Source organism: Novipirellula artificiosorum, from assembly GCF_007860135.1.
GTDB lineage: Bacteria > Planctomycetota > Planctomycetia > Pirellulales > Pirellulaceae > Novipirellula_A > Novipirellula_A artificiosorum.
On sequence record NZ_SJPV01000019.1, the window covers coordinates 57,672 to 115,342 of the forward strand.

The window sequence follows — 57,671 nt, forward strand, 5'->3', positions numbered from 1 at the left end:
GGCAAAGAAGCTTACATCTTGACCGGGTATTTCAATCTCGTCAAAGTCCTTGAACTGACGCTTCACAACGGCATCGACCCTCGCACGGGAAAACAGTTGGGCCCGCAAACGGGTGATCCTCGGAGCTTTGCGTCGTTCGATGAATTGTTCGAGGCGTGGCGTCAACAAGTGCAACACTTCGTGGATCTGAAGTTGACCGGAAATCATGTCTTTGAACAAATGTATGCGCAAAATGCTCCGGCCCCTTTCTTATCGATCATCACCGATGACTGCATTCGCAACGGCAAAGACTACAACGCGGGCGGAGCGCGTTACAACACCAACTACATTCAAGGGGTTGGCATTGGAAGCCTGAGTGATAGCTTCTCGGCGATCCAACATCACGTGTACAGAGAAAACACGGTGAAGCTCGATGAATTGCTTACGGCGATCGACAGCGACTTCCAATCAAACGAACGATTGCGACAGAGCTTGTTGAACAAAACCCCCAAGTATGGCAATGACGATGCGGCTGCGGACGAGTTGATGGTCCGTTGCTTCAATGCGTTCTTTGACGCGGTCGAGGGCCGGCCCAATACCAAAGGGGGCGAATACCACATCGACATGCTGCCCACGACTTGCCACGTCTATTTTGGTACGGTCACCGGTGCAACCGCGGACGGTCGGCAAGCAGGCATGCCGCTATCGGAGGGGATTTCTCCGGTGCAGGGTGCCGATCGCAATGGCCCAACGGCCGTGCTGAAATCCGCTGCGAAAATGGATCATGTGAAAACGGGTGGAACGCTCTTGAACATCAAGTTCACGCCGCAGCTGCTCAAAGGCGACGAGGGGATCAATCACATGTCCCATTTGATCCGCAGTTACTTCAAGCTGGACAGCCACCATGTCCAGTTCAATGTCGTCAGCGCCGCGAAGCTTCGCGAAGCCCAAGCCGACCCCGATCGGTATCGGGATCTGATTGTGCGAGTTGCTGGTTACAGCGACTACTTTTGTGATCTTTCGAAAGCGCTTCAAGACGAGATCATTACTCGAACGGAACACGAGTCGTTTTAAGCATCGCGTGAACAACAAGTGACGACTTTGGTAGTGGACGAGGCCACCAGTCCCGTGTTGCAGGACTCGTGGCCTCGTCCACTTCTATGAAATGTTTGCTGCTGTCAAGTGACTGTTGTGTTGGGGTGGTTGTTGATTGAGTTTGCGTTTAAACGATCCGGTTCCCCATTCTTCTATCCGAGCTCTGATGGCCCAAGTAGAAACCGTGCTGGAATTTCATGTTGTCATCGCAGCCCGTTTTCCCTCTCCCTCGCTTAGGCTCGACCTCTCCCAGAGGGAGAGGTAAATCTTGTAAGTCTCTTTCAATCAACAACTTAAAAACTGCCACGACCTGTCCAACGCATGGAACACATTCGGACCAGGAGCCAAAACAATTTCACCGGATTAGGATGTGGGGTACAACGAGCGCTGCGCAGGCAGGATTCCCATCACACTACCCCAATCCGCTCCACAGAGGGGGTGGCGAGAGGTCCGTAAACGCTTATTGTCAGCCACTTAGAACCTCTCCGAAAAGGGGTCTGACCCTTTGTCGACCGACGTTTCGATTGCTCAAAAACTCGTTGTTTTCCAATGGATTCGCTACCGATACGCTCAGACCAAGAGAGGGTCAGACCCCTTTTCGGATAGGTTTTTAATAACGACAAGCCCCCCGATAACCAGGGCATTTAACGATTCCGTAACAATTTGTAACGTCTGCTCATTGATTTCAGTGGTTTCTTTTTCTAAAATAAGCAAGAATAAGGGGAACATCTGCGCCTCAATCCCGTTCAAAGGGTTGATTGGGGCCGCTGTTTGGTCCACCTGCGTCGCGTGGTTGCGTTTCTCGCTCAGCATCTTCTCCGAAGTGCATTCTTTCCTACTTCTCTTAAAGAGGCAATGATGAAATCAAATCCTGGAAGCCAGAATCGTCTTGGCTTCACCCTTGTCGAGCTCTTGGTGGTGATCGCGATCATCGGGGTGCTTGTGGGGCTATTGTTGCCTGCGGTCCAGGCAGCTCGTGAAGCGGCTCGCCGTATGAGTTGCAGCAACAATGTCAAGCAGCTTGGCTTGGCAATTCACAATTACCATTCCGCTTTTAACCAACTGCCACAGGAGCTGTCCGGTCCTCACCGTTCGCCGCTTTGGCTGCACGAACAAGCGCCTCCTGGCGACCAGTGGCAAGTGCAACGCCTCGACATGAACTGCATGGGAACCAACAGTTTCTTGGTGGCTCTGCTTCCCTTCGTCGAACAACAACCTCTTTGGGAACAAATCTCCAATCCTCGCGACAACAACGGTGACGGCATCGTCGACATCGGTCCGTTCGGTTACGCAGCGGACTCCGACGCGGGTAACAATTACGAGCCTTGGTTGACCGAGGTTCCTGGTTTTCGCTGCCCAAGTGACCCCGGTACCGGGGCTCCCGCACACGGCCGAAGCAATTACGGTGCATGCATGGGCGATGCTCATGACTACCAAATGCAAGGCACGTGGGAATGGGACATGACCGCTCGAAAGGGCTGGCCCGCAGAGCGTTCACCCGCTGCGACGCGTGGTATGTTCATTGGACGTACTCCGACGCGATTCCGAGATGTTCTTGATGGTTTGGCCAACACCGTGATGTGTGGCGAACACGCAACCGACTTGAATGACCAGGACGTTCGAACGAACGCGCTCAATGACGGTGCCTGCCGTTTGGATTACGCTCCGACGGTTCAAGCTTGGAAAGACCCGCTCCGTCCCACCAATTGGAACGACACGGCGGACTTGAATTGCAATTCGGGCACAGGCTGGACCCTGCGATATGGTCGCGGTTTCCGCTGGCACAGCGGTTACATCAACGACACCGGCTTCACCACGATTGGGCCTCCGAACTCGGCATCGTGTGCCTTCAACACCGGCGACTGGTTCCCCCATCGTGATGGGGGCATCTACTCGGCCAGCAGCCGCCATCAAGGCGGTTGTCATGTCGCGATGGGTGACGGGGCGGTGAAGTTCATCACCGATTCGATCGAAGCCGGCAACCAAGACGCCGACCCGGTAAAATGGGACGGAACCGGCCTCAGCCGACCAGGCTCCAAGAGTCCCTACGGTTTGTGGGGTGCTCTCGGTACGCGTTCTTCGAAGGAAACGGCCAGCACGGGCGATCTATAGGATCGCTGTCTGACATTCGACTTCATGTATTCTCCCTCAGCCCGTTTGCCCTTCAGACGGGCTGAGGTTTCAACAGCTTATGTTTAGGATTTTCCCACCGATGAAGTACCTCACTTCCTTACTTGCATTGATGCTCCTTACCGCCGTAATCGGCTGCGGTGAAAAGAAGGCCGGCGTTGTTGCCGACCCCGACGAGTATGAGCAATACGAAACGCCTCCTGGAGCCATGGAACAAGCTCAGAAAGAAGCGCAAGCCGCTGCTCAAGGTAGCTAGTTTCGTTTGAACTTCTCCCGCAACGGAACTCAACAAGTTGGTTGCGTGAACGATTCCCAATCAGCGGTCCGTCTTTTCAGATTGGCCGCTGTTTTTTTGACCTCACCCTGATGCCTCCGCCATGGAGGCCCGCTCACCATCAGGACGATGCAAACAATCTTTCCATCGCATCGTCAAACCTCGCGATTGATTTCTCGGCCGCCAATTGCTGGATCTCCGATCTCGCCTGGAACGATGCCTCACGAAGTCGCTGTGGATCCGTTAATTGGGCAATCCGTTCGACCGCATCGTCCAAGCTGCTGTAGCGAAAACGGTCGCTAACCAACTCGGGATAGCTAAGCCGATCGGGAAGAATCGGAATGGCGCCAGCATCGATCGCTTCACAAACCGCGATCCCAAAAAACTCGTGCTCCGCGGTCGACACAATAAAATCGATCTGGCGAAGCGACTCATGATACTCGGCCGTCGATTCCGCAAACCCATCGACAAGAATCCTCGCCCCGAATGCTTGCCGAACACGACGCAGGGCCGCAGGCGTTTCCGCCGATCGCTGTCCGAGTAGCACCAGCCGAAAATCGATGCCACGATCCTGCAGCCGCTGCAGCAACTCATAAAATTGATCCGGCCGTTTGTCGTGCTCCCATCGTGCTACCCAGCCGATCCGAGGGTGCCCCGCAAAGGCTTCCCCAGACGCCCGATGCTCAGCACCTCGAGTGCAGGGGATTGGCTCAAAGCCCGGCGGAATCACCTCGGATTTGCGTCGCAACCTCGCAAAATCGTGGATCGAAAGTGAATCCGGCATGCGGCGCACCATCGACTCCGCCGCTTCAAGGAAGCCATCGCAATGGTAGCGAGAATTGAAATAGCAACGATCCGCCGCGAACATGCTCAACAAGTTGGTGTAGCCATAATGAAGATCGTGACGGGCTTCGGGGGACAAGGGGTACATCCATTGGTTTTCATGGAAATAGATGATGCTCACCGCGCTGAACAACTGCGGTGATCGCACGAGCCCTCGCCACGAAGGCAGATCCAACATCGACGAACAAGCGACCACATCAAAGGGCGGTTCGCCGTCACCTTGCCGCTGGTCAACCATTCGGTCAGCGGCAACCGCAAGGTCCAGCGCCGAGGACCGCATGCGCCACTTCCAATGGACGGGTTTACCGCGAAGCACCGACCAATCGTGACGACTGCGACGAACGATGCTGTCGGCAAACGCCCGATGGCTGCCACCGTAATAGGGCTCGATCAACAGGCAATGCATCCTACGGGCCCTCTCTGTTGTGGCAGCTCCGAAGCAAAACGCCGCTCCGTTTCGCTGGGCAACGTTTCACTGGGCAACCGAATTGTACCGAAAAGTACGGATGGAGTGTTCGCTCAGCGCGTATGTCGCGGACTTGGGAAGATCGAGCGAACGATGAAAAAATTCGAACAATCTCTCATTGACACCTCGCGAGTTCGCGATATATTAATATAAACAAAGGAGGCGGTGGTAGTGAATCCGAGGCAAACACGAATGCGGTCAGGTAGTCCGGGCGGAGCTTCCGATCTTCGGACCTCGCCACCGGGGGGGACGAAAGAGTTCTCGCCTGCGGCAGAATGCCTCAAGACGCTCGCTCATCCGGTACGATTGCGGATCGTTCAGTTGCTACTGCATCGCCGATACAGCGTGGGCGAACTAGCCGACGACTGCGGGATTCCCGATAACGTGGCGTCCGAACACCTTCGGCTGATGCAGCGTTGCGGGTTCTTTGACAGCCAGCGTGAAGGACGCAAGGTGTTTTACCGCGTTGCGGAACCCCATCTTGCCAGTCTGATGAAATGCATCGAAAATCGCTACATTGGCTCGCTGCCCCAAGACCACTGAGCCCACCCGGCCCCCTTTTTTCGAACAACACCTCGTCGCCTAGCGACATAACGACTATATAATTTCACGATCCAATCCCTTAGGAGTAACAAGAATCATGAGCGAAGTCCAAACCATCAGCGTACGAGATTTAGCGGCACTCGAAGCAAAAGAAAGCATTGAATTGATCGATGTTCGGACGCCAGCCGAGTTTCGAGGTATCCACGCGGAGTCCGCCCGCAACCTTCCACTCGATGCACTCGATCCCGATGCGATCATGAAAAACCGATCGGGACAAGCGGATGCCCCCCTCTACGTCATCTGTCGATCGGGTGGACGAGCGACGAAGGCATGCCAACAATTCATTCAGGCCGGGTACAACAACGTGGTCAATGTTGAGGGCGGCACGTCGGCATGGGACAGCGCAGGATTGCCTGTGGTGCGTGGAAAACAAACTATGTCACTCGAGCGACAAACACGAATCGCGGTCGGTGTGATCGTGTTAATCAGTGGCGTCCTCGCGGTAGCGGTCAACCCGTATTTTGCAGTCATCGCGGCCATGATGGGGGCTGGATTGGCCTTCGCTGGAATCACCGACAGCTGCATGTTGGGAATGATGCTGGCTAAGATGCCATGGAACCAAGCGGGCACGGAAGTTCAGGCGTGTGCAGTAAAATAACGTCCTCCCCAGGATCACGGCCTCCGCCAGGCCGTTCAGCTTTTTTTGTCGTCGCCGTATGGGTTGAAGGTTTTATGATGAGTCGTCCGTATCGTGTCGTTTTGATGATCGCGTTGGTCTGCACGCTCCCCAATTCGCTTTTGGCGCAAGGGGGTCGTGGGTTCGACGAAGCGATGAAGAACCACCCGGTTCCGGAGCAGCCCAGCTCCGCTGCGCCACCATCCCGGGTGGTCGGAAACGAAGCGCCACGTCGACGGATCGAAAACTTTGGCGCCGTCGTGCCGTTACCGACCGCGGCAGCGCAACCGCGCTCCGGCAGCAAGATCCTGGTCGATCTGACCGGCGGTGGGGCGCCGGAACTCCCCAACCGATCCATCGAAACGGTCGCGAGATTCGTCAACATCTATAGCGCTGCAGGCGAAAAGAACGCAACGGCCAGCTTTGTCGTCGTGCTGCATGGCGATGCCGTTTTGATGGCGCTCAACAGCGATGCCTACGGCGAGCGTTTCGATACCGATGGCAACCCCAACTTCGAAGTCTTGCGGGCCCTGCATGAGTCCGGAGTCGAGTTTTATGTTTGCGGGCAATCGTTGATCAAGGCGGGAGCCAAGCCAGAGGAGGTGTTGGTGTTCGCCGATGTTGCCGTGTCCGCACTGACCGCCTTGGTGAATCTACAAGCGGACGGCTATGCCTACGTCCCACTCCCTTAGCGGCCCCCCTCCAATGAGAATTTTGGTGGAACGTTCGACGGTCTTTCCGTAAGCTGACAGCTTCGAAACCTCTTTTTTGCGTCTTCACGAGCCGCTCCGATGAAATCTCGATTCCCTCGCAAGTTGTTTTCCCTCGCCGGTCGGCTTGTTGGCATCGTTTGTGGGATAACCGTCTTGGTGCTTACCATCGCGTGGTTGTCAGGGATGTTTGTTGAAAAGACGTCGCCCGGATGGAACGATCGTGGTGTCGCGGTGGCCTCCGACCAACCGACCGACGTCGTTCACGAAATTCGCAAGGAGTACATCGAAGAGGCGATTGGGACCTTGAAAGCGTCCAGCCGCACCGTTGTCTCATCGAAGTTGTTGGCAACCATCGAAAGGATCAACGTGACCGCGGGTGACGAAGTCACCGCCGGCCAAGAACTGATCCGGCTCGACGGCAAGGAGTACCAGACGCGGTTGGATCAAGCCAAGCAGGCACTCGAAGGTGCGACCGCGCACCGTGCCCAGGCTCAGCGAAATTTCGACCGTGTTCATTTGTTGATGCAGCAGAATGCGGCCTCGCCATCCGATAAAGAAATGGCGACGCGGGACTTGCAGGTGGCTCAAGCCGAGGAAAACCGTGCACGCCAAGCCGTTTCCGAGGCGGCTGTGATGATCTCCTACACGAAAATCATCACGGCCAAGAACGGTCGCATTGTCGATCGGTTTGCCGAGCCCGGCGACATTGCCAAGCCGGGCGAGCCGATTTTGGTTCTATATGATGCAACCTCGTTACGGCTGGAAGCACCCGTGATGGAGCATTTGGCTGTGAAGCTGAGGATCGGCGACCAGCTGAAAGTCTTTGTCGATGCGCTCGACAAAGAATATGACGCAACGATCGATGAAATCGTACCGCAAGCGGATGCGCCAAGTCGGTCGTTCTTGGTCAAAGCGAGTTTGCCGAAGTCCAATGATCTGTACGAAGGGATGTTTGGACGATTGCGAATCCCCGCGGGCGAACGCCGCCATCTGTGCCTCGCTGACGACGCGGTGATCCGCGTCGGGCAATTGGAGTTCGTCGATGTGGTCTTGCCCGACGACACGATCGAACGACGGCTGATCAAGAGCGGTCAAATGGGAATGCCGGGCCGCCACGAAGTGCTGAGCGGATTAAAAGCGGGCGAAAAAGTGATGCTGCAGCAGACACCGCAGATGTAGCGAGTCCTCGCAGAGACTTTCGAAGTGGCAATGCCGATGCGGTCCACCCGTGGTGTTAGGAACAAGAGCAATGGAACGAGACGAGCAATCGAATTTTCTGACACGACTGGTTGAGATTTTTCTCCGAGGTGATGTCGCGATCCTGATCACCGTCGTTTCCTTAATGCTTGGCGCAGCATCCTTGTATTTGACGCCTCGCGAAGAAGAACCCCAAATTGTTGTGCCGATGGCGGATTTGTTCGTTTCGGCTCCGGGGTTGTCCGCCGAAGAAGTCGAAAGACAAGTGACCGATCGACTCGAAAAGCTGCTCTACCAAATCGATGGCGTTGAATATGTCTATTCGATGTCAAAGACCGGCCAATGCATTGTGACGGTGCGCTTCCACGTGGGCGAGGACCGAGAAGATTCGCTCGTCAAGATCTACAACAAGGTCAATTCGTCGACCGATCAAATCCCGCCGTCGGTTCAATCATGGGTCGTCAAGCCGATCGAAGTGGACGATGTCCCCATTGTGATTGCTACGCTGTGGACCGATCGCCCTGAGCGTTACGGCGATCATGATCTGAGGCGTATCGCCGAAGAAGTCCAACATGAGCTTCAAGCCATCCCCAACACGAACCGTGTCGAAGTCCTCGGCGGTCGGCCGCGGCGGATCTACGTGAACCTTGACGCCCAGAGACTCGCGGCCCACAGGACATCGCCGCTGCAAGTCGCAAGGGCGTTACAAGTCAGCAACGTAACCGTCCGCAATGGCGAGTTTGAACAGCAAGACAAGTTGTTCGCGGTGGAAACAGGAACCTTTATTCAAGGTGTCGACGAACTCAACGACTTGGTCGTCAACGTTGCAGGCGGTCGTCCCGTCTATCTCAAGAACGTCGCGACGGTCGTCGACGGACCCGCCGAGGCCGAAAGCTACAGCTGGATCGGTTTTGGCTCGGCAGATGAAGTGCGAGGCGGTGGCGAACTCTATCCGGCGGTCAATCTTTCGATCGCCAAACGAAAAGGATCCAATGCCGTTCGAGTGTCAGCTGCAATTCATGCAAAACTGAAGGAGCTTTCTGAAACTCACTTGCCCAGCGGTGTCCAAACGCGGGTGACCCGTGACTATGGCGAAACGGCGAACGAGAAGGTCAACGAACTGGTTGAGGGCTTGGTGGTTGCGGTGTTGACCGTGATTGGATTGATCGGCTTGGTGATGGGTTGGCGGCCCGCATTGGTGATCGCCTTGGCGATTCCCGTCTGCTACAGCCTGACGCTGTTCATCAATCTACTGGCGGGCTATTCGATCAACCGAGTGACCATGTTTGCGTTGATTCTGGCCTTGGGATTGCTTGTCGACGACCCGATCACGGATGTCGAAAATATCGCCCGGTACTTTGCAATGAGGATTCTGCCACCTCGCGAATCGGTGTTACAAGCAATTCAAGAGGTTCGCCCCGCGTTGATCCTGTCGACCCTGGCGATCATCGCCAGTTTTTTACCGTTAGCGTTTATCACCGGCATGATGGGACCGTACATGGGACCGATGGCCCTGAATGTTCCGTTGACGGTGACGATTTCGACGATCGTCGCGTTCGTGATCACGCCGTGGCTATCCATGGTGTCCCTCAAACATATCGATGATTCGTCGGAAGGCGAACGTTTCGATTTGACGAAACGGCCTCTGTATAGGATCAGTCGCACGATTCTAACGCCGATTGTCACGAAACCGATCTACGCCTGGGGCGTCTTGCTTGCAATCGGCGTCTTGCTTCTCGCGGCGATGATGTTGCCGGTCTTCCGTGCGGTGCCCGTCAAGATGCTGCCCTATGACAACAAGAATGAGTTCCAGATTGTCATCGACATGCCCGAAAGCACGACGCTTGAGCGGACCGATGTGGTCGCACGCCGGATCGGACGCTACCTGGGTGGACTTTCGGAAGTCCGTGATTACGAGCTGTTTGTTGGCATCGCCTCGCCCATGGACTTCAACGGCTTGGTACGACATTACTTTTTGCGTCGCGGAGCGAACGTCGCGGACATTCGCGTGAATTTGATGGCGAAGGATTTTCGTGTGCAACAGTCTCACGAGATCTTGCTACGGATTCGCAACGATGTGAAGGCGCTTGCCGATTCGATGGGAGCCAAGGTCAAGTTGGTCGAGGTGCCGCCGGGGCCACCGGTGTTGGCATCGATCACCGGCGAAGTCTACGGGCCCGCTGACGGAACCTATGCAAACCAGATCAAGGTCGGCAGACTCGTCGAAAAACGTTTGGCGATGGAACCGGGGGCGGTCGATTTAGATATCAGTGCCGAGGACGATCATTTGAGGTTCGTGTTCGAGACGGATAAATCCAAAGCAGCCTTGTCGGGCATCTCAACACAAACGATCGCGGAGACCATCGACACCGTGCTGAGCGGGAACAAGGCGACGGTTTTGCATCTTCCAGAAGAGGTCGAGCCGTTGTGGATCGAGTTAAAGCTTCCCCGAGAAAGCCGATCGGCCATTGATGACTTGGAAGAGGTTTACGTCCAAGGGAATGAGGGCCAAGTGGTTCAACTTGGCGGACTGGGGCGTTTTTCGCAAGTTGAAGATGAGAAAACGATCTTTCACAAGAATTTGCGACGTGTCGTCTACGTCTACGCGGAGGTTGCGGGGCGACCGCCTGCCGACGCGATCGCTGACCTCGAAGTGGACCGATTCTTCGCAGCCCCCAACACTCGGGGAGTGATTGACTCCGAGGCGCGGCCTATCGAAGACCGGACTTGGTTGAACCCAGGTGGTGGAATCGCATGGGCGATCCCCGAAGGCTATACCGTCGATTGGGCGGGTGAGGGGGAACTGGATATCACGTTGGACGTTTTCCGAGATCTCGGTTTGGCGTTTGGGGCAGCACTATTGGGCATCTTCGTGTTGCTGATGTTCCAAACCGGTTCGCGAATCTTGCCGGTGCTGATCATGTTGGCCATTCCATTGACGATGATCGGTATCATGCCGGGATTCTGGATCCTGAATTTAATCACGGACCAAGGGGTCGGTGGCTATCCCAATCCCGTCTTTTTCACAGCGACGGCGATGATCGGCATGATCGCGCTGGCCGGAATTGTGGTTCGCAACTCGGTCGTGCTGATCGACTTCATTCACCTTGCACAAGCCGAAGGCCATTCGCTCGAAGAGTCGATCATCCGTAGCGTTGCAGTCCGGACCCGACCGATCTTGTTGACCGCCGGCACGACGCTGCTTGCCAATTGGGTGATCACGCTCGACCCGGTATTTTCTGGACTCGCATGGGCCATCATTTTTGGGATACTGACGTCGACCCTGTTCACATTGGTCGTGATCCCCGCAGCCTACTGGCTGCTGTATCGCGAACCCACCACGGAGAAAGTTCAAACACATGAGTGAGCAAGCTAAGAAACGTCGACCTTCGTTTCCCTTCAAGCGGATGTTCGTGCGGTCGTTGAAGTTCGTTGTCGTTGCAGCGGCCATTGCGGCAGGAGTCTATTGGTTCAAGTTTTCGCCGATGCCGGTGGTCGAACATCCGGTCGAGCGTGGGTTGATCATCGCCGAGGTGATGGGGACGGGAACGCTCGAAGCGCGAGTGCAAGCGACCGTCAGCCCAAAGATTGCAGGACGGATCGAAAGATTGATGGCCGACCAAGGTGACACGGTCGCTGCGGGCGACTTGCTCGTCGAGCTTGATGATCAGGAACTGCAGCAGCAAGTCGCCATTGCAGATGCGAATGTCGAGGCCGCTCGGGCTGCCCTCAATCGGCTGGGAGCCGACAAGGAACGTGCCAATGCAGCGTTCACGCAAGCCAAGAAGAGTGACGATCGGGTTCAATCGCTTGCCGGGCGTGGAGCGGCGAGCCAGGAGGACTCGGACAAGGCGACCGAAGCGTTGGCGGTCGCCGTCACCGGGGTTTCGCGGGCCGAAGCCGCTATTACCGAAGGCCAGAAGGAGTTGATCTCGGCACAGAAAACACTTGAATATCACCGCACTCGCTTGAGCGACGCCCGCGTGCTGGCGCCGTTTGATGGACTGATCGTCAGCCGCGATCGTGAGCCCGGTGATGTCGTCGTGCCTGGGAGCGACATCATGAAGTTGATTTCGACCGACCAGATTTGGATTAGCGCTTGGGTCGACGAAACGGAAATGGCGAAGCTGCACCCAGAGCAACCCGCACGGATTTTGTTTCGCTCCGAACCCAACCAGGATTTTGCGGGCAAGGTCGTGCGTCTCGGGAAGGAGGCTGACCGAGAAACACGCGAGTTCATCGTCGACGTTGATGCACTTCGGTTGCCCGAGAACTGGGCGGTGGGTCAACGGGCCGAGGCATTCATCGAGGTCGCGCGCAAGGAGAACGTGGTCAGGATTGCGGCGAACCGGGTGACCCAGCGTGACGGGCAATCGGGCGTTTTTCGAAACGTGGCGGACAAAGCCGTTTGGACCCCGATCACGATTGGACTTCGGAATCGCGATCACGTCGAGGTTCTCAGCGGGTTAACCGTTCAAGACGTGCTGGTTTCGCCAAAGAAGGCGGGAGCCAAGTTGACCGATGGACGTAGCTTGGTGGCGTCATGAATTTGGCGATCAAGGATATCCGACACAACCTCGGCCGTTTCGCGCTGACAACGGTCGGCGTCGGCATGCTGCTGATGATTGTGATGGGCATGGGCGGAATCTATCGCGGGATTGTCGAGGACGCGACGTTGTTGGTCGACAATGTTGGGGCCGATTTGTGGATCGTTCAGCGAAATACACGTGGCCCGTTTGCTGAGATCTCACGCGTGCCACCCAACCTGGTCTATCGCGCTGCGGCGGTCCCAGGGGTGGTTGCCGCAAGAGAGTTTGTCTATCACACGGTCCAGCGAGAACGAGACGGTCAACCCTTGCGAATGGCGGTGCTGGGATTAAGTTGGCCGAGTGACAAGGGAAGCTGGATCCCGCTAACCGCCGGTCGCCCGCTTGCACAAAACCACTTCGAAATGATTGCCGACGAATCCCTTCAACTCGCGCTGGGTGACAAAATCGATCTGGGAAAAGAAACCTATACCGTCGTCGGTACGACCAAGAGTATGCTAAGTGCCAGTGGCGACGGCATCGCGTTTTTCACCGTCTTTGACGCACAACAGATCCAATTCGATACACCTGGGGAAGCGGTGCGATTGGAACGAGCCTCGCGGTACGCACGTGGTGAAGACAGTGAACTCGGTTCGCGGCAACCGACGCTGTTGGATAATACCGATAAACCTGCGTCCGAGTTACCGGCGATCGCGCGACCGCAATTGAGCTCCGTCATGGTCACCGTCTCTGCGGGAGCCGATTTGCAGCGGGTCGCCGACATCATCTCGGGCTGGGGAGACGTTTCGGTCTACACCCAAGAAGCTCAACGCAATCTGCTATTGAAAGGCTCCGTCGACCGCGCTCGTCGCCAAATTGGGCTGTTTCGCGTGCTGCTGACGCTCATCGCCGCGATCATTATGGCACTGATTCTCTACACGCTGACGCTGGACAAAATCCACTCCATCGCACTGTTGAAACTGATCGGTGCCCCCAACCATGTCATCCTTGGTTTGATTTTGCAGCAAGCTCTCGTGCTTGGCATTTTTGGTTTCGTGATCGCCTACCTTGTTGGCGGAAGGTTGTTTCCGATGTTCCCGCGAAGAGTGATCTTAACCGAAACCGATTTGACACAATTGGCGTTGATCGTGCTCGGGATTTCCGTCGCATCGAGTTTGTTGGGCATTTGGAAGGCCATGAAAGTTTCTCCCAACGAGGCCTTATCATGAATGCATCCCCCCCTGACGAGCTTGCGATTGAGACTCGGGATTTGACGAAAATCTACGGCAGTGGCAACACCGAAGTGGTGGCGATGAAGGATGCGTCGATGCAGGTTCGCCGCGGCGAGGTGGTGGCATTGCTTGGCCCAAGCGGATCCGGCAAGTCAACGTTCTTGACCGCGGTCGGATTGATCAACCCACCAACATCGGGCCAAGTATGGATCCGCAACCAACTGGTGCTCGACGGTGATGTCTCTCACGCCGACCTACGTGCGTTCCGGCGCAGACATATTGGATTTGTCTTTCAGAAATCGAACTTGATCCCGTTTTTGACGGCTCGAGAAAACGTGCAGATTGCGCTCGAACTCAACGGAGCCTCCTCCCGCAAAGCACGCGACCGAGCGATGAGCTTGCTCGATGAGTTGGGAGTTAGCGATCGAGCAGGAAATCGCCCCTCCATGCTCTCAGGCGGTCAACAACAACGGGTCGCCGTGGCCAGAGCGTTAGCGAATCGCCCGAGCGTGATCCTGGCCGATGAACCGACCGCGGCACTCGACGGGCATCGAGGACGACAAGTGATGGAGTTGTTTGCGCAAGTCGCTCACCAACACGGGACAGGCGTGATCGTGGTGACGCATGACCAGCGAGCGTTGGACGTCTTCGACACCACCTACGAGATGGAAGACGGCATCATGACGGCGATCGATCCCGCAGCCGACATGACGCGCTAAGAACCTATTCGAAAAGGGGTCTGACCCTCTCTTGGTCTGAGCGTATCGGTAGCGATTCCATTGGAAAACAACGAGTTCTTGAGCAATCGAAACGTCGGTCGACAAAGGGTCAGACCCCTTTTCGGCTAGGTTCTAAGCCTGCAATCGCTTGGCCGCCTTTCTGGCGAGCGAGGGGACCGATTTCCGAATCGTCTTCCAAGCCGGAGTGGCCCCCTTTTTGGGTCGGACGACGATATCGAGTCCCGCCGGAAGGTGTTCCCACTGCGTTCGAAACGATTCGCGGATCCACCGCTTCCAACGATTACGGATCACCGCATTTCCGGCCCTGCGGGGAATCGTGATCCCGATCCGTGTCGGACCCGGCGTCGATTGTGCAACGGCGAACAACACCAACACACCATCGGCGGCACACGCACCTTGCCGCAGCACGATCGTGAATCGATCACTCCGTACAATCCGCCGCGACTTCGGAAAGAAGTAACGCATGATTAGAACGACAAATCGTTACGAAGTGCCATGGGATTGTGCTCGGCAAATTTCTCAATCAGCTCTTTCGATTCCTCGTCGAGCGAATCGGGCAGCCGAATTTGAATCTCAACGATCAAATCGCCCGCCGATCCGTCGCGGCTTCGAACTCCCTGACCTTTCAAACGCAATCGTCGACCGCTGCTGGTCCCTACCGGGACCGACAACGCTACCGTGCCGCCAGGCGTAGGAACATCGACCTTGGCCCCCAGCGCCGCCTCGCCAAGCGTCACCGGCAACTTCAATTCAAGGTTCTTACCGATTCGCTTGAAACAGGGGTGATCGGAAACCTTGATCAGCAGAATCAAATCGCCGCTGGGGCCACCATTGGGCGACGGTTGGCCCTGTTCACGAAGTCGAATCTTCGATCCCGTTTCGACTCCCGGAGGTATCGTGACCGAAAGCTTCTCGCTCGTTCCGGTCCGGTTCAGGTAGAACTCGGTCGTACCGCCAAGCACAGCGGTTTGAAGCGGCAATTCCAATTCATGACGAACGTTCGCCCCACGTTGTGGTGGCTGGGGGCGTCGCGATCGTCCGCGTGGATTCCCCCCACCACGTCCCGCCGCTCCGGATCCCATCAATTGCTCAAAAAAATCGGAGAATCCATGTTCGAACTGGACTCCACCGCCACCGCCACCTCGGCCACCGAATATCTGGTCAAGGTCTAAGCCGTCAAAACCGGCGCCTGCACCACCGCTGGCGTTCGGATCCCAACCGCTGCTGCGTATCTTCTCGAAATCAGCCCCATAACGGTCATAGGCAGCCCGTTTTTCCTCGTCGCTGAGGACATCGTACGCCTCCTGAACACGTTTGAACTTCTCTCGCGCAGTGTCGTCGTCCGGATTCTTGTCCGGGTGGTACTTCAGCGCAAGCCGGCGATGGGCTTTCTTGATGTCGTCTTTCGATGCGTCACGGGAAACGCCGAGGGTTTGATAAAGGTCTTCGGACACGGCGATAGCAAGGGATGGAGGCGTACAAAAAGGGGCAGCGATTGCTGTCAACTTGGCACATCAAGGATGTTTCGCCAAGCGGGGAGCAAACCGCGAGCCAAGCTGAATTGATGCACGAGTGGACCGTCAAGTGTAAACCTGCGAGTTGGAACGTAGTGGACTTCGCCAGAAGTCTCTCCGAATATTTGATTTACTGATTTCTGGCGAAATCCACTACCCTAAAACTTTGTGCTGACCGTCCACTACTTGGGATCCGCCAATCGCTTCGCGTACACGCGAGCGATGTCACCCATGTAGTTTCGCGGAGCATCCTTGGCGGCTTGTTGCATCCGCTCGATCGCCTCGTCCGAATCTCCGGCGGCATCGGCATAAAGCCCCAAATAGAAGTTGCCATAAAACGCCGCTTGCGCTCGTTCGGAGGATCCCGCCGCCGTCGCTTCGATTCGGCTCTCGACCGCGTCCTTGTTTCCGCTGCGGAGCATCCGCTGAATCTCGGCCATCGGTATCCGTGGGTCATCGGGGGCGGGCAAGACACTCTGCTGCGCTTCGGCCAGCGATTTCGATTTGGCAACGCAAAGGAAATGCCATGCTGCATTCTCGACATCGTTCGGATTGACCGTGCGATGAGCTTCAAACTGCTCGGCCGCCGCTGTGTAGTCACCCCCAAAACAAAGCGCGATGCCGCGTTGCCAAAGTTCGGGCATCCTTGCCGGGTCTGCCTTGACGTAGCGATCGAAGAGACGCACCGACCAGGGAACGCGGCCACATCGCAAGTAAACGTCTGCAGCCAACCGAATCGCTCGCGGATCGTCACCGTGTTGGCGAACGATCGCATCGGCGGCTAAGATCGCAAGCTCTGTCTTACCCTCTTGAAGCTGTTTCAGCGCTTCGGCACGGAGCGTTGATGCGGAGAGCGTGCCGGGGTCCTGGGCCCTTGCAGGAATGGCTGCGGCACCGATCACCACAGCACCGACCAACGCGGCGCCAAGATACAGAAAAACCACCCTTCTCATCTTTGTGTCCATTTCCTGCCAATCCGGTGATGCGTTTGATCGTCGTTCAACCGCCCTTCCAAGTCTCGGTTTGCCACCGATCGTCAACGTGGTCGGTTATTGAGCGGGCGACACAATTTCAAGCAGTTCAATCGCGGGGTCGCCATCGCAATAGATTAACGCGGTTCGACCAAAGCGTTGAGCTCCAATCTCGGTTTCCATCAAAGAAGCGAGTCGCTTGCCCATGGTGACGCGCCACAACCCGCACAATTCAACCTCGCAGAGCAGATCATGCTCGATCAACACGCGGCCAAGCGGTGTCTGCTGGCTCTCGATCCGCCGCCACGCATCCTCGCTCAAAAGATTGACGTTCAACCGTACCATGCCGTACAGCACCTTCAAGCGACTCTGCTGAGTCACCAGCGTGATCTCGCGCGCGTACCACTGGTCGTCGCGCTTTGCCCGATCCACGATCACATCCACCTTTTGCCGGTGATACGCTTCGACCGTCACGGTCATGTGATTGTGGTGATCAAGCAATGTATCGTAAGGCGCTGGCACACGATCGACCAGCTCGAACTCGCCTAGCTCGGGGATCTGTGCTGGCCAATCGTAGAACTGGCCAAACAACTTCTCAATTTCGATCGTGGGACTCGACGACACACTCATTTCCTTATTCATCATGCCGTGGGAACAATTCCAAGGGAAACCACGGTCGGTGTGGGAAGCTCTGGTCTTTCTAAAACCGTATCGACGAGGAAGTACAACAAACGACGCAACGACTCTGGTTCCAATTCATCCGCAATCTGTTCCGCTCTCGCTTGATGCTTGTCGACCAATTGCATTGCGGTATCAAACACACCCGCTTTGTGATACAGACGCGTCGCGATTGCCAACCGTTCCGCATCGGGCATGTCGTGTTCACGATCGGCTAGCTGTAACAACAACGAGCGATCGTCGTCCGACAAAGCTTCGAGTGCAAGCGCCCAAAGAACGGTGGGCCGACCTCCAAACAAATCGCTACCGACCGAAAGCTTGTTATGCTCGTCACCAACGAAATCACCAAGATCATTCAAAATTTGGAACGCGACCCCGAGGTTGCGGCAGTAATTGCGAATCGGTTGAACATAAGCTTCCGCGTCGCCGGCCAAGCGAATCCCGCTGTAGAGCGCCGCCTCGAACGCCGGCGAGGTTTTCAGGGCATAGACCTTTAACGCATCAAGCGGCGTCAATTGCCGATCGGTCGAATCCCGCCATAACAATTCGGCACCTTGCCCCTCGGCTAAACGCGTGTGCGCGTTGGCCAGCGTGTCAAGAACATCGACGCGAGCCTCGGCGGGGACCTGGTCGTTCGACTCGTGACGGCTAAGCAGGCGATACCCCAGCCCGATCAAATAGTCGCCGACGTTAATTGCCGTCGGTAATCCAAACCGTTGGTGGACCGCGGGTTGTCCGTAACGGTACGCATCGCCGTCTTCGATGTCATCGTGAACGAGGCTCGCTTTGTGGAACGTTTCAATGCTCATCGCCGCTCGTCGAACCGTGGCCGGCAGCGACGAGACCGTTTCGGCACCCTTTGCATCGGTGCAACCCGACCCGAGCATCGCATCGTAGGCGGCCAAGGTGATAAAGGGGCGCGAGTGTTTTCCGCCGCGAGCGAGAAAATCATAAGCAATGTGCTCGGTCGCCGCGATCGCGTCCATCGATTGAATCTGCTCGATCGTAACCGCATCGCCGCCCAAGGGAGTCTTGTCTCGGATTCGAGGCGCAAGTTCGTCGATCGACGCTGGCTCAAACAACTCGCTGGCCGCACGCATCAAATGCACATAACTCTTGGTCTGTTGGCTGGCCGGAAGATACGGCGTTCGGATCATTTGATCCACCCACGCTTCATCCACCTTCGTATTGCGACAATCACTGCTCAACAACGGCACAGCCATGCAAGGAATGCCAGCCAACAAGACTTTGTCAATCGCCTTTTCCAAGACGTTCAAACAAGCCACTCCGACCACCGCATCGACATAGCCACCCACAATGATCTTCAAAACGACTGGCGATCCTTCGGCTACCAAGACACGATAGCCCATTTCTTCGGCAACGCCGCGAAAATCCGCAATACTGCAAGCGCCGCATTCCTTACAATTCATCCCGAATTGGTCGTACTCGGCAGGACATCCATCGGCATGTTTGAGACAATGCGGCAGCAGAAACAAACGACGTTCCGGAGGCACCGACGACAGCGACTGGCGCCAAAACGCACTGCTGAGCATCACCATCGTCCAACCCAAGTAGCCTTCGGGCAAATCGGCTTCTTCAAGGGTCCGTTGAGCAACCTGCTCGATTTGGTCTTTCGTGGGTGGCACCGAGCGATCCATTCGCTGAGCGACTTGGTCGCAACGATCGCGCAACGCTTCACGGAGTTCCAAGGTCGGCGGAACGTCCTTCAAGTGGCTCGTCTTGCGACGAACCCTGCGGGCCGCTGGCTTGTGATCAGCCGTTTGGATTGATGTAGATCGGGAGGCGGTCGACAAACCGGGGTCCTTTTGATGGGTCAAATGAAAGGCTGACACGCGTTTTTAGAGCGTAGCCGGAGTCGTTTCGACACCCCCCTACGTTCGTCCTTCTTCCCGCAGAGTCTCGCCCAACGCGGCAAGGGTGAATATCAACGGGTACAGTTTTTCATAGTACCAGAGTTTTGCAAAGTAAAATCCGATCGGCCAGGCGGCTTCGTGATGACGATCTTGAACACTACGGAGCAAGAAATCCACCCCTGAGATTATAGCCGCTTGAGAAGCGTTCTTCCCACCTCCTAAAGGAGATGTCTCAAATTCTTTTGTTCCCGCCACTTGGGTTGCGTTCCACACGGCCGACAGTGCTTCCACCGCCACCGCTGTCTCTTCAACACTGCTCGCCGTCCGAAGTTCCTCGGATTCACCCTGTTTTCCCCCTTGCATCCCGGTTTGTCTCCGGTCGATCCGCGAAGGCCCGCCCCCCCAGCCACCGTCGTCGTTTTGGCACCCGATTAGGTAGTGGCACCCCTGCAATCGAGCTGATTCGTCCAAAAATCCCGCTGCACAAGCGAGCAGCACCTTTGCGGTCCCATAGACGGGGTTTTCGTCACCGGCGTTATCCTGATTTCCGAACCAGAGTGGCAACCAGCTTCCGCCGTCTTGCATCGAACGAGCCAAAAACCGCTCAGCCTTGGCCACCGCTTGTTCGGACAAACCATCGCGACCGACGGCTCGAAGCGCATGAGCCGTCAAATCGGTGCTACTTCGGTCGAACGGCAACTTTCCCCAACCCCGACAAAACGTCGGCCAACCGCCGTCACGATTCTGCAACTGGATGAGCCACTGCCGCGCCTGGTCGATCGCCCCCTCGATCGCTTGTTGCCGCTGTCGATCAACGCAAGTCCGAAGGGACCGGAGCGCTAAAATGGCTGCGGGCGTATCGTCTGCATCGGGAACCGCTCCTGACAAATCGGTCCACCCCCATCCACCAGGATCCGCTGCCGTGAACGGATGACGAGATTGGTGTTGGCAACTCAATAGCCAATCGACCAAGGATTCGTTGCACCAAGAACGATCATCTTCGGGATCCTTCGCCAACGCATGGATCGCCAACGACGTCACCCAAGTGGCCAAATTCGTATCGATCGGCCAACTGCCGTCGGCATTCATCGAATCGATCAAGAATCGCTCGCATTCGCGCGCCACAACGCTGGCCCCTCGATCGGTGGCCGCCAAACTCATCAATACAAATGCTGTCAGCGGAGTTGCTTCCAAATATCCGCCGCTATCGGGCTGCATTCGCCTCAGCACCTGCATCGTCCGCGAAACGGATAGCGAGCGGATCATTCGCAGCGGGACAAACGCACGCGGCCCATGAAAGTGCCTAGCCTGACCAATGGCCACCAAGGCTGGAATCGCGTAGCTGACCACCGGCATCCTTAGCAACCGGTACATCGACTGAGGAAACACGGCGGCTTCGAACGGCAGCGCCGGAACGTCTTTCCACTGCACCAACCCCGCGATCGCGAGATTCGTCAAGATGGGAACCACAAACGTCTTGTCCGTTCCGTAGCGACGGCGGAGACCATCGATTTGACCGTTGGATTGGATGTAGGTCTCGAGCTTCGAAAGACGTTCCTCGCAACCGATCGCTTCCGACGAATCCATGGCCCTGGCCGCCAATTCGAAGGCAGCCCTGGCCAAGTAGCTGGTGGCAATATTCGAATAGCTTCGATCCGTATCGCCAAAGCCACCGTCGGCGTTTTGCTGAGCCGCCAAATAGGCCACCCCCGTCGTCACGACCTCGCGAATACGACTGCAATCACGGCGAACATCGGTGTTATTCAGCAGCACCGCCGACAAGGCACTGACGGCCGTCGCGGTGCTGAGCGCCGATGCCGATAGCTGCCCGGTCCAATGACCGTCGGACGTTCGCTCGGCCAACAGTTCCGTCCGCAATTGTTGGAGCGTTTGACGAATACGCGTTTGAGTCGCTTCGGTATGCAAATTCACGCGGTTTCTCGAATACTGAGGCATCGGTCGCGGGCCACAACGATATGGTCGAGTACAGAAATGCCCAACAAACGACCGGCGTCGGTCAACTGCTCGGTCACCTGGTGATCCTCGCGGCTTGGCGTCGGATCACCACTCGGGTGATTGTGTACCAACAAAAGGGCTGATGCGGAATCACGGATCGCCGGCCGGAACACCTCACGCGGATGAACCAAACTGGCGTCAAGCGTTCCGACGGTGATCCGATGGGTGTGAATGGGTTTGTGCTTGGTATCCAGCGTAACAATATGGAATTCCTCCTGAACCGCGTCGCTTGCCAACCGTGCGAATTCCTGCGAACAAAACTCAATCGCCGCTTGGCTGCTGGTGATCTTGGTGGTGGAACGCTGGTGATCGCGTTCCGCACTCGCCACACGGCGTCCCAATTCAATCCCCGCCATGATCTGCGCGTAACTGACCTTGGTAACCGTTGCACTGATTTCCCGCAAATCTTCGCGAAAACACCTTGGCAAATCCTGCAATCGGTCGGCAAAGCGATTTGCGATCAGACGACCTCCCGCGACTGCCGACTGCTTTCGTACACCGACGCGAATCAGAATGGCCAACAAATCCGCATTGCTGAGTGACGCGGCACCGTCGCGGAGCAATCGTTCACGCGGCCGCTCTTGCTCGGGCGTCTCGGTGATTTGATCCCCATGGATCTGTTGCTCAATCCACCGCTCCGGCTCGAATTGACCAGGAAGACGCCATCGATAGAAACTCTCGTCGTCCGCAACGGTTCTCTCGAGGTAGCCGTCGCGAACCAGTTCTTTGATCGTCGACGTCACGTAGGCCGGACTCGAATCGCATACCGATTTTGCCTGTGCGGCAGAAAACTGAGGCATAGTAACGAGCGGCGTCAGGACTCGCTGCAGCCGCTCACGACGAGTATCGATCATCGAATCCATCGCCCTCGATAAGGAACCTATCCGAAAAGGGTTCTGACCCTCGCTTGGTCTGAGCGTATCGGTCGCGAATCCATTGGAAAACAACGAGTTCTTGAGCAATCGAAACGTCGGTCGACAAAGGGTCAGCCCCCTTTTCGGTTAGGTTCTAGGAAACAAAAGCAGGGAACGAAACTATCGTATCATGCCTTGTCCCCCTTTTCGCGGACCTCCCGATAATCTCCTGGCTGACCAAGCACTATTCTCGAAAATCGGATCGTTTCTGCTCCGAATGGATCACGGTCTTGAAATAGTTCCGCAACTTTGGCTCGGTGCGATCATTCAAACGTACGCTTTTGGTCGCTGCGGCATCGCCGACCCACCCGCTCGACAACTCCAAATCGATCTCGATCGGTTCAAAGCGTTTGGCGTTTGGATCCGTGATCCGCAAACGAATTCGATTCGGTTCGGTCGCGTCATCCCGCGACGACGTTCGCGACGCAAGCGGTGTCGATCCGCGGCTGGTCCAATCGTAACTGCGCTCGTCGAGCAACGCATGACGCAGCAGCCCCAATCCGGGCATCGCCGTCAACTCGATCGGTTCTGCCTGCGCGTCACCGAGCAAGATCACTTCCATTCGCTCACCGAGTTGCAAGGCGGTCACCGTGTCATCGCCCCAGAAACTTCGCGTCTCGTCCAACTGAGTCCGTCTTCCCCGAATGCTCGCTGCCGCCCCGATCACGGCCAACGCAGCGATGCCAACACCGATGAGGATCCCGCGTGGCGTGATCCTTGCCCGCGGATCGTTGAATTTGTCGTCGTGGTTGGCGGTCATGGCACTACCCAGAAATTCGAAGATTTTTTGGCCAAGCCTCACCGACTGGCGGGCTGGCAACAATGGAGTGTAAGCTACAAGCCTCAGCTCACCTCTCCCTTTTGATAACCCTTTGAGTCATTTCATGCTATCCGGTTCGCAAATTCCGAAACGCCAAACCGTCGAGGTTTCCCTTGGGGACCGCAGCTACCCCATCGAGATCGGAACGGATTGGATTGAACAGTTTTGCGACACCATCGCCGGCGTTTTAGGCGATTTATCACACGCATTGGTGATCACCGATGCTGCGGTCGAAACGCCCTGGGCCATGAAAGTCGCCACCGGTTTGGCGAAAATGAACACCACGGGCGGCGACTCCGTCCGCGTCAATTTGTTGGCCGTCCCCTCTGGCGAGACGAGCAAATCGCTCACTCAACTCGACACGCTTTGGCAATGGATGCTCGAAAGCTCCACCGATCGACGCAGCGTCGTGATTGCGGTTGGTGGCGGAGTGATCGGCGACCTGGCGGGTTTCGCCGCGGCCTCCTTCACCCGTGGGATTCGATTTGTCCAAATCCCAACCACGCTGCTGGCGATGGTCGACAGCAGCGTGGGAGGCAAAACGGGAATCAACCTGCCCACCGCCAAGAACATGGTCGGCGCCTTCTGGCAACCCGCGGCTGTACTCATTGACACGACGGTCATGTCGACTCTTCCCGATCGCAGCTACATCAGCGGGCTGGCCGAGGTCGTCAAGTACGGCGTGATCGATGACGCACCGTTCTTCGAATGGTTGGAGCTCAACGCATCCAAATTGATCGAACGCGACGACGAGGCGGTACGTTACGCAATCGCTCAAAGCTGCCGCTCCAAAGCCAACGTCGTCGGCGAAGATGAGCGAGAAACCAGCGGCCGGCGAGCGATTTTGAATTACGGTCACACCTTTGCCCATGCGATTGAGGCAACCGCAGGCTATGGCGAAGTGCTCCACGGTGAAGCGGTCGCGATCGGCATGCAAATGGCCGCGAACTTATCGATCGAATTGAAACTCTGCGATCCGGACCTGCTTCAACGGCAAACCGCACTGCTGAAAGCGTGCCAGTTGCCCACCACGTACGCGGCGGCCGACGTCAACGCGATGTTGCCCGTGATGAAGCGGGACAAAAAGGTGTCCCACGGCAATCTGCGGTTCGTTTTGCCTGAACGAATTGGATCGGTCATGCTGCTCGGTGAAATCGAAGGATCGGGCGTGATCCATGCAATCGAAGCCTGCCGCTAGCCGCCGCTTAATGCAGCGTTTCGTGCGAAGCGATTTCACCGGTGTCGGAACCCGCCGTCGGCAATCGCAGCCGGAAACAACTTCCGATGCCGCTCGCAGGCGTCAGCACTTGGATCTCTCCACCATGTTCCTGCATGATCTTTGCGCTGACAGGCAGCCCCAATCCGGTCCCTCGAGACCCTTTGCGAGACTCGAACAAGGAAAAGATCTTTTGCCGGTCCTGTTCGGCAACTCCCGGCCCGTTGTCGACCACATCGACCGTCCAGCCGTCCGCCGCATCATAGCAAGTTGAGATCTCGACCCTGGCGACAGCATCGGTCGCTCCCTGTTCCGAATCACCCTCCGATTCCTCACTCAGCCGTAGCTTCACCTGTTCGCTGGTCGCATCGATCGCATTGGTCACAAGATTGAGTACGGCACGATGAAATGCGTCGGGGTCGAACGACGCGTCCGGCATCGATTCGGCGAGGGATGCGGTCAAGGTCACGTCCAGCTCCGCAGCTCTCGGCTGCATCAATTCGAAGACGTCGCGGACCGTTTCATTCAAATCGGCATCCACACACTGTGGCGTACGCTCTTTCGAGAAGGTCAACATGTCGAGCACCAGATTCGAGATCCGTTCTTGATTGCGGTCGACGATCCGCCATCCGCGACGAACCGCGTCCGTATCATCCCGCTGCAACCCCGCTTCGATCAAGTAGCTGCCACCCCGAATGCCTTGCAGTATATTCTTGATGTGATGGGACAAGGTTGCAATCGTTTGCCCCATCGCCGCCAAGCGTTCCCCCTGAACCAGCGCTGAATAGTAGAACGTGTCCTCGATCGCAAGCGCCGCTTGATGGCCGATCGCGGTGATCAAACGCAAGTGATCATCTGTAAAACGGGGAGCATAATCGCGGGCAATCATTTGCGTCGGAGCGGTATAAGTATCCACGTACAACGCACCGACGATGTCATAACGACCTTGCAACGGGACGCAAATCGCTTCACGCACTCCCGCGCTAACGATCGAAGCCGCCGAATCAAATCGAACATCGTCACTGGCATCACTGGTCCGGACACCCTCTTTCTGCTCGAGCACGAAATCCAAAATCGTGCGGCTGATCGATATCCGCTGGCTCGAACCATTTTCGCCTCGCGACCCATCGCTTTCGTTCTCGCTATCGCGATCACAACGAGCCGCGGGTTGAAATTGCCCCGTTTCGTTGTCACGAAGCATCACGCAACCGCGGTCCGCCTCGACCCAATCGAACACCAACCACAAAATCCGATTGAGCAACTGATCCAAGTCGTCCGTTCGCCCAACCGCGATCGCCGTCCGGTACATCACTTCAAGCGACCGATCCGCATCCGTTTGGGTTGGCGCGATGTTGTGACTCGGTCCGATTCGCAACGTCCCTGACGAGGGGGCTATCGACGAAACGATTCGACTCCCGTCGGTCTGGTGACTCTGGTACACAATGTCGACCCCATGAGCCGCGTCCATCGCGTTGGGCGGACCCGTGCTGGTAAAAATCAACAACGAGCCACCGATTTCCAGCCGATCTCCACTGGCAAGTCGTTGTCGGCGAACCTTCAAGCCGTTGACAAGCGTGCCGTTGCTGCTTTCCAAGTCGACCAACTCGCAACGACCGCCTGGATCGATGTGGATCTCCGCGTGGGACCGAGAGGCTTCGGTATCGAGCAATTGGATCGTACTCGATTTATCGCGGCCAATCCGCACCACATCGCCGCTAAGCGGGAAGTGCTTGCCCTGGTCACGCCCTCGTACTACAAACAAAGATGCCATCACTGCCCACGCCTTGGCGACAAAGAAATTCCTGAAGCGACATCATAAAACAATCCTCCAAGTGAAAACAGCCCGCCAGCAGCGTCGCGATGCGGTGAGATGCAGACTACAATGCGGCGGTGTTGATGGGTCCTGACTCGTTAGAGGAAACAAACCATTGGTCCAACCACCCCCGATTGAATCGTCGGATGACGAAGCCGCGGCCGCACGGCTGGTCCAGGCATGTAACCAAGTTCGCCAACAGGTCGCTCGCATCGTGGTCGGGCAAGACGAAGTGATCGAACAGTTGCTGATCGCCATCCTCGCCCGCGGTCACTGCCTGCTTGAGGGCGTCCCTGGATTGGCCAAGACCTTGATGATCCGTACTTTGGCCGAGTCGATGCATTTGTCCTTTCGGCGAATTCAATTCACTCCCGACTTGATGCCTGGCGACATTACGGGAACCGAGATCATTCAAGAGGACCCTACCACGGGACGACGCGAGTTTATTTTTGAACGTGGCCCCATTTTCACACAAATGTTGCTGGCCGATGAGATCAACCGAACGCCACCCAAAACTCAAGCGGCATTGCTTGAAGCGATGCAAGAACATGAAGTGACCACCGCCGGCACCACGTACCGATTGTCCGAACCGTTTTTTGTGTTGGCAACGCAAAACCCGATTGAGCAGGAAGGGACCTATCCGTTACCCGAAGCCCAACGCGATCGTTTCTTGTTCCATGTCGTCGTCAATTATCCTAGCCGCGATGAAGAATCAGAAATCGTGGATCGAACCACATCGACTTTCCAAACGACTGTCGATCCGGTTGTTTCCGGCGAGGACATTGTCCAGTTCCAACAAACGGTTCGCCGAGTACCGCTGCCACCCCACGTGAAGGACTGGGTGCTCGATGCCGTCCGAGCCATTCGGCCCCAAGACGAACAAAGCGCGCGTTGGGCAAAAGAACTGATCCAATGGGGCCCAGGACCGCGAGCAAGCCAACAATTGGTGTTGGCCTCGAAAGCACGTGCGCTGCTGCATGGACGCCCAAGTGTCTCGATCGAAGATGTCCAATCGCTGGCGTTGCCGGTTTTACGACACCGCGTCGTCCCGACGTTCGCAGCCGAAGCGGATGGCATCACCGTTGACAACCTGATTGGACGGATGATCCAGGAAGCCTCGAAGGCCCCGGCGAGAGTGCTTTAGCCCGGATTATTCATCAGTCCAAACATATTCCCCGTAACCCTTTGTATGCAATCAGCTTACATCGATTGAGTAAGAAACAGACTGCGCACGTTGGAGTCGTAGGCTTTAGCCGATTCAGCAAGGTCCAGCCGCAATCGGCTAAAGCCTACCACTCCAACGAATAATCCGGGCTAGTGGCCCCCAGGGTGCGCCGCTGCGCGTCGACCCTGGGCTCTGGAGTCAAACCGCTTCGCGGTAAATCGAGTTCCGCAAGTTATCAATCGAACGTCCCTGCCGGGAAATCGCAGTCGGGGTCGATGGCCGGTTTGTACGTCCACCTCCAGATGCGCTATCCGCAATCCGGGGCTAAATGCTAAAATGCCCATGGCATGAACGCTTTGGGTTCGCGCCCAAGCGGAAACCGATGAGTGGCTATCCCTCGGCTGCAGCCGCGTCGTCTTCCTCTTTCTTGTACTGGTCAAGTCGCCGGTACAACGTCCGGGCACCAATCTGAAGCACCTTGGCTGCTTCCTCCCGATTACCCCCGGTCAATTTGAGCGTTTCTTCGATCGCCCAACGCTCCACCACACTGAGCGGTTGACCAATCAGGTTCGATGCCCCCCCGACGTCGCCAAGCACTTGCTCCGCGGCTTGCTCTGCGCTGCGATCGAGTAACTCGGGAGGCAGATCGTCCAGATCCAACGAACCGTCGGTATCGAGAACGACCATCGTTTCAACAAAGTTCCGCAATTGGCGAACATTGCCCGGCCAATCATAGGCATAGAAGCGCTTTGTCACCGCTGGCGTGAAATGCGCCGCCGGTTTGTCATGCCGCCTTAAGAACATCTTGCGAAAATGATCCATCAACGCAATCACATCATCGCGGCGGTCACGTAGCGGCGGCAATTCGACGGTCACCACCTTTAATCGAAAATACAAATCGTTGCGAAAGATGCCCGCGTCGATCATTTCCTCAAGCGGCCGGTTGGTCGCTGAGATCAATCGCACATTGACTTTGATCGGTTTGTTGTCACCGACGCGCGTGATCTGGCTTTCTTCAAGAACGCGCAACAACTTGATTTGCGTGCTCATCGGCATGTCGCCGACTTCATCCAAGAACAACGTCCCGCCGTTCGCATACTGGAACGCTCCGACACGATCCGAAACCGCATCGGTAAACGACCCTTTGACATGCCCAAACAGTTCGCTTTCGACCAAGTTTTCCGAGACCGCGCGTGTGTTCAACGCGACAATGCGTTTGTTTCGCCGTGGGCTATTCTGGTGGATCGCCTGAGCAATCATCTCTTTGCCGGTACCGCTTTCCCCGGTGATCAAGACGGTCGCATCGGTTGCTGCGATTCGCCGTAATCGATCGATCACCGACTGCATCTTGTCGCTTGTGTAGATGATCCCTTCGAACCCATACCGCTCATCGAGCCGCTGCATCAGTTCCGTATTCTGACGACGCAGCCCAACGGCATCGGCCGCCTTTTCCACAATCGCTCGCAATCGATTCGGTGTGATCGGCTTTTCCAAGAAGTTGAACGCGCCTTGCTGCATCGCCTGCACAGCGATCGGGACCGTCGCGTGTCCGGTGACCATCACCACTTCACAATCCGGCAACTGTTTGTTGGCGAGGCTCAAGATCTTCATGCCGTCAACATCGTTCATCACCATGTCGGTAATGATGATGTCAAACGTTTCTCGCTCGATCAACTTAGCCGCTTCCGGTCCGCTGGTGGCGACCTCACAACGATACCCAACCTTTTCCAAACTCTCCGTCATGGCCCGCGCATGGGCAGCCTCGTTGTCGACGACCAAAAGTTTCAAATCGGCCGGATCGTAAGCGAACTTCTCACCCGCGTCGGCAATCCGCGTTTCGCTCGAATCCGTAGAGGATGGGGTGCTGGTCATTTCATGGTACCTTCGTCAATCGGGAGCTTCTTGTTATCGCAGCACGATTCGAGCGACCAACGGGAGCGGGCCAACGCCACTTCGAGCGGTAGCTCGCTTCGCTTGCGGCCGTGCCGCCCTACGAATTCGCATAGCGATTCTGCAATGATTCGACCTGAAGCGGCCCTTCGCGTACCGCGACCATCGCACGCACCGCCGCTTCGGCCGCCGCAACCGTTGTGATACAGGGGACGCCACATTGGACCGCCGCAGCTCGGATTTTGCCTTCGTCCGTTCGAGCGCCCTTGCCACTTGGCGTGTTGACAATCAATTGGACGTCACCGTTCTTCAAATAGTCGATTAAGTTCGGGTGCCCTTCGGCGATCTTCTTGACTTGCGTCACCTTGACTCCCGCAGCTTGCAACTTTTGGGCCGTCCCGCTGGTCGCCAACAATTCAAAGCCGAGATCACTCAAACTCTTCCCCAGCATGGCAACCGATTCTTTATGTCGTGGAGCCAAACTGATGAACACCTTCCCCGAATCGGGCAAGATCGAACCCGCTGCGATTTGACTCTTCGCAAATGCAACCGAGAATTTCTCGCTGATCCCCATCACTTCGCCGGTGCTTCGCATCTCGGGGCCAAGCACGATGTCGACACCCGCGAACTTTCGGAAGGGAAAGACACTCTCTTTGATCGAAACATGGCGCGGAATCGGTTCCGTCGTGACCCCCAGATCCTTAAGCTTCATGCCCGTCATGACTTTCGTTGCGATGTTGGCCACCGGGACGCCGGTCGCTTTGGCCACAAAGGGGACGGTTCGGCTCGCTCGCGGATTCACCTCCAACACGTACAACGTTGGCACGCCTTCTTCTATCTTGATCGCGTATTGGATGTTCATCAAACCAATCACTTGCAAACGCATCGCAAGCTTCTTCGTCGATTCACGGATCTCGTTGATGATCGGTTGAGTCAAACTGAAGGGTGGAATCGCACAGGCCGAATCGCCCGAGTGGACTCCGGCTTCTTCGATGTGCTCCATAATCCCCATGATGACACAATCGGTACCGTCCGCGACTGCGTCGACATCCACCTCGGTGGCGTCCTCGAGAAAATGATCGATCAACACCGGTTGACCATCGGCGACAATAAACGCCTCGGCCACATACCGCTCAAATTGAGCTTGATCGTAACAGATCTCCATCGCCCGTCCCCCGAGCACAAAACTGGGTCGAACCAGCGCCGGGTAACCGATGATTTTTGCTTGACGGCGAGCTTCGTCCATATTTCGAGCAATCCCGCTCGGTGGTTGACGCAGCCCGAGTTCTTCAATCAACCGCTGAAACAATTCGCGGTCTTCGGCCGCTTCAATCGTTTCGACACTCGTCCCGATGATCGGTACGCCCGCCTCCTTCAACCCCCGGGCCAAATTCAGCGGCGTCTGGCCACCAAACTGGGCAATCACGCCGTCTGGCTTGATCGCTTCGCAAATGTTCAACACATCCTCGATCGTCAGCGGTTCAAAAAACAGCATGTCCGACGTGTCGTAGTCGGTACTGACGGTTTCTGGATTGCTGTTGACCATCACGCTCTCGATTCCAATCTCGCGAAGCGCAAAGCTGGCGTGACAGCAGCAATAATCAAACTCGATCCCTTGGCCGATTCGGTTGGGCCCCCCTCCCAAAATGATGATTCGCCGCTTGTCCGTCTTGGGCGGCAATTCATCCTCTTGCTCGTAGGTACTGTAATAATACGGCGTGTAAGCTTCGAACTCGGCGGCACACGTGTCGACACTTTTAAATACCGGCTTCACACCCAGATTCAAACGTTTGGCACGTACCTTCAACTCCGTCGATGACGATAATTTGGAAAGTTGGCGATCAGAAAAACCATACCGCTTGGCTTGCCAAAGATCCTCTCGCGTCATCGCATCGAGCGAGCCGATCTTGAGCAGCCGTTCTTCTTCCTCGACGATTTGAAGCAAATGGTCCAAGAACCAGCGATCGATATGAGTCAGCGAGAAAATCTCGTCGATCGACATCCCTGCTTTCATCGCGTAGCGAATGTAGAAAATCCGCTCTGCCCCCGGCGTACTCAGCTTGGCGCGTATCGTATCCTCATCGGGTTGAGCATCGGTTCCCCAAGCATCACGATTGTCACAACCCAAACCGAAGGCACCGACCTCCAATCCCCGCAGCGCCTTTTGGAGCGATTCTTTGAAGGTTCGACCGATTGCCATCGTTTCGCCGACACTTTTCATCTGCGTCGTCAACGTGGCGTCGGCCTCCGGAAATTTCTCGAAAGCAAACCGCGGCATCTTCGTCACGACGTAGTCAATCGTCGGTTCGAAACAAGCTTTCGTTTTCTTTGTGATGTCGTTGGGCAGTTCCCAAAGCAAGTAGCCTACCGCCAACTTGGCAGCAATTTTTGCAATCGGAAAGCCTGTTGCCTTACTCGCTAACGCACTCGATCGACTCACGCGAGGGTTCATTTCAATCACAATCATTCGGCCCGTATTCGGTTCGATCGCGAATTGAATGTTACTGCCTCCCGTTTCCACGCCGATTTCGCGAATCACCGCTAACGACGCATCCCGCATCCGTTGGTATTCCTTGTCCGTCAGCGTTTGTGCGGGTGCCACGGTGATCGAGTCCCCCGTATGGACCCCCATCGGATCAAAATTCTCGATGCTGCAAATGATCACGACGTTGTCTTCGCGATCTCGCACCACCTCCATCTCGTATTCTTTCCACCCGATGATCGACTCTTCGATCAATACCTCGGTGATTGGCGATTGGTCCAAGCCGCTCTGCACCAACCCATCGAATTCATCGCGGTTGTACGCGATCGCCGAGCCCGACCCACCCATCGTAAAGCTGGGGCGGACAACCGCAGGCAGACCAACTTCGGCCAAGACTTCTCGCGCCTGCTGAAGCGTTTTTACGGTTCGACCCGTGCAAACGTCCAAGCCGATCTTCTCCATCGCTGACTTGAATTGCTCGCGTTCTTCGGCCTTCGCAATCACCTTGGCGTTGGCAGCGATCATTTCAACGCCATACTTTTCCAACACCCCGTTGGCTTCCAAATCCATCGCAACGTTCAACCCGGTTTGGCCCCCAAGGGTGGGCAACAGCGCATCAGGACGCTCTTTTTCGATGATTTTTTCGACCATCTGCCACGTCAACGGCTCGATATACGTCGCGTCAGCCGTGCTCGGGTCCGTCATGATCGTGGCCGGATTGCTGTTGACCAACACGACTTCATAGCCCTCTTCGCGCAATGCCTTGCAAGCCTGAGTTCCCGAGTAGTCAAACTCGCAAGCCTGTCCAATGATGATCGGGCCACTTCCAATGAGCAGAATTTTCTTGATGTCGTCTCGACGGGGCACGGAGTCACTTCCGGGTAATAGGGAACAATTGTCTAGCATCCATGGCAGCGAGAGCGGTTCGCCACGACGTGCAAATTGCCCTGAGAATAGCAAAACATCTCGCGGCGTCGAAGTGGACGCATCGCGTAGAACGGAATTCTCTCCTTTACCCCCCCTACCGCGGCATCGCTGGGCTACCGACAACGAACTAAGTCGGTCGTTTCGATCCCCAACCGCTCGATCAGCCCTGCCGCTTCGCCCAAAAATCGATCCGCATCAACCGGATAGCCGGCCGTTGGCTTGAGCGATTCGCCCTCGACCGCGTGTCGACAAAAGTAGTCGTTGAAGGACTTCATACAGACCTCGCGCAAGCACTTCGCATGGATCGATGACAACGCGACCGGCACAAACGAGTCACCCTTGACCGTAAAGTGCACTCGCATCGTTCGTCCTGGCGAACCGAGATCGTCGGGCCACTTCAATTGATAACTGCTGTGCTGTTTCGTCTCTTCCTCAACGCTCAGCACCGCATCATCGAAGCCGTGTTGCAGCACGCCGCCGTAGAACCGCCGTCCACCGTGCCGATCAAAGAAAACGTCCACCTTCCGTTCGTTGACGAAATCCGCCAAGACGCTCCTTACCAATCCAATCGAAAGCCTGGAAAGCAAATCCGATTTGTTTTGCCCCGCTGCGATCGCCGAATTGAAACGTTTCGCCGTTACGATCCGGCAGCGAAGATCGATCAGATCTGCGCCGGCCGCTTTCCAAATTTGAATGGCTCGCGCGGCATCGGATGATTCGACCGTGGACGAAAGCGTGATCCTTTGAAGCCATACCGTTTCTGTCAAATCGTGATAGTCTTCCGAGGCGACCCGACGCAGCCACCGCGGAAACGACTCCTGTGGCAATCCACACCAATGCTGACAGACCTCGACAACCGTTTGCAGCGACGCGAGTGAATTCGCGTTCCGCGTGTGAAACAGTTTTTTCGAATCGTCAACCACCAGCTTGGCGTTTCCAACCACAACCGGTTTGCGAAGCGGTTCAAAGCACTCGGCCCGATTCAGGGCATCCGGGATTCGCCACACCGATGCCGCAACAACGAGCGGCCCGAGCTTCGGTCCATAGCCAGCTTCGTCTACGGCAATCAGTAACATCGACGCTACACACTACAAAGGACTTCGGGACACGCTAACAATTCATCGACAACGTCTTTCGCCCACTGCGTCCCTCGGCCTTTCAAGAAGACATCGAGAACGCGTTGAACCGGCATGCCGTCACGATACGGTCGACTGCTGGTCATCGCATCGAATGCGTCTGCAACCGCCAACACTTGCGCATCGCGAGGAATTTCTTCCCCCTTCAATCCATCTGGGTATCCACTACCGTCCCAAGATTCATGGTGATGACGCACCGCTGGCAAGATACGGCGAAACGGCCGAATGCCCTTTAAGATATCGTATCCGAGGACCGGATGTCGCTTGATCTTCGCGAATTCATCCTCGGTCAATTGACCTGGCTTCCGCAGCACCGAATCCTCGACGCCAATCTTCCCGATATCGTGCAAGATGCCAGCCATTCGGATGCGTTGCTGGTCTTCATCACTGTATCCGAGTCGTTTGGCCAGCAACACGGCCAATTCGGACACTCGCGAACTGTGACCGCAGGTGTAGGCATCCTTTGCATCAAGCGCCGAAACAAGCGATCCGATCATGCCTTCGAACATCTGCTGCATCGCAGCGTATTGACGCTGGTTGATCAAGTGAACCCCAAGCATCATCGACGTGGATCGCATCAAGTCCGCTTCGGTCGTCCCAAATTCACCCGAAGCAACCCATCGGATTGCAATCATCCGCCCGAGACGCTGATGGTGACGATGGATGGGGACCACGATCGCATTGTAGACTTCGCCATCGAGACACAAATGGTTGGAAATGGTGATTTCGTTTTCGTGCGATTCCCCCGTCAACCGCTCGCGTTGCCGATAGGCTGCAGCGGCGACCCAACGAATCCTCTCGTCTTCAATCGGTTCGGCCGAGACATAGATTTCGTCCCCCCAAGCGCCCTCGTCATCAGCGAACAGCTCGATCGCCAACGTGGCTGCTTGAACGCAGGGCGCCAATTCCTGCAATAGCATCCGGCAAGTGGTCGCAATGTCTTCGCCCAGCTCGAGCCGCTCGGCAAATTCACGGATCAGTGCCAACTCTTCGAACTTAATGCTCAGTGCTTCGGAAAGATGCTCGACATCGCTCTTGAGATTCGTATTTTCTTCGTCCCCATCACCGAGGGACGCAACATCGATCGTCAAATCATCCAATAGCATCATTCGGAACAGTAAGGAGGTCAAATCATCACGACGCAACGGAACGCTACCACGCGTGGCACGTGCAAACGCAAGTCCCGTGGAACAAAAGCGACGAAGACCCGTCCGCACTCAAGCTCGGGATCGTTTTTACCCGTTGTACCGTTTGTGCCGATTGCTGCTCAACACGCGTGGCCTCACCCCTCACCCCTCACCCCGCCCAACCATCAACGAACTTGCTATCATCGTTGCGTCGCCATGTTCACGCACGTCCCTTATCGAAAGCCCCCCTTTGCCGCCGGGTCCTCCCTTCCGATCGCTTCGCGCTCGCCTACTCGGGCCTTTGATCTTATGCGCGGTCGTCGCAGCAGGTGCCGTCGCGGCGGCGTCCTACTACCTTGGTGCCCGCGAGGCGAATCAAGAAGTCGATCGCCGATTGGCTGGCATTGAACAAACCCTTGCAGCTTCGACGTTTCCGCTCAGTGGCACGGTTCTGCGACTGATTGCTGACATGACACAGACGGAATTGGCAACCTTCGACGTCAAGGGAGAGCTACAGAACAGCACCCTTGAACTTTCCGCCGAGCAGATTCGAGCGATCAACAACCGTGCGACCCAAACAACCTCCGCCGTGTCGGTGATCGAATCAAACCAGCGCCGCTTTCGCGTTTGCCGTTTTCCCACCGCGAACGCATCGAATCGATCGGATCAAGTCCAAACGGTGGTTGTCTTCTTTAGCAATCACCAACTGAAATCCAATCGTCGTCGTTCGATGATGTTGCCATTGTTGACGGGATTATCGACAGTGTTGGCGTTGACCACCGTGACCCTCTCCATGACCGGGCGATTGATCCGACGCTTGTCTGCGCTCCAGCGTCGGGTCGACCGCGTGGCCGCAGGCGACTTCAGCTCCACCCTAGCCGGCCCCGGACTGGCCGAGCGAAAGCTTGATGAGCTCGGACGATTGGGGGAAGCGGTCGATACCATGGCCGACCAATTGAGTCAATTGTGGTCGAAAGTCCATCAACAACAAAGCGAACAACTGCTGCACCAAATCGCGGGTGGCATGGCACATCAACTTCGAAACAGTTTGACGGGCGCACGGATGGCAATCGAACTGCATGCGGCGGAGTGTCCGGATCGTGATGACGAAGGGCTGAGGATCGCAATCCACCAAGTGGAAGTGTCCGAGGATTATGTGCGACGACTGTTGTTGGCCGGGTCGGGGCGACAAGATCGAGATCGCCCCGCATCCGTCTCCACGTGCTGGTCCGATGTTCAAGCCAGCCTTTCACCGATCGCTCGCCATCTGCAAATCGACGTCAATTGGAATTTGCATCCGAGCACCGACTCGAAACATATCCTCGATGGATCAACATGGGTGGCCGCAGTCAACAACTTGGTTCAAAATGCAATGCAAGCGGGCGATCAAGTCGATGTGGATGCGACCCTGATCGATGACCGATGCATCCGCGTTTCCGTTCAAGACAATGGTGCGGGAATCCCCAAAGAAATCGAAGAGGATGTGTTCAAGCCCTTCGTGACCTCGAAACCTGAGGGCATGGGATTGGGGTTGCCGTTGGTTGATCGTGCCGCGGCACGGCTGGGTGGTCAAGTTTGCTGGTCGCGTCAAGACGGACGAACGCGATTTGAATTTGACGCGATCGCCATCGATGCCGAGGAAGCCCATGTGAAAGAGAAACATGACAAGCCAAGAAGATAAACTGGTTCTCGTCGTCGATGATGAACCTTCGATTTGCTGGGCCTTCCAAAAGATGCTGCAGCAACAAGGTCATCGCGTGATCACGGCATCGTCGGCGGAAGAAGGCTTAAGGTTGGCCGAGGAACAGAAGCCAGACATGGTCGTTTTGGACGTGCGATTGCCAAAAGAAGATGGCATCACTGCGTTACCCAAGTTTCGCAAGGCAACCGATAATGCTCCCGTTGTCGTGATCACGGCATTCGGCGATTTGGAAACTGCCGTCGCTGCGGTCCGTGGCGGCGCCAGCGACTATTTGACCAAGCCCTTTCGCTTGGAGGACGCCATCCACGTTTGCCGACAAGCGATGGAAAAGTCCGCTCACCGCAACGCGCCGGTTGCGGTCCAAGCGATGAGCACAAATCACGATTCGATCGTCGGAGCCTCGCCGGCGATGCAATGGGTGTTTCGACAAATCGCGTTGGTCGCCGACAGCGATCTCTCGGTGCTGATTACCGGAGAAACCGGAACGGGCAAGGAATTGGTTGCAGCGGCGATCCATCGCCATAGCCGCCGAGCCGAGCAGCCCTACATTCCGATCGCGCCGATCACCCTCAATCCTGACGTGATCGAAAGCGAGTTGTTCGGACACGTCAAAGGAGCCTTTACGGGTGCGGATGAAGACCGTGCAGGACTGTTTGAACAGGCACAATCGGGGACGGTGCTGCTTGATGAGATTGGTGACTTGCCGTTGGCCCTGCAAGCAAAACTGCTGCGAGTCCTTGAACAGGGGCAATACTTTCGGGTCGGCGACGTGCGACCAAGACAAGCCAACGTGCGAATTCTGGCCGCAACGCACTGCAATCTGAACGACGCCGTTCGCGCCGGTGAGTTCCGTGAAGATTTGTTTCATCGAATGACCGGTGTCCAAATACACTTGCCGCCGCTTCGCGAGCGCCGCGACGACATCGAACTGCTGTGCCAGCACTTTCTTCAATCGATGCAGTACCCAGACGCGGAAAGCGCGATCGATGCGACGTTACGGGATGACTTGAAACAGCGCGCCTGGCATGGCAACGTTCGCGAACTAAAAAGCGCCACCGAACACGCCGCCGTTGTTGCGCGAGGACGAGCACTGAGGCTGAGCGACTTTCCGCCACCTAAACCGAGTCGGAATAATAGCGTTAGCACTCTCGACGGGTCCTTGGAAAAAGAAATCCGCGTTTGGGCACTCGCCGCAATCGAGAAGCAATCATCCAAATCGCTCCCACTGCACGCTCAATTTCTCTCCACCACCGAACCGGCGTTGTTGAAAGTCGCGATCGAACATACCGGCGGTAACCGAGCCAAAGCGGCTGAACTGCTGGGAATTCATCGCGGAACGTTGCGTGACCGGCTGCGTGCCTACAAGATCGACGAAGGAACCCTTCCCTGAAATTAGTTGTAGTTGGGCGTCGGGGGACGGTAATCCGACAAATCAATCGATTTGAACCAATCGATGGTATGCTTCAAGCCATCGGCCAATGGAACTTTGGGCTGCCACCCCAGCTTTTCTTTTGCGAGCGAAATGTCCGGCCGACGGCGGGTTGGGTCATCCGACGGCAGCGGGCGAGTGACCAATTGGTTGTTCTTTCCGCAGAGGTCGATCACCTTTTCGGCAAGTTCGCGGATGGTGAACTCATCAGGATTGCCAATGTTGACCGGCCCAATGAACCCCTCTTCGTTGTTCATCATGCCGATGATCGCGTCGATCAGATCGTCACGGTAACAGAACGATCGCGTTTGGGACCCGTCGCCGAAAATCGTCAAATCGTCTCCCGCCAAGCTTTGGCGAATGAAGTTCGACACCACACGGCCATCATAAGGATGCATCCGAGGCCCATAGGTATTGAAAATCCGGACAATCCGGATGTCAACTTTGTTGGCGCGGTGGTAATCCATGAAAATCGTTTCGGCGACTCGTTTGCCCTCGTCATAGCAAGCACGAATTCCAATCGGGTTGACACTGCCGCGATAATCCTCGGTTTGTGGATGAACCTCGGGGTCTCCGTAGACTTCGCTCGTGCTGGCCTGCAGCACCTTGGCGCCACAACGCTTTGCCATCCCCAGCACGTTGATCGATCCCATCACACTGGTCTTGATCGTCTTGATCGGGTTGTATTGATAGTGCCCGGGGGCAGCCGGGCAAGCCAAATTGTAGATTTGGTCCACTTCCAAGTGGATCGGCAAGGTGACGTCGTGTCGAATCAACTCAAAGTTTGGCCGCGACAACAGGTGAACGACGTTTGATTTTTGGCTCGTAAAAAAGTTGTCGAGACAAATCACATCGTGCCCCTGTTCGACAAGCCGTTCGCAAAGGTGCGAACCGAGAAAACCGGCACCGCCGGTGACAAGAATACGTTGGATCATTCCATTGCTCGCTTGGGTAAAGGATTGAGGTTTGTTAGCGGATCAACTCGGTGGCGGACTAGCCGGCCGAGTACTTTTTGAGTTTGCGGTCGAGCGTGCTTCGCTCGATTCCCAAAATCGATGCAGCCCGGCTTTTATTGCCATCGGTGTGTCTCAGCACGCGTTCGATGTGATTCTGTTCTAATTCGGCCAGCGACATTTCCACGGGGGGCCCATCGCTTCGCTTTCTTGCGGCTTCCTCGGACTCTGCCGGCGTCAACGCCAAGTCACTTGCATCAATGATACCTTTTTGGTTCAGCACCACAGCACGTTCCACGACATTCCTTAGTTCGCGGATGTTGCCCGGCCAATGGTAGGCAAGCAATTGCTTCTGAGCTGCCGGCGTAAAGCCCTCGATCCGGCGGCCCATCTCAAGATTGAACCGTTTAAGAAAAAACTCGGCAAGCAGCAAACAATCCTGTTCACGCTTCCGCAGCGGTGGCACATAGATTTCCACCACATCCAACCGGTAGTACAAATCTTGACGGAACGTCCCTTCGCCAACCATCGCTTGCAAGTCGCGATTCGTTGCCGCGACCACGCGCACGTCGACGCGAATCGGCTCATGCCCGCCGACCCGTTCAAACGAGTGGCCTTCGAGCACGCGCAGCAGCTTCGCTTGCAATTCGGCGTTCATCTCGCCAATCTCATCAAGCATCAACGTGCCACCGTCGGCCATTTCAAACTTGCCACGCTTCCGCTCGGTCGCTCCGGTAAACGCACCTTTTTCATGTCCAAAGAGCTCACTTTCTAGAAGCGATGCACTGAGTGCGGCGCAATTTAAGCAAACCAATGGCCCCTCGCGCCGGTCGCTGGCGTGATGCAGTGCCGCCGCCACCAATTCCTTGCCAACGCCCGATTCACCTCGCACCAAAACGGTTGCAGCCGTAGGAGCCGCCAAGGAAACTTTGTCAATCACATCACGAATCGCTTCGCTCTTGCCAACAATACGAACCTTGTCCCCCAGTTGTTGTTGCAACAGATCAACACGGCGACGACTGAGACGGAGCGAACGTGTGAGTCGTTGGTGTTCGGCCAGCCGTGACGCGGATTCAGCCAAGATTTCAGCCACAGCAACGACAAACTGCAGATCCTTGCTTCCTAACGGAGCCATGTCACCCGCCGTGGTCAAATGAATCATCCCTAGCGTCCGGTCGTGATGATCGCGAATCGGTGCCAAAATCATGCTCTCGACATCGATCTGACCTCGGCTATTTTCAGTCGCCAACTCTCTATCACCAAGAACGTTCCTCGCTAACAGTGCATTGCCGCCGTCGGCGGTCAGATTTTCCATCAGGGCATCGGGTGGACGACGGTAGCTATGTGCTCCACTTTGACGAGTCGCCACCAATGGCATCTCGTGAATCGGAAGCGGGCGTTCGACGCGATCACCGATGTAGACGCCCGCGGTATCCAGCTGTAGATGTGCGACCAGGGAATCCAAAGCGGTTTGAACCGCCGAAGTCATCTCGTCGAGCCGAGCCAACGTGAAGGCTAGTTTCAACAGGTCGCCCCGGATTGGAGCGGGGTCGTCCAATGCCATTCGTGATGGGGGACGGGTCCCGGTTGATCGGGGACTGCTCTGGGACGCGAGAACGCTGCGACCGGGCTCGGTTGCCGAATCATGCAAATAATCGCTATGTCGGCGCCGGTCGGTGATCGCGTCGGCATCCAATTCCATCGTGATTTGGTCGTCGGTCGTTTGTTGGACGCCGCCACCCGAGACAACACCGAGCCTGCCCGAAGGCGTTCCCGCGATGCTGCTTTCGATCTTCCGAGCGAATTGGATTGCAAAACCTGCGACCCCGATCTTATCGCCATCGGCCAACAACGTTGGCTCGGCGATCCGCCGCAAGTTGACGAAGGTCCCATTGCGGCTCGCCAAATCCTCTACCACCCATCCGGCAGCCGACCAACCGATTCGCGCGTGACGACGACTCGCCTGGTCACTGCGAATCACAATCTGGTTCGACGAAGCGCGGCCGATAAACGCTTCGCAGGGGGCCACCAGCCGGAACACATCGCTCCAGCGCCCCGCCGATTGCAGCACCAAATAGGCCCCCGATTGGATCGTGGCAGGAGAGAGGGGGGCGGCAGGGTCTTTGGTATTCAAAATCCGTCCAGAGAAGCAAAGGAGAGGGCCAAACCGATGGTTTTGGGACGAGAATCGGACAGTTTAGCTTAGAATCGGTCAAAGCGTGACGTGCTGGCAAGCCTTTCTGTTGCGATAAGTTTTTCCCGTAGTTATTCTATTGTCTGACACGGCGATCGAAAAACCGGCAGCATTCAACTTCCTCACTCGCCCATTTGTACTCAGGTGACGGCGAGATACCTCGGAGATCCTCTTGATGGAATCGGGCAAATTCAAAACCCTCAGATTCGTGACTTCCCTTGTGGCCGTTGTCTGCGTCGCCACTTCGCTGCATGCGGGATTGAACAACATCGGCGGCCAAGCGGTCGGAGGTGTCTTAATCAATCCTGAGGGAATCGTCCGAAATGCGACCTTGGAGGAACAACGCGAATTGGCCAATGTCGCTCGTGCCCTCCACCAAGACCCTCAGGGGGATCTGACCCAAGCGACCGAGATGCGGATGATCTCGCTCGTCGGTATCCAAAAACAACTCAAAGACTGCCATGACTCGGGAAAACCGATTCCCAGCGACTTGGTATACATGGCAGGCTTGACTCGGATTGAATACGTCTTCGTCGACCCCGATCGTAACGACATCGTGTTGGCCGGACCAGCGGAACCGTGGACGCTCCGCGAAGATGGAAGTGTGGTGGGAACGGTTAGCGGAAAATCGACCATGCGATTGGCGGACCTGATCGTCGCTTTGCGAACCGTCGAAACCGCGCGAACCGAGAGCATTAGCTGCTCGATCGAACCGACCGCCGAGGGTCGCAATAATCTCCGTCAAATGCTCCGCCGCGTCCAACTTCGTCCTGGTCAAAACCCCTCGATTTTCGAAGCTCAACTCAAAGAAGCATTTGGACCTCAATTGATCCAATTGACCGGCGTCCCTAAAGATTGCCGCTACGCAAGGATCCTGGTTGCTGCCGATTACGACATGAAACGCGTTGCTTTGGCGTTGACCCCCTCGAAGGTCAAGGGCTTGCCGAGCTACTTAGAAATGTCGCAGAACACTCGACATTCGGCGACTCAGAACCCGCGCTGGTGGATGGCCTGTAACTACGACACCTTGACCAAAAGCGAGGACGAAATGGCGTGGAAGCTTTCCGGTCAAGGCGTCAAAACGCTCACCGAGCAGGACGTCGTCGCTGCCGACGGCACCGTCGAAGGATCCGGCAGCAGTGATCCCGTTGCCACCCAATGGGCCAACGCCATGACCGACCACTACGCGGAACTGGCGAAGCAGATTCCTGTGTTCGGCGATCTGCAAAACATCATGGACATGACCGTCGTCGCAACGTTGATCACTCAAGAACGCCTCGACAGCAAGGCAGACATCGATCTGTCGCTGCTTCAGCAGCAAACCGACGTCGTGGCCTTGACCAGCTACGTGGTTCCCAAAGCCGTCGATCCTCAGTGCAGTTTCATCCGTGGCCGTGCTGGCTGGGTGGTCACCGCCTCGGGCGGCGTCGAGATCAATGCCTTCGAAGTGGTTGAGCAGCAAGCGGTCGATACCGCCGTGGCTCAATCGCGACAGACCGCCTTGGCCGCTGCGGGATCGCAGTGGTGGTGGAACAAAAAATAGCTTGAGCCCTTGACTTTTCTGCAATTTAAACAATCGTTTAAAACAAGTGTTTAAACGATTGTTTTTTTTGCAGGATCCTTGCTTTTGGTTTCCAGTCAACCCGCTTCCTCGCTGCCCCCAACGCCCGAAACCGATTTGGTTGGGGAAATCGACACGCGAACACGCCTGTTGGCGGCCGCTGGGCCGATCTTTGCCCACCACGGTTTCAACCGAGCCACCGTTCGCGAAATTTGCTCCGCGGCCAAGGTGAACATTGCCTCGGTTGGATACTATTTCGGCGACAAGTTGGGGCTCTATCGTGGGGTGATTGCTCAGATTCACGAATCGCGTGAACAGGCGTTCCCAGTGCCTGCTGTCTCCGACGACGACCCTCGCCTCAGACTGCACCTGCTGATTCACACCCTACTATCTCGGATGGTTACCTCGGATCAGGATGCTTGGGAAACCGATTTGCTGATGCGAGAGATGCAGAATCCAACACCGGTGCTCAAGGAGTTGGTGCGTGATTCGTTTCAGCCCATGTTTGAGCAGCTCAAATCGGTTATCCGTGGGCTGATCCATCGTGACGCCTCGCAAGTCGTCGTCGACCAGCTTGCACTCAGCGCCGTGGGGCAGTGTTTGTATTACCGAGTGGGACAAAGCGTTCTCAACATTCTGATTCCCGATTCCGAACGGTGCCAACATTACGATGTTCAGTCGTTGAGTGAGCATGTGACCGCAGTGATCCTTGCCGCGACCTCCTGCGCGAACCACTCGGAATCGGCTGAAAACTCATCCAACTTGCTTCATCAAAAAAGCGAACTCATCAAACTACTTAACTCCTAAACGTCATCCATCAATTCAAGTGTACGAAAACGAAATGTGAATGACTTCCGTTTCGAACCTTTTGGATAACCACACGATCATGTCTCAATCTGTACCTGAAACGGATTCACTGCCTGTGACTTCCTACAGCGCATCCACTTCACACGTTGTCGGCCACACAGCATCCAAGCCTCTGCGGCGACGCGAAGCGACATCCCGATGGATGTTATTCAACTTCGTGATTCCGATTGGAATTGTGGTGGCGGCTGCGGGGTTTGTGATCGCGCTTGGATCCGTTCAACCCTCGCAACGTCCTCCAGCCGATGCCAGTTTCGCTGGCCGCATGCAGGCCTTGATGCCCGTGCGTGTCGAGCGAATCCGTCCGCTATCGGATTTCAACCAGCAATTGCAGATGAAGGTGGATGGCACAGTCGTCCCCTTCCGTGAAGTTGCGCTGGCGACGGAGGTCGCTGGGAGAATCATCTTCAAATCGGATCGGTGCGAAGCGGGATCGTATGTCAACAGCGGCGATCTTTTGATGAAGATTGATCCGACCGACTATGAACTCGAAGCCCAACGTTTGTCACGGCTTCAAGAACAAGAGTACGAAGCGCTCGGCGAGGTCGACCAAGAAATGGTCAACACCAAACGCTTGATCGAACTAGCCATCCAAGATGAAAGCCTACAACAGCGTGAAGTCGACCGGTTTCGTACGATGCCGAGCGGATACGCCAGCGAGGGGGAGATTGACAAAGCGAAACGAGCATTGTTGCAAGCGACGCAAGCGCGAATGAACAACGAGAACCAACTCGATTTATTGCGAAAACGGAGATCGCGACTGGAAGCATCGGAGCGATTGGCGGAGGCTCAGCTGGAAGTTGCCAAAACCAACCTAAAACGTACGGAAATCCGATCCCCGATCGACGGGGTGATCGTTAGCGAGAACGCCGAATTGAATTCCTTCATCGCTCGCGGGAATCCAATCGTCACCATCGAAGACACGTCGAAGGTGGAGGTCGCGACGAGTCTAAGGATGGACCAACTTTATTGGGTCTTGGACCAAACCAACAATGCGGAGAACACGACGTCCGCAGATGACCAGAACTCACGCGGCTATGACCTGCCGGAAACACCCGCGATTGTGGAGTTCGAGATTTCGGGCCGCGATGGGCTGACGTACCAGTGGGACGGCCGCTTGTTGAGTTACGACGGCATTGGCCTTGACACCAACACGCGCACGGTTCCGGTGCGAATTGTGGTCGACAACCCACAGCGGTTTAGGCGCAAAAGCAAGCGTGATGAAGCCCCCCAGGAAGTCACACGAGACTCCACGAGACCAACCACCTTGGTGCGAGGCATGTTCGTCACGGTGAAGTTACTGATCGCCCCCAGGACCCCGATGGTGGTGATTCCGGCCCAGGGATTGAAACCTGGCAATCGTGCCTGGCAATTCCTGCCTGACGATACCGTGCTGGAAGAATCCGCAAAAACGGCCTCGACCGCTGACGGCGATGCCACGGAGGATACTTCGCCGGCCCAATCCACCCCCGCAACCACCACGCCCTTGACGACCATGGATCGCAAGCTTGAAGGATTCGATCCGTTGCTTTGGCAAGCCGGCCGAGTGATCAATCGCGATTCCATTTTTCCGGTCGATACGCTTTCGATTGAAGGGACCGAGCAAACCTTGGTCGATCCCTCGCTCAATTTCACGAAGAAGAAGTGGTGGGTCTGTGAAGTTCAGGATCAATCGATGCTGGCGGGGGCCTATGTGGTCGTCTCGCCAGTGGGAGCGACCGGGGATCAACCGATTCCCGCCCGTATCCGACGGCCTGAACTTGCCGACGACTCTACAGCCGAAGCAAATGATGGAGCTGCAGAATGAAACGAGTCATCGCGTGGGCGATCACCAATGCACCCGGAATGAATGTGTTGATGTTGGCGTTGATGCTGGTCGGCGCTCTCGCACTTGCCAAAATGCGTCGCGAGGTGTTTCCCGAATTCGAACTCGAAATCGTGCTGGTTTCGGTGCCCTATCCCGGCGCGACACCCCAAGATACCGAGGAAGCGATTTGCCAAAAGATCGAAGAAGCGATTCGTTCGATTGATGGGATCAAGAAGGTCACCTCCATCGCTCAAGAAGGAGGTGGCTATGTTTTGGCCGAGTTAAGCAGCGATGTCAAAGATGTTCAAAAAGTGATGTCGGAGATCGATCGTGAAGTCGACCGAATCCCGAGCTTTCCGGTCTTGGCCGAAGACCCGCAAATCCAACAGATTACGTTTCGGGAAGCCGCGATCCGAATCGGTATTGTTGGTCCCGGCGACCGATCCCGTCAGGGCGAACTTCGCTTGCGTGAGGTGGCCGAGGATGTCCGCGACGACGTGTTGCAAATCCCAGCCGTTTCGTCCGCATCCATGATGGGAACGCGGGACTATCAAATCGACGTCGAAATCCCCGAATCCACGCTGCGAAGCTACGGGCTGTCGCTCGAACGCGTTGCGGCGATCTTACGGGCCAGGAACATCGAATTGCCTGGTGGCCAACTCAAATCCGAAGGCCAAGAGGTGCTGCTGCGAGCCAAGAACAAAGGCCGCATCGGTGAAGAAATTGCACGTCTGCCCCTCGTCACCCAATCCAATGGCGTCGTGCTAACGGTAGCCGATCTCGGTACGGTCCGAGATGAGTTTACCGATGTCACCGCCGTCGGGGAAATCAATGGCGAACCGGCGATGGTCGTGAATGTCGAACGAACCAAGAGCGAAGACTTGTTGGCGATGGTCGATGCGGTTCGCCACTATGTATCGCAAAAGAAACTGCCCGAGGGCTATCGTTTTGAAATTTGGGGCGACACCAGCACCGATGTACGCGACCGGATGTCGCTGCTGCTTCGTAACGGGGCTCAAGGCTTGTTCTTAGTTTTCTTGGTCTTGGCGTTGTTTCTTGAAACTCGGTTAGCGTTTTGGGTCGCGCTCGGCATTCCGATTTCGATCTTGGGCGCCGGCGCCATGCTGGCTTGGGGCGATCAAACCCTCAACATGCTCAGCCTGTTCTCCTTCTTGGTGGCTCTTGGGATCGTGGTCGATGACGCGATTGTGATTGGCGAAAACATCTATGCGCACCAACAAATGGGCAAGCCCTTGTTGCAGGCATCGATTGATGGGGCAACCGAAGTGCTGCCGAGCGTAACCGCATCGGTCACCACCACCGTGATCGCCTTTGCGCCCATGTTCTTCGTCTCAGGCGTGATGGGGAAATTCATGGCGGTGATTCCGTTCGCCGTCATTGCGATGCTCTGCATCTCGTTGTGGGAAAGCAGTTTTGTGTTGCCGTGTCACCTCGCTCATCGGCATCACGGCTTCTTTCGATTCTTGGCGGTAATCACCTATCCCATCCGACCGCTCGGTTTCCTGCTCGATTGGCTCAGTAAACGAGCGTGCCGAGCCATGGACTGGGTTTGCGACCGTCTTTACCTACCGACCTTGCGGTTCGGGCTGCGGCACCCTCCCTTCATGCTTTCGATTGCGGTGGCGCTCTTCTTGGTCACGATTGGCATGATTCGAGGCGGTGTGGTGGCCACGATTTTGTTCCCCAAATCGGATAACAACTACCTGCATGCTTCGATCACCTTTCCGGATGGGACACCTGCGGCAGAGACCGACCGAGCAACGAAAAGGATGGAGGAAGCGATTCGCCGAGTCAGTGGCCAAGTCGAAAAAGCGACTCCCGAAGTCTATGCAGGCACGGCGGCCGCAGGCAAAGGTCCCGTCCGATTGACCTTTCGTGAATTGGGGACCGTCACCAACATGGATAGCCCCGTTGGCGGCGGAGGAGGTGGCAGCAACGTCGGCCAAATCTTCGTCGAACTGTTCGACACGGAAATCCGTGATATCCACAGCGACCAATTGCTGGCACTCTGGCGCCGCGAGGCGGGTGAGTTCCCAGGCGTTGAGAACGTAACGTATGGCACCGTCGGTGTCGGGCCCGGCGGTAAGCCTATCGAGTTCAAATTGTTGGCCCCCAGCGAAAACATCGACCAGTTGTTGGCAGCGACCGAAGCAGTCAAGCAACGCTTGGCTCAGTTTGATGGAGTCTTCGACATTGCCGATGACAACACCCCAGGCAAGTGGGAGTTCCAATTTCGTGTCAAAGATCGCGCCTTGGCCACGGGCGTTACCCCCAGCGACCTGGGGGAAACGGTTCGCAACGCCTACTTCGGTGCCGAGGTGATGCGATTGCAACGGGGACGCCATGAAGTCAAATTGATGGTGCGTCATCCCGAAGAAGAACGCAATAGTTTGGTGAATTTCCGCGAAATCCGAGTTCGTACCGCCGATGGCCGCCAACGTCCCATCACCGAGTTGGCTGACGTGAATTTGAAACGAGGCTTTTCAGAGATCAACCGTGTCGACCAAATGCGTTCGGTGACCATCTCGGCCGACTTGGATGAAACAACCGCCAATGCCGATTTGATCATTCAGAAATTGCAAAGTGAGTTCGTCCCCCTACTGTCCAAGGACTACCCCGCTCTGGCAATCCGCTGGGAAGGTCAGCGGGAACAAAGTAATGAGTCGGTCGGCAGTTTGAAGGTCGGTTTCGGGATCGCAATCATCTGCATGTTCGTGCTACTGGTTCTGCAATTTCGAAGCTACGTCCAACCTCTCCTGATCCTTTGCATCATCCCCTTTGGGATGATCGGAGCCGTTTGGGGGCATGCCGTTTTAGGGCTACCCTTGACGCTGTTCAGCATGTTTGGGCTAGTGGCCCTTGCCGGAGTGGTCGTGAACGATTCGATCGTATTGATCGACTTTATCAATGTCCGCGTCCGTGACGGACTGAAGCCGCGACATGCATTACTGGAATCCGGCGAACGGCGGTTTCGACCGATCCTGTTGACCAGCATGACGACCATCGCGGGTTTGTTACCGCTGCTGATGGAAAAGTCTTTCCAGGCACAGTTGTTGATCCCGATGGCCGCCAGTTTGGCGTTCGGATTGATGCTTTCTACGTTGCTCGTCTTGTTGCTCGTTCCCGTCTTTTATTTGATCTATGTTCGCATCGTCGAATTCTTCGGGTATTCGCTCATCGACGCCGAAGAGTGACGTCAGAAGTGAGCGGATCGCACCTTGCCCCGAAACGCCACCTTGCCACGCTTCCGGTTTCGTCCTGCTCCGCAGCAGTTGCTCGAGAGGGATGAGCTGCGTTAGGGCGATGAACTCGAGGTGGCAATACCAACGATCAAACCGCTGATCGCTCCAAACAAATGGCCGTCCCATGACACCGTGGATCCGAAACTTGGAATGATCCCAAAGAACAACGTGGTTCCAAACAGGAACCCAACAAGCAAAGCCACAGCAATCGATCCGAACCGTTTTTCGCGCACGCCAACCGTGATCAAGAAGGCGATCAACCCGAACACCAAACCGCTGGCACCGATATGGTTCGCATTGCGTCCGAACATCCATAGCAGCACGCCACTGCCCACAATGATCCCCGCAACCACCGGCCAGGCGTGATCCCCGCGTGACGCGACCGTCAATCCCAACAAAATCAACAACGGAACCGTATTGGAGATCAAGTGGCCAAAACCCGCGTGTAGAAACGGCATCGTGCCAATGCCCAGGATCCCCTGAATGCTCCGTGGCTGCAAACCGAACTGGTTCAAGTCCGCTGGGATCACGACGTCGACGATCCGCACAAGCCACATCACCAACAGCAGGATCATGATCGGGTAAGCTTGCTTTTTCAAAAGGATACTCCTGGGTCAGAGTTCAACTGGGTCAGAGTTCAACGGAAACATCGTCACCGCCGGCCCCGTGGTGCGAGTCGTTCTGCTTGAAGAAGAACGGTGAACCGAGGAATTTACCACGAAGGAAACGAAGCATTGGCTACCAACGACAAACGAAATCCCTAGCCCGGATTATTCGTTGGAGTGGTAGGCTTTAGCCGATTGCGGCAGGACCTTGCTGAATCGGCTAAAGCCTACGACTCCAACGTGCGCAGTCTGTTTCTTACTCAATCGATGTAAGCTGATTGCTGCAATACCGCTTGTGCATGCTGCGCAAACAAACCTCGCAGATCATTTTGATAGGTTCGTAGGATCGCTTCCGCCACACCGTCTTGATCGCCGCAACGGTAAAGCGCCCTCGCCAAAATGATCTCACGAAGCGGCTGCGATCGCTTTTCGTCACCGGGTACCTCTCGGGTCGCCGAAATGTCCGTGATGGCATAGCCGGTCATTCCAGGCTTCGCAAGTAAGTCCGCTAACGGCTTGGCTGCTCGAGGATCGGCCAGGGTTTCCAGCGCCATCGCGACCGCTCGGTGGTGGGAAAACTCGACGGACGCATCAAGCGTTTCGAGCTTTCGAAGGATCGTGTCGAGCGCATGGGGATCCGCGGAGCGTCCGAGTGCAATCAGATGGGAATCGAGTCTCGAAATGCTGCCGCCGAATTGTCCCATCCCACGGAAGTTCCAGCCCTCGTCCCAACCCGACTCGTCAATGCTTTTCATCAACGTTTGGCTGCCCGCCGGATCGCCAAGCATCCCTAAAATGTTGGCATAAATCAATTTGTCATCGCTGTCGGAACATGACTGATAAGCATCACGAAGCAAAGGCAAGGCGGTATCGCTCTGAGAAAGCAGTACCGACAAACCTTGATAGTCATGCGTCACCGACGAGACGGCAGCCGCGACGGTTTCGCGAGTGAGTGGTGCGGAATCTTGTTGCTTCAGCACTTCCGGTTCCAGTGAACCGATCTCGACCAAATGCTGTTGCAGTGCGGACAAATCAATGGATCGCAGCGACGTATCTTGCTCGGCTGCCATCGATGCCGCAACACCGGCTGCATAGCCTTGGTTTTGGATACAGGCCTGCATCCGTAAAATCGGCATGGCGTCACGATGGGCGCTGATGGCCAAGCCGGTCACCAAGATACCATCAAGCCCCTTTGCCAACAGTGCTCGATAGGGCACCGGAACCGTCATCTGTTTCTTGTCGGGAAAGTTGATCAGAAAGACAGGATGAACCGTAAAACCATGCGTGTCAAAATTGCTTTGGTGCATCGCAATGGTATCGAAGTAGGTTCGTCCGTTCATCAGGTCCAACGGCGTGATCAGCACTTCACCCACAATCCGACGTCGTTCACGAGAATCGACAAAGGGTGACACATCGTAGCTGTTTTTGTATTTTTCACGGGCCGAAACGATCATCCGCCATTGGTCAACCGGGTCCGATTCGTCGGCAAAGGAATAGTCGGTGTTTGTGTAGCCGGTTCCCAAAGCTCGAGGTGACAATCCGGTGCCTTGCATGGCAACATGATCCGCCGAAGTGGTCATGGTTTCCGCTCCCGCGGCGGCCGCGATGTCCGCGTTCCCCGTCGAGTCGATTACCGTTTTCGCCATCACCACACCACGGCCCGTCGGCGTAGCAACCACCACTCCCTTGACGAAGTTACCGCTAACGACGCTGCCACAACCGAGCGTCGAGAACCAAATGTCGCAACCGGCATTTCGAGCTTCGCGTCGCCAATACTCACGCTTCGTGACCGGGTTCCAGCCGCCATGCCGATCCGGGCCGCCAAGTGCTTCGACGCCCTGGTCGACTTCACTGCTGTAACCTTTGCGGTAACCGTGATAGTAGCTGCTGATCAGCCCAAGGGTTCCGACACCACCGAGGTGATCTTGATACTCGATCAAAAGCGTTTTTGAGCCACGCCGGCCAGCCGCAATCGCCGCTGGCGCTCCACCGGTGCCTCCCCCCACAACCACGACATCATAGTGCCCAAGAATTGGAAGTCCTCGGTCAGGGGAAGCGATCGTCGGACGGTTTTGGTCGGTCGGACGAACCCCTTGCAAGAACTCATGAACCTCAACCAGGTCATTCGCGTTGGGATCGGACTTGGCCCTGATCGACACGGTGCGGATGCTTTGCCGCTCTCGTGCCTCTTTTGCCGCCGCTTCGCCAACGCGAACCCCCAATCGCATCCAATTCAACGGGCGAACCAATTGGGCGGCAACGGTCCGCGATACGTCTGCGGCTCCACCAAGCACGTACAAGTTCGCGACACCACTTGGCTGACAAGCCCGCAGATCAAATGTGGCGGGATCGAACGAATCGAGTTGCTGTGGAGCGTCCGACCGAATCGGGTCGGGAGGCAGTTGGAACAGGAAATCAGATTCGTCGACCAATGCCGAATCAAAGGTAACCGCACGCAACTGTTGTTCCGCTTCGGCGAAGGATGCGAAGCTGGCATCGGCCATGGCAACGTCCATCGAGTAGACGAACACATCGTGTGGACCTGCGGCCGAAAAGAAGGGAACCTCCGCTTTGTTGACCACTAAACCTGGAGCCGATTTGGGCTCGCCTCCGACGACAATTCGCTCAAACCTCTGCGGTTGTTTCGGATACGGATCGCAGGAACTGCCGGCGATTCGTGCGGTCGTCGCACGAAGGGTCCCATCGATCACCACCTTGGCCTTGATGGCTTGTCGCCCAGCGCGATTCGCCATCACCACACCTGCTACGTGACCGTTCTCATCATGCAAAACATCCGTCACCAGTGATCCGTAAAGAAAGGAAACCCCGGCATCGATCAAGGCTTGATCGAGTGCATACTTCACCTGCATCGGAGTTGGCGGTTGATTTTTCACGGTCGTTTCTACCACGGGGTCATCGCCAACGATCACCCATTCGCCAAGCAACATCCGCTCGGCTCGCTCGGACTTTCGCACCAATAGTTTGATAAACCGGCAGGGCTGCTCGATCGTCATCGACAAATCCACCGGCGTGTCCTCGGAAATTCCTAAGCCGAGCATCTCGTTCTTGATCGTCCCAAGATCGCGCCAAAGCGTTCCGTTGGGAGAGGTCCAAACTTGCACATCGGCAACCTCAAAAACACCGTTGCGTTGGTATGCTAACAGGTGCAACTGCTTGACGCGTTGATTGCCTTGCAGGTCCGCGATGAGCTCGACATCGTCGGAGTATTGAACGGAATGCTTTGCGGCACTCGTGTATTGCTTATCCGTCAAACGTGTTGGTGGCGACGTGTCCCGATGAACCGCGTCGCTAGTCTGATCCGCTTCATAGCGGAACGGCATGCCGCTTGACCAAAGTGAATTTGGCTTTTCGACTTGAAAAAGCGCCTTTTCAAGATCGCTTGTCGGTACCTGTTCCGCGTCAAGCCAAAGCCGCAACGTGCCGCAAACATCTTCGCCAAGGTACGGCCGCGGTGCCGCCAAAAAGACCGATGCCCCCTGTTCTGCAGCCGAGATCGCCGCATTGACGGCACCGGTCGTTCCACCCACCACGACAACATCCACGTCATAGGCAACGGGAATCTTGCGGGCGGATTCCAAGACCGTCTCCTGCGAGCAGGCGTGATGACAAGTGAAGGCAACGAGAAGAAGGCAAATGCAGAGAATCCGTGGCCTGCATAAAGTCGTTGTTCCAAGCAAGAGGTTGCTCCGAGTGGGTGGGAGGAAAGACGGTAGGCGAGGACTCCATTGTAGCAAACTCGCCACCGACGATAGCCCTCGGCCCTCAAGCACCTTGAGGCGTGTCGAAGATGCGATCCCCCGCATCGCCAAGCCCCGGAACGATGAAGGACTGGTCGTTCAGATGGGGATCCACCACCGCCACATAAATTTTCACTTGAGGAAAATCTCGCAACACGCGATCGATGCCGACTTGTGCCGCGATCACACTGAGGATGCGAATTTCCTCGACTCCCCATCGGATCAACCGTCGAATCACCAAATCGACACTGCCGCCGGTAGCCAACATGGGATCGAGTACCAAGGCAACGTTGGGGGCTCCGCGCTGCGGCAGTTTGTCATAGTAGCCGACCGGCTCGGCGGTTTCTTCGTTGCGATACAGCCCGAGGTGCCATACCGCCGCGTCAGGCAATAACTGCTGAAGCGGCTCCACCATCCCGAGTCCGGCCCTCAAAATGGGCACCAGGCCAACACGGACGGCCAATTCGTGACAATCCGCCTCCGTGATGGGGGTTTGGACCTTGCAGGGCCGCGTCAACAAGTCTTCGGTCGCGTAGACTCCCACGAGCATCGCTAAACGGCCGATCGCTGCACGAAATTCGCTCGATCGAGTCGACTGATCCCGAACCGTGCAGAGATGCTGCTCGATCAACGGATGTTCGATTTTGGTCAATGGGCTCACGCGGTCGGTTTCCTGTGGTTCCTTGTGGGCAATCTCAATCGTCGGTACGGTCATCGACTCGAATCATCAAGTCCTTGTACTCCACTTTCATTGGCGGGCCTTGGTGCATTTGCAAGGCGATGATGCCTTTGCGAAGCCCCAATCGCGGCTCGACGTCGTCCGCCTCGCACATCTTCACGCCATTAATCCAAAGTGACACCCTGGAACCCTTCGCAATCACGCGATAAGTGTTCCACTGCTCCGGCTTGACAACCTGCAACAACTTAGCCGCCTCGGCAAACGTCGCGATCGTCTTCTGGCCCTTCGCATCAATCGACACGCTCTGGCCACGCTCGGCAACCAATCCACGTTCGTGCTGGTACAAACATCCCATGTAGACTCCGGCGCCATCCATGTCCGCTTGATACCCCCACGTATCCCAATCTTCACGCCGCTCGCTTCGAAATTGGATCCCTGAATTGCCAGCGGCCGAAATGCGAAATTGACAGCGCATTTCAAAATCAGCCGGTTCGCCACCGGTCCAGTACAAATAGTGTGACCGCGTGCAGGGTTTCTCGACGGTACTCTCCGCCGTCAACAACCCCTTTTCAACCTTCCACCACCCCGACTTTCCTTCCCATTGAGCCATGTCCCGTCCATTAAACATCGGGACGAAGCCATTGTCTTCGGCCAGCACGGCCCCGTTCGACAGGAAAACCATCGACGAAACGACGACCAAACAAATTCGATCCAAGATGCAGTTCATGGCAGTGTTTTTTGGGAGTGAGACAGCCACAATCACCGTGGCGAGGCCTTTGAGCACGAGTCAACGGAAGGAATGCCTAATCGTTGGCTTCGTTCAGCACGTACTCTATCGGTCCGATTCGCTCGATGCAAATCAAATCCGCTGTGAATTCTGGGTTGCATCCCACGCGCAGCATCCGCGTTCCTTGGACAGACTTATCGATAACCTCTGCCCACGACTGGAAACCAAGCAGTCGATACCTATCACAGCAGAACTTGCTGTCAGGCTGTTGATGCGGCGGCACTTCCAAGACGGGATCGCAACAGCGAAGTCGATTGACCGTCGTCGGTATCATTGTGATGGCGAGCGAGTTGGCTTAGGCGGCCGGTCCGGCAACGCCGCGACCACGGGGCGGCCATCGACCCATTCAATTGCGACACGTGCGAGCCACCACGTCTTACCTTGATCGCTGTTACCTTGAAAAAACAAATGCGTGGCACCGTCTTGGTCCACAAAAATGCCCGGATGCCCTGACTCCGAAGCATTCCATTGCCCCTCAGGACCGTTAGGAACCAGCGGGCGATCAAACATCCGCTTCCAAGCGATACCATCGCGGCTGGTTGCGACACCAATTTGCTGAGGGCCGTTGTTGTAATCTCCAGCATAGAACATGTAGAGGGTTTCGCCACGACGCAACACCGTTGGTGCCTCGATACAATGACCTTCCCAGGGCAACTCCGGCTTCAAGATGGGCCCGTCCGTGAGTTGGATCCATCGCTCGCGACTCAAGTCGCTTGCGAGATCCGCCGCAGCAACACCTACCATTTGGATTTTCATGCCCGGGTCGCGGGTTGCGAAATAAAGCATCAGCTTGTCCCCAACGGGAAACACCTCCGCATCAATGGCCCTGCCAGCATTCCAGTCACCGCTAGGGCGAAAGATTGGGTTGCTTGGATCACGTGTGAAGTGGACCCCATCATCCGAAATGGCGTGGCAAATCGCATCCTTGGCCCCGTTTCCGTAGGTTTGGTAGAACAGATGCACCTTGCCACCAAGCACGATCGCGCCCGGAGCACAAAGCCCGTTTTGATCGCACGACTGTGCAGGCCACAACTCGGCAACTTTGGCCCACTGGTTGAGGTCCGTACTTTCCGCAATTCCGATCGACCAGCCTTTGGGCGCATCCGCCTTTGCCATACGGCGGTCAAATGGTGGGAGCGAGAAGTACATCAAGTATCGATCTTCATAGCGAATCACGCTTGGGTCTTTCGCCAACGGCCGACCGAGACGCGAAACATCGGACCACTTCATCGCAGGCACTGTTATCGCGGTAACATCCGAGGATCTGGGAAGCGTTTGAGCGGAAAGGGTGCCAGCCAAACATAACAGCAAGACAGCCACCAGGTGACGGAAGATGGGATAAAGATCCACAAGCATGTTTCGTGACCGCATGGGAAGCAAAAAAGGGTGGAGCGAGATCGAGATAACAAATCTCGTCACTACTTCGGTCGAACCCAGGTTTCGCCCTTAATGTAACGGCGGGCTCGATCAACGACGGTCGCGTCTTGGCTCGTTGCGATCACTTTATTCAGCGCGACCTCAAACTCAACCTGATTCGGCTCACGAAGGGATCGATGATGGGCAAGCTCAACAATTGCCAAGCAAGCTTCCTCGGCACTCTTAGGCAGATCGGTGTAGGGCAACAAAAACCTCAGGCTTTCCGGAATGCGAACGGCGGCAGCGCGTTTGAGAACCAACGCCCGTTCCGTATCCCGCTCGCTCAATTCCATCGCCCGTTGCAGCAAGGCCAATTTTTCGAGGTCACTGCGGCCATCGGCTAGCGGAGCGACACGGATCAAAGCTCGCGTCGCACTGATTCGATGTTCATCATGCAGCCCGGACTGAATCAAATCAATCAACTCGGGTGCAACCGATGCGTTCGGCCAGTTGCACAGAGCACGAACACCGATAGCGTGCCGGGCTGGGTCGGTGCTTCTCACCGCTGACATCACGTCCGCCAACGCTTGCTTCCCGCCGACACGGCCGACGGTCGGCAACAGCACGAGTTGCTCGGAGGCAGAAAAACCGCGGATCGCATCGAGCAGTGGTGTTGCTTGCTCGCCGGTATCCTCGATCCGATTGCAAACGGCCATCACTGCCTTTTCCGCTGCCTCCTGCTCCCGCCCACGCTCGGCCGCGAGAACGCCTTTGAGCATCCCCGTCAAATGCTCGGGTCCCGCAAGTTCCGCCAGCGCCACCATCGCGGCTCCACGAACGCTGGGATCTCCATTTGTCGCCGCGTCGAGGATCGCGGGAATCGCATCGAGTGCTCGTCGCTCTGCGAGAATTCCGATCAGTGTCGCTTGCATCGGAGCCGACGACGACGTGATCCCGCCAACGATGGCTGCGGGTACGGCAGCATCCTGCAAACGCACGAGGCTACGCCGAGCCGCCTCACGTTGTGATGGATTGTCATCTCCGAGCCACCTGATCAAGGTCGGCACATCGGTGACGTTGCCAAGCCACCCCAACGACTCGATCCCTGCCTCGACGACCTTTGAATCGCTGGAACCCGCCATCCGTTCGAGGATCGCGGGCCGAGCTGCGGCATCGCCCCGCTTGGCTAAAGCTCGGATCAAACCGACCTGAGCGTCCCCGCTTAATTTGGGCAACTGAGCCGCAAACTGCTCCGTCGCGACCTCTCCCGCGGCCGTGGTACGAACCTGCTCGAGTGCCAAGGCCCGCATTTCAGGGTCATCGTCGGCCAACAACTCGATAACCATCGAGACCAAATCGCTGCTGGCATCATCCTGGGCGAACGCGATTGGCCCTGCGGCCGTGTGAATCGCAACACCAAGCAGGATCGCCAGGATGGCTGAGGTGAGCTTCATTGATACGGTTCTTCGGTTTTCGTCAATGGGAGGCGAAGGGGATGCAGCGTGAAGGCGGTGCTCCAACGCCGTGACTACTTTCCGGCACATGCCAACATGCCACGAGTGACAGCAAGTTTGATGTGCTTTGGTGAATCGGCGTTCGCCATCAGTGTCTTGTAGACCTTCAGCGCACCCATCTTGTTCCCTGCTGCCAGCATCGATTCGGCACACGATAGCGAACCATCGGTGATCGCAAGGGCCACGGTCACGTCGTCTGACTTCGCGGAGGTTAGCACGGCGGCGGATTTTGGAGTTCGAAT

The 57,671-nt window shown here is 56.2% G+C and carries 44 protein-coding genes (2 of these 44 cut by a window edge); 19 read left to right on the plus strand and 25 right to left on the minus strand.

All coding sequences use genetic code 11. From position 1 onward, the window contains the following. On the plus strand, window positions 1-1,053 hold the 3' end of the coding sequence (gene hypD, locus Poly41_RS30345) for a trans-4-hydroxy-L-proline dehydratase (RefSeq protein WP_197231866.1). The gene continues 1,311 nt to the left of window position 1, outside the view; the window shows 1,053 of its 2,364 coding nt (coding positions 1,312-2,364); the start codon falls outside the window, past its left edge; it ends in the stop codon at window positions 1,051-1,053. 591 nt (window positions 1,054-1,644) lie between these two features. On the opposite strand, the gene Poly41_RS30350 is transcribed toward hypD, so the two are convergent. After that, window positions 1,645-1,887 carry a hypothetical protein gene (locus Poly41_RS30350; protein WP_146531129.1) on the minus strand — a complete coding sequence of 81 codons (243 nt, stop codon included), beginning with the start codon at window positions 1,885-1,887 and terminating at the stop codon, window positions 1,645-1,647. Window positions 1,888-1,929: 42 nt separating this feature from the next. Between Poly41_RS30350 and Poly41_RS30355 the strand changes: the two genes are divergently transcribed. Continuing rightward, on the plus strand, window positions 1,930-3,186 hold the full coding sequence (locus tag Poly41_RS30355; RefSeq protein ID WP_146531130.1) for a DUF1559 domain-containing protein: 1,257 nt from the start codon (window positions 1,930-1,932) through the stop codon (window positions 3,184-3,186). Window positions 3,187-3,286: 100 nt separating this feature from the next. Next, the gene (locus Poly41_RS34560; RefSeq protein WP_197231867.1) at window positions 3,287-3,460 is read left to right on the plus strand and encodes a hypothetical protein; all 174 of its coding nucleotides are present in this window, start codon (window positions 3,287-3,289) and stop codon (window positions 3,458-3,460) included. A gap of 139 nt (window positions 3,461-3,599) precedes the next feature. Here Poly41_RS34560 and Poly41_RS30360 read toward each other — a convergent pair whose 3' ends face one another. Then, entirely contained in the window at window positions 3,600-4,727 is a 1,128-nt protein-coding gene (locus Poly41_RS30360; RefSeq protein WP_146531131.1) for a tRNA-queuosine alpha-mannosyltransferase domain-containing protein, read from the minus strand. 252 nt (window positions 4,728-4,979) lie between these two features. Here Poly41_RS30360 and Poly41_RS30365 point away from each other — a divergent pair, with 252 nt between their 5' ends. The 8 genes from Poly41_RS30365 to Poly41_RS30400 all read left to right on the plus strand — a co-directional run bounded on the left by Poly41_RS30365 (window position 4,980) and on the right by Poly41_RS30400 (window position 14,393). Beyond that, entirely contained in the window at window positions 4,980-5,330 is a 351-nt protein-coding gene (locus tag Poly41_RS30365; RefSeq protein WP_146531132.1) for an ArsR/SmtB family transcription factor, read from the plus strand. Window positions 5,331-5,427: 97 nt separating this feature from the next. After that, on the plus strand, window positions 5,428-5,988 hold the full coding sequence (locus tag Poly41_RS30370; RefSeq protein ID WP_146531133.1) for a rhodanese-like domain-containing protein: 561 nt from the start codon (window positions 5,428-5,430) through the stop codon (window positions 5,986-5,988). 74 nt (window positions 5,989-6,062) lie between these two features. After that, window positions 6,063-6,698 carry a DsrE family protein gene (locus tag Poly41_RS30375; RefSeq protein ID WP_197231868.1) on the plus strand — a complete coding sequence of 212 codons (636 nt, stop codon included), beginning with the start codon at window positions 6,063-6,065 and terminating at the stop codon, window positions 6,696-6,698. 99 nt (window positions 6,699-6,797) lie between these two features. Further along, window positions 6,798-7,898, plus strand: coding sequence for an efflux RND transporter periplasmic adaptor subunit (locus tag Poly41_RS30380; RefSeq protein WP_146531135.1), 1,101 nt, complete (start codon window positions 6,798-6,800; stop codon window positions 7,896-7,898). 70 nt (window positions 7,899-7,968) lie between these two features. After that, complete coding sequence (locus tag Poly41_RS30385; RefSeq protein ID WP_146531136.1) at window positions 7,969-11,283, plus strand: efflux RND transporter permease subunit; 3,315 nt, start codon at window positions 7,969-7,971, stop codon at window positions 11,281-11,283. Next, window positions 11,276-12,463: an efflux RND transporter periplasmic adaptor subunit gene (locus Poly41_RS30390; RefSeq protein WP_231616082.1), complete on the plus strand. Its 1,188-nt coding sequence runs from the start codon at window positions 11,276-11,278 to the stop codon at window positions 12,461-12,463. The genes Poly41_RS30385 and Poly41_RS30390 overlap by 8 nt, the downstream gene beginning before the upstream one ends. After that, window positions 12,460-13,671 carry an ABC transporter permease gene (locus Poly41_RS30395; protein ID WP_146531137.1) on the plus strand — a complete coding sequence of 404 codons (1,212 nt, stop codon included), beginning with the start codon at window positions 12,460-12,462 and terminating at the stop codon, window positions 13,669-13,671. Before Poly41_RS30390 ends, Poly41_RS30395 begins: the two co-directional genes overlap by 4 nt. Next, the gene (locus Poly41_RS30400) at window positions 13,668-14,393 is read left to right on the plus strand and encodes an ABC transporter ATP-binding protein (protein ID WP_146531138.1); all 726 of its coding nucleotides are present in this window, start codon (window positions 13,668-13,670) and stop codon (window positions 14,391-14,393) included. The genes Poly41_RS30395 and Poly41_RS30400 overlap by 4 nt, the downstream gene beginning before the upstream one ends. Before the next feature lie 132 nt (window positions 14,394-14,525). Here Poly41_RS30400 and rnpA read toward each other — a convergent pair whose 3' ends face one another. The 8 genes from rnpA to Poly41_RS30440 form a co-directional block, all read right to left on the minus strand. Beyond that, window positions 14,526-14,879, minus strand: a complete 354-nt coding sequence (gene rnpA / locus Poly41_RS30405; protein WP_146531139.1) for a ribonuclease P protein component — start codon at window positions 14,877-14,879, stop codon at window positions 14,526-14,528. Between the two features lie 2 nt (window positions 14,880-14,881). Next, entirely contained in the window at window positions 14,882-15,868 is a 987-nt protein-coding gene (locus Poly41_RS30410) for a DnaJ C-terminal domain-containing protein (RefSeq protein ID WP_146531140.1), read from the minus strand. A 242-nt stretch (window positions 15,869-16,110) separates the two neighbouring features. After that, window positions 16,111-16,881 carry a tetratricopeptide repeat protein gene (locus tag Poly41_RS30415; RefSeq protein WP_146531141.1) on the minus strand — a complete coding sequence of 257 codons (771 nt, stop codon included), beginning with the start codon at window positions 16,879-16,881 and terminating at the stop codon, window positions 16,111-16,113. Window positions 16,882-16,977: 96 nt separating this feature from the next. After that, window positions 16,978-17,544 carry a hypothetical protein gene (locus Poly41_RS30420; RefSeq protein ID WP_146531142.1) on the minus strand — a complete coding sequence of 189 codons (567 nt, stop codon included), beginning with the start codon at window positions 17,542-17,544 and terminating at the stop codon, window positions 16,978-16,980. Further along, window positions 17,541-19,391, minus strand: coding sequence for a polyprenyl synthetase family protein (locus Poly41_RS30425; protein ID WP_390621508.1), 1,851 nt, complete (start codon window positions 19,389-19,391; stop codon window positions 17,541-17,543). The genes Poly41_RS30420 and Poly41_RS30425 overlap by 4 nt, the downstream gene beginning before the upstream one ends. A gap of 78 nt (window positions 19,392-19,469) precedes the next feature. Beyond that, entirely contained in the window at window positions 19,470-21,383 is a 1,914-nt protein-coding gene (locus Poly41_RS30430; RefSeq protein WP_231616083.1) for a prenyltransferase/squalene oxidase repeat-containing protein, read from the minus strand. Beyond that, window positions 21,380-22,321, minus strand: a complete 942-nt coding sequence (radC, locus tag Poly41_RS30435) for a RadC family protein (RefSeq protein WP_146531144.1) — start codon at window positions 22,319-22,321, stop codon at window positions 21,380-21,382. Before radC ends, Poly41_RS30430 begins: the two co-directional genes overlap by 4 nt. A 244-nt stretch (window positions 22,322-22,565) precedes the next feature. Further along, entirely contained in the window at window positions 22,566-23,141 is a 576-nt protein-coding gene (locus Poly41_RS30440; RefSeq protein WP_146531145.1) for a hypothetical protein, read from the minus strand. Window positions 23,142-23,265: 124 nt separating this feature from the next. On the opposite strand from Poly41_RS30440, the gene aroB reads away from it, so the two are divergent. After that, the gene (aroB, locus tag Poly41_RS30445; RefSeq protein WP_146531146.1) at window positions 23,266-24,399 is read left to right on the plus strand and encodes a 3-dehydroquinate synthase; all 1,134 of its coding nucleotides are present in this window, start codon (window positions 23,266-23,268) and stop codon (window positions 24,397-24,399) included. Window positions 24,400-24,406: 7 nt separating this feature from the next. Here the strand turns inward: aroB and Poly41_RS30450 are convergent, their stop codons facing one another. Further along, the gene (locus Poly41_RS30450; RefSeq protein ID WP_146531147.1) at window positions 24,407-26,188 is read right to left on the minus strand and encodes an ATP-binding protein; all 1,782 of its coding nucleotides are present in this window, start codon (window positions 26,186-26,188) and stop codon (window positions 24,407-24,409) included. A gap of 157 nt (window positions 26,189-26,345) precedes the next feature. Here Poly41_RS30450 and Poly41_RS30455 point away from each other — a divergent pair, with 157 nt between their 5' ends. Beyond that, window positions 26,346-27,374, plus strand: a complete 1,029-nt coding sequence (locus Poly41_RS30455; RefSeq protein ID WP_146531148.1) for an AAA family ATPase — start codon at window positions 26,346-26,348, stop codon at window positions 27,372-27,374. 411 nt (window positions 27,375-27,785) lie between these two features. On the opposite strand, the gene Poly41_RS30460 is transcribed toward Poly41_RS30455, so the two are convergent. From Poly41_RS30460 to Poly41_RS30475, 4 genes are all read right to left on the minus strand, one after another. Next, window positions 27,786-29,267 carry a sigma-54-dependent transcriptional regulator gene (locus Poly41_RS30460; protein ID WP_146531149.1) on the minus strand — a complete coding sequence of 494 codons (1,482 nt, stop codon included), beginning with the start codon at window positions 29,265-29,267 and terminating at the stop codon, window positions 27,786-27,788. Window positions 29,268-29,385: 118 nt separating this feature from the next. Next, the gene (gene carB, locus Poly41_RS30465) at window positions 29,386-32,634 is read right to left on the minus strand and encodes a carbamoyl-phosphate synthase large subunit (protein WP_146531150.1); all 3,249 of its coding nucleotides are present in this window, start codon (window positions 32,632-32,634) and stop codon (window positions 29,386-29,388) included. A 173-nt stretch (window positions 32,635-32,807) separates the two neighbouring features. Then, entirely contained in the window at window positions 32,808-33,770 is a 963-nt protein-coding gene (locus Poly41_RS30470; RefSeq protein ID WP_146531151.1) for a hypothetical protein, read from the minus strand. A 5-nt stretch (window positions 33,771-33,775) separates the two neighbouring features. Further along, window positions 33,776-34,939, minus strand: a complete 1,164-nt coding sequence (locus Poly41_RS30475) for an HD-GYP domain-containing protein (protein WP_146531152.1) — start codon at window positions 34,937-34,939, stop codon at window positions 33,776-33,778. A gap of 319 nt (window positions 34,940-35,258) precedes the next feature. Between Poly41_RS30475 and Poly41_RS30480 the strand changes: the two genes are divergently transcribed. Both Poly41_RS30480 and Poly41_RS30485 read left to right on the plus strand, forming a co-directional pair. Beyond that, window positions 35,259-36,638, plus strand: a complete 1,380-nt coding sequence (locus Poly41_RS30480; RefSeq protein WP_231616084.1) for a sensor histidine kinase — start codon at window positions 35,259-35,261, stop codon at window positions 36,636-36,638. Next, window positions 36,619-38,049 (plus strand): sigma-54-dependent transcriptional regulator, encoded by a 1,431-nt coding sequence (locus Poly41_RS30485; protein ID WP_146531154.1) that lies wholly within the window; start codon window positions 36,619-36,621, stop codon window positions 38,047-38,049. Before Poly41_RS30480 ends, Poly41_RS30485 begins: the two co-directional genes overlap by 20 nt. 2 nt (window positions 38,050-38,051) lie before the next feature. Here Poly41_RS30485 and Poly41_RS30490 read toward each other — a convergent pair whose 3' ends face one another. Together Poly41_RS30490 and Poly41_RS30495 are read right to left on the minus strand one after the other, a co-directional pair. After that, window positions 38,052-39,023 carry a UDP-glucuronic acid decarboxylase family protein gene (locus Poly41_RS30490; RefSeq protein ID WP_146531155.1) on the minus strand — a complete coding sequence of 324 codons (972 nt, stop codon included), beginning with the start codon at window positions 39,021-39,023 and terminating at the stop codon, window positions 38,052-38,054. Between the two features lie 58 nt (window positions 39,024-39,081). Next, window positions 39,082-41,175 (minus strand): sigma 54-interacting transcriptional regulator, encoded by a 2,094-nt coding sequence (locus tag Poly41_RS30495; protein WP_231616085.1) that lies wholly within the window; start codon window positions 41,173-41,175, stop codon window positions 39,082-39,084. 268 nt (window positions 41,176-41,443) lie between these two features. On the opposite strand from Poly41_RS30495, the gene Poly41_RS30500 reads away from it, so the two are divergent. From Poly41_RS30500 to Poly41_RS30515, 4 genes are all read left to right on the plus strand, one after another. Next, complete coding sequence (locus Poly41_RS30500; RefSeq protein WP_231616086.1) at window positions 41,444-42,778, plus strand: DUF1598 domain-containing protein; 1,335 nt, start codon at window positions 41,444-41,446, stop codon at window positions 42,776-42,778. An 84-nt stretch (window positions 42,779-42,862) separates the two neighbouring features. After that, window positions 42,863-43,603 (plus strand): CerR family C-terminal domain-containing protein, encoded by a 741-nt coding sequence (locus Poly41_RS30505; RefSeq protein WP_146531158.1) that lies wholly within the window; start codon window positions 42,863-42,865, stop codon window positions 43,601-43,603. 79 nt (window positions 43,604-43,682) lie between these two features. Beyond that, on the plus strand, window positions 43,683-45,467 hold the full coding sequence (locus tag Poly41_RS30510; RefSeq protein WP_197231870.1) for an efflux RND transporter periplasmic adaptor subunit: 1,785 nt from the start codon (window positions 43,683-43,685) through the stop codon (window positions 45,465-45,467). Then, the gene (locus Poly41_RS30515; protein ID WP_146531160.1) at window positions 45,464-48,682 is read left to right on the plus strand and encodes an efflux RND transporter permease subunit; all 3,219 of its coding nucleotides are present in this window, start codon (window positions 45,464-45,466) and stop codon (window positions 48,680-48,682) included. The genes Poly41_RS30510 and Poly41_RS30515 overlap by 4 nt, the downstream gene beginning before the upstream one ends. A 101-nt stretch (window positions 48,683-48,783) precedes the next feature. Here Poly41_RS30515 and Poly41_RS30520 read toward each other — a convergent pair whose 3' ends face one another. The 8 genes from Poly41_RS30520 to Poly41_RS30555 all read right to left on the minus strand — a co-directional run. Continuing rightward, window positions 48,784-49,329 (minus strand): rhomboid family intramembrane serine protease, encoded by a 546-nt coding sequence (locus tag Poly41_RS30520; RefSeq protein ID WP_231616087.1) that lies wholly within the window; start codon window positions 49,327-49,329, stop codon window positions 48,784-48,786. A gap of 266 nt (window positions 49,330-49,595) precedes the next feature. Continuing rightward, window positions 49,596-52,934 (minus strand): FAD-dependent oxidoreductase, encoded by a 3,339-nt coding sequence (locus tag Poly41_RS30525; RefSeq protein WP_197231872.1) that lies wholly within the window; start codon window positions 52,932-52,934, stop codon window positions 49,596-49,598. A gap of 184 nt (window positions 52,935-53,118) precedes the next feature. Beyond that, window positions 53,119-53,808: a uracil phosphoribosyltransferase gene (gene upp, locus Poly41_RS30530; RefSeq protein ID WP_231616088.1), complete on the minus strand. Its 690-nt coding sequence runs from the start codon at window positions 53,806-53,808 to the stop codon at window positions 53,119-53,121. Beyond that, entirely contained in the window at window positions 53,789-54,499 is a 711-nt protein-coding gene (locus Poly41_RS30535; protein WP_146531162.1) for a 3-keto-disaccharide hydrolase, read from the minus strand. Before Poly41_RS30535 ends, upp begins: the two co-directional genes overlap by 20 nt. Window positions 54,500-54,575: 76 nt before the next feature. Continuing rightward, complete coding sequence (locus Poly41_RS30540) at window positions 54,576-54,833, minus strand: hypothetical protein (protein WP_146531163.1); 258 nt, start codon at window positions 54,831-54,833, stop codon at window positions 54,576-54,578. After that, window positions 54,830-55,789, minus strand: coding sequence for a family 43 glycosylhydrolase (locus Poly41_RS30545; protein WP_146531164.1), 960 nt, complete (start codon window positions 55,787-55,789; stop codon window positions 54,830-54,832). Before Poly41_RS30545 ends, Poly41_RS30540 begins: the two co-directional genes overlap by 4 nt. A 188-nt stretch (window positions 55,790-55,977) precedes the next feature. After that, complete coding sequence (locus Poly41_RS30550; protein ID WP_197231873.1) at window positions 55,978-57,369, minus strand: HEAT repeat domain-containing protein; 1,392 nt, start codon at window positions 57,367-57,369, stop codon at window positions 55,978-55,980. Between the two features lie 74 nt (window positions 57,370-57,443). Beyond that, window positions 57,444-57,671, minus strand: the end of a protein-coding gene (locus tag Poly41_RS30555; RefSeq protein WP_146531166.1) for a HEAT repeat domain-containing protein. 474 nt of this gene lie beyond the right edge of the window; 228 of the gene's 702 nt are visible here — the last part of the coding sequence; the start codon falls outside the window, past its right edge; it ends in the stop codon at window positions 57,444-57,446.

Bases quoted from the DNA above. Each gene is read 5' to 3' on its own strand.
- Poly41_RS30460 (WP_146531149.1), bottom strand. From the start codon at position 29,267: ATGACCAGCACCCCATCCTCTACGGATTCGAGCGAAACGCGGATTGCC.
- Poly41_RS30470 (WP_146531151.1), bottom strand. From the start codon at position 33,770: ATGTTACTGATTGCCGTAGACGAAGCTGGCTATGGACCGAAGCTCGGG.
- Poly41_RS30415 (WP_146531141.1), bottom strand. From the start codon at position 16,881: ATGAGAAGGGTGGTTTTTCTGTATCTTGGCGCCGCGTTGGTCGGTGCT.
- Poly41_RS30365 (WP_146531132.1), top strand. From the start codon at position 4,980: ATGCGGTCAGGTAGTCCGGGCGGAGCTTCCGATCTTCGGACCTCGCCA.
- Poly41_RS30485 (WP_146531154.1), top strand. From the start codon at position 36,619: ATGACAAGCCAAGAAGATAAACTGGTTCTCGTCGTCGATGATGAACCT.
- Poly41_RS30355 (WP_146531130.1), top strand. From the start codon at position 1,930: ATGATGAAATCAAATCCTGGAAGCCAGAATCGTCTTGGCTTCACCCTT.
- Poly41_RS30350 (WP_146531129.1), bottom strand. From the start codon at position 1,887: ATGCTGAGCGAGAAACGCAACCACGCGACGCAGGTGGACCAAACAGCG.
- Poly41_RS30370 (WP_146531133.1), top strand. From the start codon at position 5,428: ATGAGCGAAGTCCAAACCATCAGCGTACGAGATTTAGCGGCACTCGAA.
- Poly41_RS30390 (WP_231616082.1), top strand. From the start codon at position 11,276: ATGAGTGAGCAAGCTAAGAAACGTCGACCTTCGTTTCCCTTCAAGCGG.
- Poly41_RS30490 (WP_146531155.1), bottom strand. From the start codon at position 39,023: ATGATCCAACGTATTCTTGTCACCGGCGGTGCCGGTTTTCTCGGTTCG.
- Poly41_RS30385 (WP_146531136.1), top strand. From the start codon at position 7,969: ATGGAACGAGACGAGCAATCGAATTTTCTGACACGACTGGTTGAGATT.
- Poly41_RS30395 (WP_146531137.1), top strand. From the start codon at position 12,460: ATGAATTTGGCGATCAAGGATATCCGACACAACCTCGGCCGTTTCGCG.
- Poly41_RS30515 (WP_146531160.1), top strand. From the start codon at position 45,464: ATGAAACGAGTCATCGCGTGGGCGATCACCAATGCACCCGGAATGAAT.
- upp (WP_231616088.1), bottom strand. From the start codon at position 53,808: ATGACCGTACCGACGATTGAGATTGCCCACAAGGAACCACAGGAAACC.
- Poly41_RS30440 (WP_146531145.1), bottom strand. From the start codon at position 23,141: ATGACCGCCAACCACGACGACAAATTCAACGATCCGCGGGCAAGGATC.
- aroB (WP_146531146.1), top strand. From the start codon at position 23,266: ATGCTATCCGGTTCGCAAATTCCGAAACGCCAAACCGTCGAGGTTTCC.
- Poly41_RS30375 (WP_197231868.1), top strand. From the start codon at position 6,063: ATGATGAGTCGTCCGTATCGTGTCGTTTTGATGATCGCGTTGGTCTGC.
- Poly41_RS30450 (WP_146531147.1), bottom strand. From the start codon at position 26,188: ATGGCATCTTTGTTTGTAGTACGAGGGCGTGACCAGGGCAAGCACTTC.
- Poly41_RS30545 (WP_146531164.1), bottom strand. From the start codon at position 55,789: ATGAAGTGGTCCGATGTTTCGCGTCTCGGTCGGCCGTTGGCGAAAGAC.
- Poly41_RS30540 (WP_146531163.1), bottom strand. From the start codon at position 54,833: ATGATACCGACGACGGTCAATCGACTTCGCTGTTGCGATCCCGTCTTG.
- Poly41_RS30400 (WP_146531138.1), top strand. From the start codon at position 13,668: ATGAATGCATCCCCCCCTGACGAGCTTGCGATTGAGACTCGGGATTTG.
- Poly41_RS30380 (WP_146531135.1), top strand. From the start codon at position 6,798: ATGAAATCTCGATTCCCTCGCAAGTTGTTTTCCCTCGCCGGTCGGCTT.
- Poly41_RS30420 (WP_146531142.1), bottom strand. From the start codon at position 17,544: ATGATGAATAAGGAAATGAGTGTGTCGTCGAGTCCCACGATCGAAATT.
- Poly41_RS30510 (WP_197231870.1), top strand. From the start codon at position 43,683: ATGTCTCAATCTGTACCTGAAACGGATTCACTGCCTGTGACTTCCTAC.
- Poly41_RS30475 (WP_146531152.1), bottom strand. From the start codon at position 34,939: ATGATGCTATTGGATGATTTGACGATCGATGTTGCGTCCCTCGGTGAT.
- Poly41_RS30550 (WP_197231873.1), bottom strand. From the start codon at position 57,369: ATGAAGCTCACCTCAGCCATCCTGGCGATCCTGCTTGGTGTTGCGATT.
- Poly41_RS30360 (WP_146531131.1), bottom strand. From the start codon at position 4,727: ATGCATTGCCTGTTGATCGAGCCCTATTACGGTGGCAGCCATCGGGCG.
- Poly41_RS34560 (WP_197231867.1), top strand. From the start codon at position 3,287: ATGAAGTACCTCACTTCCTTACTTGCATTGATGCTCCTTACCGCCGTA.
- radC (WP_146531144.1), bottom strand. From the start codon at position 22,321: ATGATCGATACTCGTCGTGAGCGGCTGCAGCGAGTCCTGACGCCGCTC.
- Poly41_RS30535 (WP_146531162.1), bottom strand. From the start codon at position 54,499: ATGAACTGCATCTTGGATCGAATTTGTTTGGTCGTCGTTTCGTCGATG.
- rnpA (WP_146531139.1), bottom strand. From the start codon at position 14,879: ATGCGTTACTTCTTTCCGAAGTCGCGGCGGATTGTACGGAGTGATCGA.